Source organism: Oribacterium sp. Sow4_G1_1 (genome assembly GCF_052116105.1).
Classification (GTDB): Bacteria; Bacillota; Clostridia; order Lachnospirales; family Lachnospiraceae; genus Oribacterium.
In genome coordinates this window covers 57,672-115,342 of sequence record NZ_JBQKLS010000008.1, presented here as the reverse complement: position 1 = coordinate 115,342, position 57,671 = coordinate 57,672, and the positions used below count along the sequence as shown (strand labels likewise).

At 55.1% G+C, this 57,671-nt stretch carries 45 protein-coding genes and 1 pseudogene (1 of these 46 only partly in view); 34 read left to right on the top strand and 12 right to left on the bottom strand.

Annotation, left to right across the window (positions count from 1 at the left end):
* Together ACTQ52_RS06945 and ACTQ52_RS06940 are read left to right on the top strand one after the other, a co-directional pair.
* Positions 1-474: the 3' end of an AAA family ATPase gene (locus ACTQ52_RS06945; RefSeq protein WP_441982159.1), read on the top strand. Its footprint begins 1,230 nt before the window's first position; 474 of the gene's 1,704 nt are visible here — the last part of the coding sequence; its start codon lies beyond the left edge, outside the window; the stop codon is at positions 472-474.
* A 234-nt stretch (positions 475-708) separates the two neighbouring features.
* The gene (locus ACTQ52_RS06940) at positions 709-870 is read left to right on the top strand and encodes a hypothetical protein (protein ID WP_441982158.1); all 162 of its coding nucleotides are present in this window, start codon (positions 709-711) and stop codon (positions 868-870) included.
* A gap of 689 nt (positions 871-1,559) precedes the next feature.
* On the opposite strand, the gene abc-f is transcribed toward ACTQ52_RS06940, so the two are convergent.
* The 4 genes from abc-f to ACTQ52_RS06920 all read right to left on the bottom strand — a co-directional run bounded on the left by abc-f (position 1,560) and on the right by ACTQ52_RS06920 (position 5,271).
* Positions 1,560-3,035: a ribosomal protection-like ABC-F family protein gene (gene abc-f, locus ACTQ52_RS06935; RefSeq protein WP_087296431.1), complete on the bottom strand. Its 1,476-nt coding sequence runs from the start codon at positions 3,033-3,035 to the stop codon at positions 1,560-1,562.
* 374 nt (positions 3,036-3,409) lie between these two features.
* Positions 3,410-3,862, bottom strand: a complete 453-nt coding sequence (locus ACTQ52_RS06930) for a GNAT family N-acetyltransferase (RefSeq protein WP_087296442.1) — start codon at positions 3,860-3,862, stop codon at positions 3,410-3,412.
* 25 nt (positions 3,863-3,887) lie between these two features.
* Positions 3,888-4,688: a helix-turn-helix domain-containing protein gene (locus ACTQ52_RS06925; RefSeq protein WP_087296430.1), complete on the bottom strand. Its 801-nt coding sequence runs from the start codon at positions 4,686-4,688 to the stop codon at positions 3,888-3,890.
* Between the two features lie 37 nt (positions 4,689-4,725).
* Entirely contained in the window at positions 4,726-5,271 is a 546-nt protein-coding gene (locus tag ACTQ52_RS06920) for an AAA family ATPase (protein WP_021391068.1), read from the bottom strand.
* A 379-nt stretch (positions 5,272-5,650) separates the two neighbouring features.
* On the opposite strand from ACTQ52_RS06920, the gene ACTQ52_RS06915 reads away from it, so the two are divergent.
* From ACTQ52_RS06915 to ACTQ52_RS06895, 5 genes are all read left to right on the top strand, one after another.
* Positions 5,651-6,064 carry a cysteine-rich VLP domain-containing protein gene (locus ACTQ52_RS06915; protein ID WP_205505827.1) on the top strand — a complete coding sequence of 138 codons (414 nt, stop codon included), beginning with the start codon at positions 5,651-5,653 and terminating at the stop codon, positions 6,062-6,064.
* A 111-nt stretch (positions 6,065-6,175) separates the two neighbouring features.
* Entirely contained in the window at positions 6,176-6,571 is a 396-nt protein-coding gene (locus tag ACTQ52_RS06910) for a replication initiator protein A (RefSeq protein ID WP_441136154.1), read from the top strand.
* A gap of 182 nt (positions 6,572-6,753) precedes the next feature.
* Entirely contained in the window at positions 6,754-7,692 is a 939-nt protein-coding gene (mobV, locus tag ACTQ52_RS06905; RefSeq protein ID WP_112115751.1) for a MobV family relaxase, read from the top strand.
* Positions 7,693-7,750: 58 nt separating this feature from the next.
* Complete coding sequence (locus ACTQ52_RS06900) at positions 7,751-7,948, top strand: hypothetical protein (RefSeq protein WP_112115750.1); 198 nt, start codon at positions 7,751-7,753, stop codon at positions 7,946-7,948.
* A gap of 140 nt (positions 7,949-8,088) precedes the next feature.
* A complete protein-coding gene (locus ACTQ52_RS06895; RefSeq protein ID WP_441982167.1) occupies positions 8,089-9,666 on the top strand; it encodes a DUF4368 domain-containing protein in 1,578 nt (525 codons plus the stop codon).
* Positions 9,667-9,830: 164 nt separating this feature from the next.
* On the opposite strand, the gene ACTQ52_RS06890 is transcribed toward ACTQ52_RS06895, so the two are convergent.
* Positions 9,831-10,454, bottom strand: a complete 624-nt coding sequence (locus tag ACTQ52_RS06890; RefSeq protein WP_441982157.1) for a flavin reductase — start codon at positions 10,452-10,454, stop codon at positions 9,831-9,833.
* A 136-nt stretch (positions 10,455-10,590) separates the two neighbouring features.
* Positions 10,591-11,931, bottom strand: coding sequence for an MATE family efflux transporter (locus ACTQ52_RS06885; RefSeq protein ID WP_441982156.1), 1,341 nt, complete (start codon positions 11,929-11,931; stop codon positions 10,591-10,593).
* A 743-nt stretch (positions 11,932-12,674) separates the two neighbouring features.
* Here ACTQ52_RS06885 and ilvA point away from each other — a divergent pair.
* The 5 genes from ilvA (at position 12,675) to ilvC (ending at position 18,753) form a co-directional block, all read left to right on the top strand.
* Positions 12,675-13,880, top strand: a complete 1,206-nt coding sequence (gene ilvA, locus ACTQ52_RS06880; RefSeq protein WP_441982155.1) for a threonine ammonia-lyase — start codon at positions 12,675-12,677, stop codon at positions 13,878-13,880.
* Positions 13,881-14,001: 121 nt separating this feature from the next.
* Positions 14,002-15,195: an ATP-binding protein gene (locus ACTQ52_RS06875; RefSeq protein WP_441982154.1), complete on the top strand. Its 1,194-nt coding sequence runs from the start codon at positions 14,002-14,004 to the stop codon at positions 15,193-15,195.
* A gap of 12 nt (positions 15,196-15,207) precedes the next feature.
* Positions 15,208-16,896 (top strand): biosynthetic-type acetolactate synthase large subunit, encoded by a 1,689-nt coding sequence (gene ilvB, locus ACTQ52_RS06870; protein ID WP_441982153.1) that lies wholly within the window; start codon positions 15,208-15,210, stop codon positions 16,894-16,896.
* A complete protein-coding gene (gene ilvN, locus ACTQ52_RS06865; protein WP_410043520.1) occupies positions 16,893-17,417 on the top strand; it encodes an acetolactate synthase small subunit in 525 nt (174 codons plus the stop codon). The genes ilvB and ilvN overlap by 4 nt, the downstream gene beginning before the upstream one ends.
* 316 nt (positions 17,418-17,733) lie before the next feature.
* The gene (gene ilvC, locus ACTQ52_RS06860) at positions 17,734-18,753 is read left to right on the top strand and encodes a ketol-acid reductoisomerase (protein WP_410043521.1); all 1,020 of its coding nucleotides are present in this window, start codon (positions 17,734-17,736) and stop codon (positions 18,751-18,753) included.
* A 1,023-nt stretch (positions 18,754-19,776) separates the two neighbouring features.
* On the opposite strand, the gene ACTQ52_RS06855 is transcribed toward ilvC, so the two are convergent.
* A complete protein-coding gene (locus tag ACTQ52_RS06855; protein ID WP_441982152.1) occupies positions 19,777-20,634 on the bottom strand; it encodes an AraC family transcriptional regulator in 858 nt (285 codons plus the stop codon).
* 390 nt (positions 20,635-21,024) lie between these two features.
* Here ACTQ52_RS06855 and ACTQ52_RS06850 point away from each other — a divergent pair, with 390 nt between their 5' ends.
* From ACTQ52_RS06850 to ACTQ52_RS06820, 7 genes are all read left to right on the top strand, one after another.
* The gene (locus ACTQ52_RS06850) at positions 21,025-23,286 is read left to right on the top strand and encodes a glycogen/starch/alpha-glucan phosphorylase (RefSeq protein ID WP_441982151.1); all 2,262 of its coding nucleotides are present in this window, start codon (positions 21,025-21,027) and stop codon (positions 23,284-23,286) included.
* Positions 23,287-23,650: 364 nt separating this feature from the next.
* Positions 23,651-25,042: an ABC transporter substrate-binding protein gene (locus tag ACTQ52_RS06845; RefSeq protein WP_410043525.1), complete on the top strand. Its 1,392-nt coding sequence runs from the start codon at positions 23,651-23,653 to the stop codon at positions 25,040-25,042.
* Between the two features lie 91 nt (positions 25,043-25,133).
* Entirely contained in the window at positions 25,134-25,976 is an 843-nt protein-coding gene (locus ACTQ52_RS06840) for a carbohydrate ABC transporter permease (RefSeq protein WP_410043526.1), read from the top strand.
* A 1-nt stretch (position 25,977) separates the two neighbouring features.
* Positions 25,978-26,811 carry a carbohydrate ABC transporter permease gene (locus tag ACTQ52_RS06835; protein WP_410043527.1) on the top strand — a complete coding sequence of 278 codons (834 nt, stop codon included), beginning with the start codon at positions 25,978-25,980 and terminating at the stop codon, positions 26,809-26,811.
* 138 nt (positions 26,812-26,949) lie between these two features.
* Entirely contained in the window at positions 26,950-28,494 is a 1,545-nt protein-coding gene (locus ACTQ52_RS06830) for a 4-alpha-glucanotransferase (protein ID WP_410043528.1), read from the top strand.
* A gap of 6 nt (positions 28,495-28,500) precedes the next feature.
* A complete protein-coding gene (locus tag ACTQ52_RS06825; RefSeq protein WP_441982150.1) occupies positions 28,501-29,649 on the top strand; it encodes a LacI family DNA-binding transcriptional regulator in 1,149 nt (382 codons plus the stop codon).
* Positions 29,650-29,885: 236 nt separating this feature from the next.
* Positions 29,886-30,929 (top strand): SPFH domain-containing protein, encoded by a 1,044-nt coding sequence (locus ACTQ52_RS06820; RefSeq protein WP_441982149.1) that lies wholly within the window; start codon positions 29,886-29,888, stop codon positions 30,927-30,929.
* Positions 30,930-31,063: 134 nt separating this feature from the next.
* On the opposite strand, the gene ACTQ52_RS06815 is transcribed toward ACTQ52_RS06820, so the two are convergent.
* On the bottom strand, positions 31,064-31,552 hold the full coding sequence (locus tag ACTQ52_RS06815; RefSeq protein ID WP_410043531.1) for a DUF1836 domain-containing protein: 489 nt from the start codon (positions 31,550-31,552) through the stop codon (positions 31,064-31,066).
* Between the two features lie 294 nt (positions 31,553-31,846).
* Here ACTQ52_RS06815 and ACTQ52_RS06810 point away from each other — a divergent pair, with 294 nt between their 5' ends.
* The 13 genes from ACTQ52_RS06810 (at position 31,847) to ACTQ52_RS06750 (ending at position 45,074) form a co-directional block, all read left to right on the top strand.
* Positions 31,847-32,677, top strand: coding sequence for a DegV family protein (locus ACTQ52_RS06810; RefSeq protein WP_441982148.1), 831 nt, complete (start codon positions 31,847-31,849; stop codon positions 32,675-32,677).
* 68 nt (positions 32,678-32,745) lie between these two features.
* Complete coding sequence (locus ACTQ52_RS06805) at positions 32,746-33,531, top strand: LytTR family transcriptional regulator DNA-binding domain-containing protein (RefSeq protein WP_441226826.1); 786 nt, start codon at positions 32,746-32,748, stop codon at positions 33,529-33,531.
* 32 nt (positions 33,532-33,563) lie between these two features.
* Positions 33,564-33,989: an alpha/beta hydrolase-fold protein gene (locus ACTQ52_RS06800; protein ID WP_441982147.1), complete on the top strand. Its 426-nt coding sequence runs from the start codon at positions 33,564-33,566 to the stop codon at positions 33,987-33,989.
* Between the two features lie 223 nt (positions 33,990-34,212).
* Positions 34,213-35,208, top strand: a complete 996-nt coding sequence (gene cbiB / locus ACTQ52_RS06795) for an adenosylcobinamide-phosphate synthase CbiB (protein WP_441226827.1) — start codon at positions 34,213-34,215, stop codon at positions 35,206-35,208.
* A 107-nt stretch (positions 35,209-35,315) separates the two neighbouring features.
* Positions 35,316-36,779, top strand: coding sequence for a pyridoxal phosphate-dependent aminotransferase (locus ACTQ52_RS06790; RefSeq protein WP_410043536.1), 1,464 nt, complete (start codon positions 35,316-35,318; stop codon positions 36,777-36,779).
* Positions 36,780-36,850: 71 nt separating this feature from the next.
* The gene (locus tag ACTQ52_RS06785) at positions 36,851-38,515 is read left to right on the top strand and encodes a cobyric acid synthase (protein ID WP_441982146.1); all 1,665 of its coding nucleotides are present in this window, start codon (positions 36,851-36,853) and stop codon (positions 38,513-38,515) included.
* 117 nt (positions 38,516-38,632) lie between these two features.
* The gene (locus ACTQ52_RS06780) at positions 38,633-39,235 is read left to right on the top strand and encodes a cob(I)yrinic acid a,c-diamide adenosyltransferase (RefSeq protein WP_410043538.1); all 603 of its coding nucleotides are present in this window, start codon (positions 38,633-38,635) and stop codon (positions 39,233-39,235) included.
* Between the two features lie 95 nt (positions 39,236-39,330).
* Positions 39,331-40,119 (top strand): precorrin-8X methylmutase, encoded by a 789-nt coding sequence (locus ACTQ52_RS06775; protein ID WP_441982145.1) that lies wholly within the window; start codon positions 39,331-39,333, stop codon positions 40,117-40,119.
* A gap of 306 nt (positions 40,120-40,425) precedes the next feature.
* Positions 40,426-42,000: an AAA family ATPase gene (locus tag ACTQ52_RS06770; protein WP_441982144.1), complete on the top strand. Its 1,575-nt coding sequence runs from the start codon at positions 40,426-40,428 to the stop codon at positions 41,998-42,000.
* 182 nt (positions 42,001-42,182) lie between these two features.
* Complete coding sequence (locus tag ACTQ52_RS06765) at positions 42,183-42,872, top strand: hypothetical protein (RefSeq protein ID WP_441982143.1); 690 nt, start codon at positions 42,183-42,185, stop codon at positions 42,870-42,872.
* Between the two features lie 158 nt (positions 42,873-43,030).
* Positions 43,031-43,870, top strand: coding sequence for a Type 1 glutamine amidotransferase-like domain-containing protein (locus ACTQ52_RS06760; RefSeq protein WP_410043541.1), 840 nt, complete (start codon positions 43,031-43,033; stop codon positions 43,868-43,870).
* 94 nt (positions 43,871-43,964) lie between these two features.
* Entirely contained in the window at positions 43,965-44,255 is a 291-nt protein-coding gene (locus ACTQ52_RS06755; protein ID WP_441226834.1) for a hypothetical protein, read from the top strand.
* A 135-nt stretch (positions 44,256-44,390) separates the two neighbouring features.
* On the top strand, positions 44,391-45,074 hold the full coding sequence (locus tag ACTQ52_RS06750; RefSeq protein WP_441226835.1) for a hypothetical protein: 684 nt from the start codon (positions 44,391-44,393) through the stop codon (positions 45,072-45,074).
* A 502-nt stretch (positions 45,075-45,576) separates the two neighbouring features.
* Here ACTQ52_RS06750 and ACTQ52_RS06745 read toward each other — a convergent pair.
* From ACTQ52_RS06745 to metF, 3 genes are all read right to left on the bottom strand, one after another.
* The gene (locus tag ACTQ52_RS06745; RefSeq protein WP_441982142.1) at positions 45,577-48,195 is read right to left on the bottom strand and encodes a homocysteine S-methyltransferase family protein; all 2,619 of its coding nucleotides are present in this window, start codon (positions 48,193-48,195) and stop codon (positions 45,577-45,579) included.
* Positions 48,196-48,341: 146 nt separating this feature from the next.
* Complete coding sequence (locus tag ACTQ52_RS06740; protein WP_441982141.1) at positions 48,342-49,112, bottom strand: vitamin B12 dependent-methionine synthase activation domain-containing protein; 771 nt, start codon at positions 49,110-49,112, stop codon at positions 48,342-48,344.
* A 115-nt stretch (positions 49,113-49,227) separates the two neighbouring features.
* Positions 49,228-50,091 (bottom strand): methylenetetrahydrofolate reductase [NAD(P)H], encoded by an 864-nt coding sequence (gene metF / locus ACTQ52_RS06735; RefSeq protein WP_441982140.1) that lies wholly within the window; start codon positions 50,089-50,091, stop codon positions 49,228-49,230.
* Positions 50,092-51,241: 1,150 nt separating this feature from the next.
* Between metF and ACTQ52_RS06730 the strand changes: the two genes are divergently transcribed.
* Positions 51,242-52,972, top strand: coding sequence for a site-specific DNA-methyltransferase (locus tag ACTQ52_RS06730; RefSeq protein WP_441982139.1), 1,731 nt, complete (start codon positions 51,242-51,244; stop codon positions 52,970-52,972).
* An 11-nt stretch (positions 52,973-52,983) separates the two neighbouring features.
* Positions 52,984-53,703 (top strand): annotated as a pseudogene (locus tag ACTQ52_RS06725) (DEAD/DEAH box helicase family protein); the annotation flags it as partial.
* Positions 53,704-55,816: 2,113 nt separating this feature from the next.
* Here ACTQ52_RS06725 and ACTQ52_RS06720 read toward each other — a convergent pair.
* Positions 55,817-57,421 carry a bifunctional folylpolyglutamate synthase/dihydrofolate synthase gene (locus tag ACTQ52_RS06720; RefSeq protein WP_441982138.1) on the bottom strand — a complete coding sequence of 535 codons (1,605 nt, stop codon included), beginning with the start codon at positions 57,419-57,421 and terminating at the stop codon, positions 55,817-55,819.
* Between the last annotated feature and the right edge of the window lie 250 nt (positions 57,422-57,671).

The window sequence follows — 57,671 nt, the reverse complement described above, 5'->3', positions numbered from 1 at the left end:
GAGTGGTTTAAAAATGCGGTATTCAGTAACACAGAGCAGCTGACGGCATTTTGGAAAGCCATCGAGGGCGGCGACACGAGCGAGATGGAAGCTTATCTGAATCGTTTGCTGAGTAATTCCATCAGTGTGTTTGACACGAAGGCGGTGGATGGCGAGAAGGAAAGTGCGTACCACAATCTGCTGGTGGGGATACTTGCCGGGAATGCGGACTGGCTGGTGAAGTCAAATCGTGAGGCGGGTGATGGTTTCGCGGATATCATCGTGGAGACAGAAAATCCGGATGCCGGCATCATCATGGAGCTGAAATATGTGAAGGATTTCAGCGCGATGGAGCAGGCGTGTCAACGCGCGCTTGCGCAGATCCGGGACCGTCGTTACCAGGAGTATCTGCTGAATGATGGGCGAAGCGATATCACACTTTACGGGATCGCGTTCTGCAGGAAGCGGTGCCGCGTAGTGGCGGAGTCTGCATAAGGCAGACTCCGGAACGATATCCAGCAGAGCTATGCTCTGCTCCCGAAGGGCTAAACTCGAGCCTCCTAAGCTCGAGTTTAGGGCGGTGGCAGAGACATTGGCCCACGATCTTTCAACCAGAAGTTTAGTGCATTTTCTGTGAATCTGCCTTATAATGGTAAACTGATTTAAAAAGGGCAGTGAGTGGAGGAGTCTGCAAAAGGCAGATTTCAGATCGATTACGGAGGTGAAGTGATGGAACCTATCTATTTGTCGATTGAGCCTGAGAAGACCGGAAAGAAGATCAAGAAGCTGCTCGATGCGAGTGGGTATACCGTGCGGGATGTGCAGCGCCTGATGGGCTTTAACAATCCGCAGGCGATCTACAAGTGGCTTTCGGGGGTTTCACTTAGTTAAAGATACCACATCAAAACCCACGTTGACTTTTGCTCAACCGATACAGCCGGAGGGCTGGATAACAAGAAAAGGCGGTATGCGCCCCGTGGAGGGGTAGAATACCGCCTTTTCTTGTGGGGGTTTCCAAAGGGGGCTTGCCCCCATTTGGCACACGACTTTGCCTGCAAAGTGTAGTGTGTTATACCTGCTGGCGTGGCTGGCGGGGGAAACGGGGTGCGGTGCTTTTTGCGCCCCGCTTGCTCCGGCAGGAAAACAGGCTGACTTTTTGTGAATGAGAATGAACAAAAAATCGGGCTGGTTTCAGAGAACGGCGGCAGGTATATGAAAGCCCCGTCCCTCGTCCTACGCTCCGACTTATGGACAAAATGTCCCGAAGCTGCGGCCACACTCCCGGCAAAATAGCAGAACAGCGGGCAACCGTCAAGGCTGAAATGAACGGGTTTGCACCCGGCCTTGACCGCCTCCCGTTGTTCTGCTGAATGGGTGGACAAGGCGGCAAATCTCTCAAAGTGCTTGGCCGCACTCTCTTTAACTTGGAAGCGTTTTTTTCCTCAAAATTGAAATGGGCGGGAAGCCATTTTGTGGCTTTCCCTCCTTGATTACCTTTTAGCAAAGACGGGCGGGGCTGTCAACGGCGGCGCATGAAATGCGCCGTTCATCTTGACCGTTGACTGGCTCGGCTGGCTTTGCTATTCGGTAGCCAGACGAATGTTTTTGGTCGCCATGTTATTTCTAAAAGCAAGATCATGTTCTACAAAGATCATGGTAGGAGAAAATTCTCTAATCAGATTTTCAATTTGCATTCGGGAATAGATGTCAATATAGTTAAGTGGTTCATCCCACACATACAGATGCGCTTGTTCACAAAGGCTTTTTGCTATCAACACTTTTTTCTTTTGTCCCGCCGAAAAATCTTCCATTTTCTTTTCAAACTGTATTCGTGAAAAATCCATTTTCCGTAAGATCGCCTTAAACAAACTTTCATCAATACGATTGGCTTCCGCAAACTCTGATAACGAACCGTTCAGCATGGAAGTATCTTGAGGTACATAGGACAATATCATTCCAGAACCTATTGTAACCGTCCCACGATGTTCTATTTGTTGCCCGATCAGTAGCTTGAGAATGCTCGTTTTTCCAGAACCATTTTTCCCATCAAGGGCAATGCGTTCTCCCCGCTTTACTGTAAATGAGATTGGCTGGCAAACATCTTTTCCGTCAAAAATTGGTACAACATCAGAGAAAGTCACTAAGGTATCTGAAAAATAGAGAAGCGGAGTGATTTTCAAATCTTCTATGATTTCCAAATTTTTAAGAAGGCCGGACTTTTCCTCGATTGCCCGTTGCTGCCGCACTTCGATAGATTTTGAGCGTTTCATCATTTTGGCAGATTTGTGACCGATATACCCTCGGTCAACCGGGCCGTTCCCATATTTTGACGCTTCAATTCGGTCTGACCAGACAGAAGTTCTTTGAGCGGCCTTTTGCAAATTATCAATGCTTTTTTTCAGCTTCACATTTTGAGCGAGTTCAAATTCTTGTTGGCGCTGGAAGTTGGTGAACCAAGTAGAAAAATTTCCGCTTTGTACTTCGATGTTTGACCGATTGATCGACAGGATATGGTCAACACAGCCATCTAAAAAACAGCGATCATGAGAGACTAAGATAAATCCCTTTTTCCGTTTCAGGTATGCTGAAACGGTTTCTCTGGCTTTCATATCCAAATGGTTTGTCGGTTCATCAATCAGTAAAAAGTGTCCATCATTCAGAAAGAGGGCGGCAAGCAGCACCTTGGTCTGCTCCCCATTGGAAAGCGTAAAAAATGGTCTCCAAAGCACATCATCACGGACTTCCAGATAGGATAGTTCTCTCAACAGTTCCCATTCTTCCGCCAGCGGGCAGACTTCCGAGAGAATGTCCGCAGTTAATCTGTTTTTATTGCTAACAGGGTATGGAAAGTAATCAAATTGCACAGAGGCTTGTATTTTCCCATGGTATTCGTACTTTCCAAGCAGAAGATTTAGAAAAGTTGTTTTACCTCTGCCATTTCTACCAATGAACCCAAGTTTCCAATCTGTATCAATTTGAAAATTGACATTTTCAAAAATGTTATCATAGCTGGATGGATAGGCAAAGGTAAGGTTCTCGACTCGGATCATCGACATATCGCATTCCTCCTTTATTCCGGGGATAAAGAACATAAAATAAGAGCTGCAAGAAAGTCAATTCTTGCAGCTCGTCACAGCATAATAGTACCACCCCTATCAAGAGTGATACGCCTACGATATATCGAGTGAATAGACTTTTAACTTTCTTGCAATGGGTACAATGGTACTGTAAAACACAGTATCACTGTATATTCCAATTTATTTGCAAGAAAAGTTAATCATCTTTCCACCTCACCTCTAATTTTATGTATGTTAGTGTATCACAAAGACACAAGCAAGTCAAGGAAAAGGGCAATGATGATAATGAGTATAAGGCAGGGTACTTTCTGTTTTTGATTCTCTGCGGGATATGAGATTTCGTAAAATCCGATTTAGATGTTAAGGCTCATGTATAAAAGCGGATAAGGATTGCCCTGTTCGTCAAGGTCTGTCCTTTTATAAACCTGAAAGCCCAAGTGTTCATAAAAGCCCTTGGCCTGCGGATTCTGCTCATTCACAGCCACCCGCTCTACGGCATAGGTTTTAATCCCATATTGGAGCAGGCGCTTTCCGAGACCCTTTCCTCTTTCTTCCGGGGAAATGAACAGCATTTCCAAGGTGCCGTCCTCTATCCCCATAAAAGCCACGGGGCAGCCCCTATCATCTTCTGCGATCATCAAATGCGCAATTCCAATGAGCGCCTGCGGCACATATTCTTTTATTTTTTTGATTTCGCTGTCCGACAAAAACAGGTGTGTCGCTCTTACAGAACTTTCCCATACCGTCAGCAGCCGATTTATGAAATCCGCTGTCCTGTTTTTGGTTTCTACTTCAATGAATTTCATTTTTCCTCTTTGCATATCTAATTTCTCATTTTCTTCCCCGCTGCGGGTTTGGATTTTTCAGCAAGTCCGACTTCTGTGCAATCCTTTTCAGCCATTTCTTTTCCTCGTCCGACAGCTTCCCATAGTTCAGTTTGAGCCGCTTGCAGATAAAGGCCATCGCAGCCTGTTCCGGGTCACTGTTTGGGCTGGCGGCTTCTTCGGCGGTCTGCAAGAAATCTTCCAGAGGATTGTCCTCCGGGACGCTGAAAAAATCGTCCTTGTGGGCTTCCCGCAGGTCGAGGGCTATCTTATTCATATCCTGCTGTATCACATAGCGGCAAAAGCTGTCATCGTCAATGTGGGCGGCGATCAGCTGCCTTAACTGCGGGTCAGTCAGACCGGGATTGTGCTGCTTCATAATGGTTGTGCTCACAGTGTCCACAATGGCGTTTGCCCCCTGTACCTGCTTCACCGCTATGCCGTTCACATAGATTTCAAGGTCAGCCATGAGCCGGGGAAAATCCGGGTGCGTCGCCAGTTCACACAGGAGGGCATTATCCACCAGCCCGCTTTTCAAAAATTCAATCATATCATCACTCAAATGCAGGTCAGAAAGATCGGCGTTTGGGTGATTTTTTGTGTGAGAGCGGCACAGCAGATAATCAACGGACACTTCGTAAAACTTCGCCAGCTGAATAAGGGCATAGTGGCTGATGTCCTTGAACTTGTCCCCCTCATAGCTGCCTAACGCAGACTTGGAGAGATGGGTTTCTTCCGCAAGCTGCTCCAGCGTCAGGCCACGCTCCACACGCAGGTCTTTCAGGCGTTCTTGTATGGATAGTTCCATGTTCTCCCTCCTTGTCTGCTCGACAAACTGGAATTGCCTAAAGCAGTAAAGCAGTACCCCTTACAATTTTTTCTTTTACTGCTGATACAGTATCTTTGACTGAGTGCGTAGTTGTATCAATAACATTTGATTCATAGATTCCTAAATTGGAAAATTGTTCCCACATCGTTTCAACTAATTCAATATTTGTTTCTCTGTCTAACTTTGAGCGTTTGATAGCTCTCTTCATAGTTTCTTCTTTACTTGCTCTTAAAACGATATAGTGTACTTCATAATGCTCTTGAACAATGTTGAGCCACGGCTCTAAAAACCACGGTCCTACAATACCATCTACAATTACATCATATCCACCACGAGCATATCGCTTCGCGGCTTCTAAAAATGCTTCAATGACAATCAAATTTTGCTCATTTGATTCTGGCAAATATGGTGGTATTGCCCCTTTACTCAAATAATGATAAAAGTCATCTGTGTGCATATGCACAGATTTTTCCAAATCCGATTCTTTTGCAACAGTAGATGCCGTTGTAGTTTTCCCCGTCCCCGGCGAACCTGTGATTACAATAATTCTACCTTGATCCATCTATGTGTTACCTCCACAACTTCAAATTTACTGTTCAGTTTCTTCCATTCTACCACAATTCCGAGAGCGTGGAAATGGGAGGATTTTCAGGCAGATTTCCCACCTTTCGGACATACGGGACGGGCGGTCATTTCGGTGTAGACTTAGATTAGTTCATCGATGGACAGCACCTTGAAAACCAAATGACCGTCCGAAAAGGAATACCCTGGCTGGGGAAGCACCGCAAGGAGCCGACTTCTGGACACTTTGTCCAGAGGTCACTTTGGGACAAGTTGTCCCGAAGTTATGGGGAGCGTGCCAACGCCGGAACACGCCGCAGGAATGGGGCAGGAAGCCTTTTCGGGGAAAACGGCAGCGGAAAGCAAAACGGAGGGAACACATGAAAAACACCCCCTACAAAGACTTGCCGCCGCTGGAACGCAGGCCGGACGGTTCCCTTTACCGCATGACACCAGCGCAGCGGAAACGGGCAAGCACCCTGATACGCCGGGAGTGCTGTAACTGTGAGGACGGCAACTGCATTGCCCTTGACGATGGGGACGCCTGCACCTGCCCGCAGACAATTTCTTTCTCGGTCTGCTGCAAGTGGTTCCGCTGGGCGGTCTTGCCGCTGGACGGAACGCTGGAAGCGGAGATTTTCCGGGATAAGGACTTGAAACGCTGTGCGGTCTGCGGCGGCGTGTTCGTCCCCAAATCCAACCGGGCAAAATACTGCCCCGGCTGTGCCGCCAAAGTTCACAGGCGGCAGAAAACCGAAAGTGAACGGAAAAGGAGGTCTTGTGTGGACAGTTAGGAGTGAAAAAAGCCTTGATTTATCAGGCTTCGCAAGCCCCAAACCGGGGCGAGTGGTATAAACTATCGCCCACCCCGGAAAACGGGCTTCTAATCGTCCACAAAACACGCTATGACAAACACGATTTACATTCATCAGCCGGAACAGGCGTTCAGCTTCACCCGGCTCCCCAATTTTCTCTTTGAAGCACCTACATTCAAGCCCCTGTCCAATGAGGCAAAGCTGCTGTATGCCTTTATCCTGCGCCGGACGGAGTTATCCCGGAAAAATGGGTGGGCGGACGAGTATGGGCGGATTTATCTGTATTACCCCATCTGCGAGGTGGTTGACCTGCTCCGCTGTGGGCGGCAAAAGGCGGTGAATACCCTGCGGGAGTTGCAATACGCCGGGCTCGTGGAGATCCAGAAGCAGGGCTGTGGAAAACCCAACCGCATTTACCCCAAATCCTATGAAACGGTTTCAAACACCGACTTCAAGAAATCCGGTTATGGTACGCCGGAGGATTGAAAACCGTACCCATGAAGTACGGAAATCACCCCTCTGAAGTACGGAAACCAGACGGTATATAGAAATACAAAGATTAAGAGATTGATTTAGATTCTATCCATTCCAATCCTATCCGAGCTATTTCTGGCGGGATTTTCCCTGTGGAAAACCCTGGATGGGAAAGGAATGGGGAAAGGAGATTCATGGCACAACACGCAATTTTGCGTTTTGAGAAGCACAAGGGCAACCCGGCAAGGCCGCTGGAAGCCCACCACGAAAGACAAAAGGAGCAGTACGCCAGCAACCCCGACATTGACACAGCCAAAAGCAAGTACAACTTCCATATCGTCAAGCCGGAGGGACGCTATTACCACTTCATTCAGAGCCGAATTGAGCAGGCCGGATGCCGAACAAGGAAAGACAGTACACGGTTTGTCGATACGCTGATAACCGCCAGCCCGGAGTTTTTCAAAGGGAAATCCCCAAAGGAAATACAGGCGTTTTTCCAGCGGGCAGCGGATTTCCTCATTGACCGGATAGGCCGGGAAAATATCGTGTCGGCGGTGGTACACATGGACGAGAAAACGCCCCACCTGCATTTGACCTTTGTGCCGTTGACAAAGGACAACCGTCTGTGCGCCAAAGAAATTATCGGCAACCGGGCAAATCTGACGAAATGGCAGGACGACTTTCACGCCTACATGGTGGAGAAATACCCGGATTTGGAGCGTGGGGAGAGCGCCAGCAAGACAGGCCGGAAGCATATCCCCACCCGGCTTTTCAAACAGGCGGTTTCCCTCTCCAAACAGGCCAGAGCCATCGAAGCCACTCTTGACGGCATGAACCCGCTGAACGCCGGAAAGAAAAAGGAAGAAGCCCTCTCCATGCTGAAAAAATGGTTTCCGCAGATGGAGAACTTCTCCGGGCAGCTGAAAAAATACAAGGTCACGATCAAAGACCTGTTGGAAGAAAATCAAAAACTGGAAGCAAGGGCAAAGGCCAGCGAAAGCGGTAAGATGAAAGACCGCATGGAACGGGCAAAGCTGGAAAGCGAACTGGAAAATATGCAAAGGCTGGTTGACCGTATCCCGCCGGAAGTGCTGGCGGAACTGAAACGGCAGCAGCGTACAAGAGAGAGGTAAACGCTATGAACAGGAATTCAAGCTACATGATGAAAAATAATCACACGGAGGACACTGGATGGTAAAAAGCGAAAGCGACATTATTGATACAATACACACCGGGCAGGTCATTACTGACGAGAACGGCACGCAGTATTTTGTATGTGGGAGAAACCGTATCAAAATCTCCGAGCATTTTGCCGCTGGAGGGCGCCCGCTTGACGATCTGATTGTGGATGTTGTCCGGCACACGGCGGCAAAGGCCGCTTCTTCGTGACCCATCGTTGATACACACCCACGCTTATGATATAATTGCCATAGAGCAAAAGTATTGTAAGCGTGGGTTGTTTCTTTAGAAGGAGGATTTTTACGGTGAAACAACCTTACAATACTACTATTTACAACACGGCTCTTTATATGCGGTTAAGCCGTGACGATGAAAGCTATGGCGACAGCGTAAGCATTGAAACGCAGCGGACAATCCTGCAACAGTACGCAAAGGAGCAGGGGCTTCATGTGGTCGGGGAATATGTGGACGATGGGTGGAGTGGGACAAACTTCGAGCGTCCGAGTTTCCAGCGCATGATGGACGATGTGGAAGCTGGAAAAGTAAACTGCATTGTCACCAAAGACCTGTCCCGTTTCGGGCGGGAGCATGTGATGATGGACTACTATCTGGAATTTCTGTTCCCGGAAAAACGGGTGCGGTACATCGCCGTTGCGGAGAATGAGGACACAGAAAAGGGACTGTCCGATTTTGTGCCATTCAAAAACCTGTTCAACGAATGGTTCGCAAAGGACACCAGCCGCAAGGTAAAGACTGCTTTCAAAGCAAAGTTTGCCGCCGGACAGCGTATCAGCGCCTATGCTCCCCTCGGGTACAAGAAGCACCCGGAAATCAAGAACAAGCTGGTGATCGACGAGGAAACCCGCTGGATCGTGGAGAAGATTTTTGACCTTGCTATTCACGGCAAAGGGGCGGCCAGCATTACAAGGATATTGATTGCGGAAAAAGTACCGACGCCGGGATTTATCAACTTCCAGCGTGACGGGACTTTTGCCAATATCTACGCTGGCGCACCAGAGGAAAAAGGCTACGCATGGACGATAGCGCAGGTCAAAAGCATTATGAAAGATGAAACCTACATCGGCCATACCATCCACTACCGGGAGACCAATATTTCCTTTAAGAACAAGCGGAGGATACGCAAGCCCAAAAGCGAATGGGTACGGGTGGAAAACACGCAGGAGCCGATTATCAGCGAACAGGTTTTCCGGCAGGTACAGGAGCAGATCGCAAGCCGCCGACGGGAACGCAAGAACGGCACGACACAGATTTTTGCAGGACTGATAAAGTGTGCGGACTGCGGCTGGTCACTGGCCTACGGGGAGAACAGGCAGAACAGCAAGCCCTATGGCTACTACCATTGCAGCAAGAACGGGCAAGGCACACGCCAATGCTCCATGCACTACATCCGCTATGATGTGCTTTACGCCTATGTTCTCTCCCGTCTGCAATACTGGTCGGGGCTGGTACAGCATGATGAAGAACAGCTTTTGAAGCGGCTGCTGAACGCCAATGACAAAGGACAGGCCGCCGCAAGAAAAAAGCAGGCCGCTGAACTGAAAAAAGCGGAGAAGCGGAAAGCCGAGGTCGATACCCTGTTTGCCCGGATGTATGAGGACTGGGCGGCGGGGCGTATCACGGAATACAACTTCAATATGCTGTCCGGGAAGTACCAAAGCGAACAGGCGGAACTGGAAGAAAAGATTGAACAGCTTCAATCTGCTATTGCCGCTGAAAGCCAGAGCGCCGCTGACGCAGAAAAATGGATCGCCTTGATGAAAGAGTGCGTCAATCCCACGGAACTCACCGCCGAACTCTTGAACACGCTGATTGAAAAAATCCTTGTCCATGAGGCGGTCAAGAACGAGGACGGAAGCCGGGAACAGGAGGTAGAAATCTTCTACCGCTTCATCGGCAAAATTGATTGAATGACACCAATATCTTTAACTATGTGATACCGGAAAGTCGCTGCCGAGCATCGATAACTTCGTGATTTTAAGCAGACTGTTGCATACCAGCATTGATAACCTCCTCGTCGTAGACGGGGAGGTTGTTGTTTTATATTGGGTACGGGCGGCGTGAGTCGATATGCCTACTTCACGATTTTTTCGAAATCTGAGGCCGGGTGCTTGCAGATCGGGCAGATGAAATCATCCGGAATCTCTTCGCCGACGTACTCATATCCACAGATGCGACAGCGCCATACCGTCTGCCCCTTGTCGGTCTTTCCGACCGCCTGTGGCTTCGGCTTGATGTGATTCTGATAGTACTCGTAGGTCGTGGATGGCGTATCACTCAGCACCGCCATATCCGTGATCTCGCCGATGAACATCGTATGCGAACCGAGATCCACTGTCTTATCGACCGTTACGGAAATGTAGGCATTGGTTCCCTCTGTAATGTAATAGAGGCCATCAGCGCCACGTGCACAGCCGGTGAAATTCGTAAACTTATCGACATCACGACCAGACTGGAAACCGAAGTGCTTGAAGAGTTCGAAATCTGCCTGCTCACTCAGCACGGATACGGTGAACTTCCCGGTCCGTTTGATCATATCATGTGTATAGTTTGCCTTATTCACGCAGATGCTCAGCTGATTCGGCTCCGATGCCGCCTGAATCGCCGTGTTGATAATGCAGCCGTTATCCTTCTCACCGTCACGTGCGGTCAGCACAAACAAACCATAACTTAGCTTATACATCGCCTTCTTATCCATCAGACTTCCTCCTTTTTCATAGAATCAACGAAAATGAATCACGTACACTATACTTGCTATTAAGAAGTGTTCCTAATAATAAGTATAGACATTTTTCGGATGCTGTCAATCGAGCTATACGGAGGGGATGCTGTGTTTAGTAGTTATTGTTCCGTGTGATCCATAGGAAGGTCCCGGTGAAGAGGATGCCTTTCACGATGGAGGTGCTGGTGAGGGCCCACCAGATGCCGTCGAGGCCGAGCGGGCGGCTCAGGATGATCGCGAGTGGGATGCGGGCGCCGGTGAAGGTGATGCTCAGGATGCTGCACAGGCGTGTCTTTCCGAGGCCGGAGAGGGCACCGACGGTGGTGAGCTCGACGCACATGAAGGCTTCACCGAAGCCGATGATGATGAGGTAGCTGATCGCGGTGACGATGGCCTTCGGTTCGTGGAAGAAGACGCCGGCGAGCGGTCCCGGGAAGCAGATGAAGATCGCGGTGACGAGCAGACCCCAGAGTCCGACAGTGAGGAGGGAGATGAGGTAGCCCTTCCGGATCCGGTCATGCTTCGCAGCGCCATAATTCTGGGCGACGAAGGCATTGAGCGCGGCGGCGAAGCCGTCTGCTGTGTTCCAGGAGATGGACTCGATCTGTCCGCCGACACGCTGGGTGGCAACGGCTTCTGCACCGTAGCCGGAGACCATGCGGGTGAGGACCATGGAGATCGCGCAGTAGGCCATGCTCTGGAGGGCGGTCGGGACGCCGATCTGGAAGATGCCCTCGAGGATGCTGAGCGGCATCCGGGCGAGGAGACGGGTGCCCTTCAGGATGTTATCCTTATGGCCGCGGAGGACGCCGAGGATCATGATCAGCATGACGATGGCCTGGGCGGTGACGGTCGCGATGGCGGCACCGGTGACGCCGAGACGCGGGAACGGGCCCGGGCCGAGGATCAGCACCGGATCGAGCACCATGTTGATGACGAGGCCGATAAGGTTCGCGATGAACGGGGTCTTCGAGTCACCCTGGGCGGTATAGAGGCCGGTGAGGGTCAGGCTCAGGAAGGAGAAGACCACGAAGCCGCAGGCGATGCGGGTGTAGGAGATCGCGGCGGCGTAGGACTCGGCGTCACTCAGCTGGAAGAAGTTCACGAGCGGGTGCACGAAGGCGACGCAGACGAGCGCATAGAGGAGGCCCATCAGCGTGGACAGCTGTACGGCGGTCTGCGCGTAACGATGTGCGCGGTCATGATCGCCGCGTCCTAAGCATTGAGCCACATGGACCTGACCGCCCATGCGCGCCATGGAGGCGAGGCCCTGGGAGAGCCAGGTGAACATGCCGCCGACACCGACGCCGGCGACCGCCTTCGAGCCGAGCATGCCGATCCAGGCCATATCCGTGATGTTGTACAGGGTGCTGATGAACGACGACGCCATGATCGGAAGCGCGAGCTTCACCAGCGTTTTCATGATCGGACCCTTCGTTAAATTACCATTCATAGTATTTATTCCTTATATATGTACTCTGAGCTAGTATACACGAAAATACGATAAGGTCGAGAGCTTATGTCTGCTATCGGGAAAAGATTATATCTTTTTATGACGAAGCTTACGGTGCAAAAACTGAAACCGCATGCCCCTCCGTGAATACGTCCTATGAATTTTTATGATACTCGTCTACGCGGGTTAGCCTTTACTAATTGCACCGTTGTACTTTATCATATACACAAATTTAGTTTAAAAATGCGTTGTAGCAAGGCCAATCGGCCTTCGGTCTACCCGCTCAGAGAGCTGCCGGCTGGTGCGAGGCAGTGCGGTGTACCGGATGTTTATCCCCTTGCGAGCAGCCGTGCCGAAAAGGGCCCGATAGGGTGCCGTAGGAGAGTAAAGTAGGTGCGGACGGCAGGCACCGTTATCAGGGCCAGCGGACTGTTGGGTCTGCACGAAGGGGCTGTCTATCAGAGACAGCAAAAAGAGTGGTACCGCGGAAGGTAAATCGTAACAGCTTTCGTCTCTTACAGGGTCTATGGACTTTGTGGGGGCGGAGGCTTTTCTTTTAACTTTCTCCCGGAAGCGGAGGAAGCGCATCCCCCACAGATTTCGAAACAGAGCAGCGGTGGCGCTGGCGACGCCCAGCCGATCGAGCCCGAGCTGATGCGACCGCGAAGCCGTTCCGCGATCGAGGTCGATCAGCATCGACGTAGCGCCACAGATGCAACACAGGAGAAAGGCAGGCACATACTATGGTGACACTGGATAAAATCTATCATGCAAGCTTCGTTTTAAAGGATGTGGCGCGGAAGACGGACCTCATCGCGGCGCCTCGGCTCGTGCCGGACGCGCAGGTCTATCTGAAAACCGAGAACCTGCAGGTAACCGGCAGCTTCAAGGTACGCGGTGCCTACTATAAGATCAGTCAGCTGAGCGAGGAGGAGCGCAGTCACGGTATCGTAGCCTGCAGCGCCGGTAACCACGCGCAGGGTGTCGCGCTCGCAGCGACGAAGATGGGGATCAAGAGCGTCGTCTGTATGCCGGATGGTGCGCCGATCATGAAGGTCGAGAGCACGAAGCGTCTCGGCGCAGAGGTCTGCCTCGTGAAGGGCACCTACGACGATGCCCATGACAAGGCCGTCGAGCTCCAGGAGCAGACGGGCATGACCTTCATCCATCCGTACGACGACGATGCGGTCATCGCGGGCCAGGGCACAATCGGTCTCGAGATCCTCGACCAGCTCGAGGATGTGGACGCGGTGATCGTGCCGATCGGTGGCGGCGGACTGATCTCCGGTGTCGCCTTCGCGATCAAGAGCCTCCGTCCGGAGTGCAAGGTCTATGGTGTGCAGGCGGCCGGTGCGCCGAGCATGTTCAATGCTTACCGCGATCATCAGTGGGAGTCCCTCGACAGCGTCTCGACCTTTGCGGATGGTATCGCCGTGAAGAATCCAGGCGAGACCACCTTCCAGATGGTCGAGAAGTACGTGGACGACGTCGTGACCGTCAGCGAGGATGAGACCGCCGCTGCGATCCTTGCACTGATCGAGAATCAGAAGCTGATCGCCGAGGGTGCCGGTGCCGTGTCGGTCGCTGCCGCGATGTTCGGAAAGCTCCCGATTCAGGGCAAGAAGGTCGTGTGTCTCATCAGTGGCGGCAACATCGACGTGAACATCCTGTCCCGCGTGATCACCCGCGGTCTCGTCATGAGCGGCCGCAACGCGAACCTGATGATCGCGCTCGAGGATAAGCCGGGCCAGCTCCAGCAGGTCAGCGAGATCGTCTCGAAGTGCGGTGCCAATGTCGTCTCCGTGCATCATGACCGCGGCGACACGAACATGGCGATCTCCAGCTGTTTCCTGAAGCTCGGCCTCGAGACCCGTGACCGGCAGCAGATCGAGGAGATCCGTGCGGCCCTCACGCAGGCTGGCTTCCGCCTCGTCACGGAGCGCGCCTGATCGGGGCCAATGCTTCCGACGAGACATCGTCACGATACATAAGAAGCTCAGCGAAGGGCAGCAGCAGAGGGATCCTCCCGGCACAGCCCTTCATGGAAATAAGAGAAGGGAGTGGAGAAGGATGAATCTGCATTATATGAATCAGCGTTTAAGCAGTCTCGTGGTGTTCCGTGAGCTGCTGCAGGATCCGGTGATCGCGGCGTTTCAGCGGATGCTGGCGAGCGCGGAGCTGGACGACGGCGATGCCTTCGCCACGGCCTGTGCGGCGTTCGAGCACCGGCTGTTTGAGAAGACAGAGAACTGGACGGAGTACCTCAGCACTGCGGTGCTGGAGAGTGAGAACATCTGCGTGCGGCGACAGGCCCACGGCGAGCTCAGTGCCGTCCTCAGTGACAGTCTGCAGCGGGAGCTGGCACTTCTGAACGAGCTGTCTGCGCTGACCCTGGAAGAGCTGACGGCGGAGATGAGTGCCGCGCCGGACTACTTCGTCGCGTGGGTCACCGAGGCGGGCGCACTGCCGACGGAGTATGCGAAGCGCATGCAGGAGATCAGCACGAGGGGATACGGCATGTTCGCGCGGAACCACGTCTTCGTGGTGGAGGATGGCCGGCTGGTGCCGGTGAAGCATCCGGATCCGCAGCGGCTTTCCGAGCTGCCGGGCTACGAGAAGGAGCGTGAGAAGGTCATCGCGAACACCGAGGCGCTGCTGGATGGACGTCCGGCGAACAACGTGCTGCTGTACGGCGATGCGGGCACCGGCAAGTCGAGTGCCATCAAGGCGATCGCGAACGAGTATGCGGCACGGGGCCTGCGCCTCGTCGAGGTGAAGAAGAACCAGCTCTACCAGATCCCGGATCTCATGGATCAGCTCGCGGCGAACCCGCTGAAGTTCATCCTGTTTATCGATGACCTCAGCTTCACGACGAACGACGACAACTTCGCCGCGCTGAAGGCCATCCTCGAGGGAAGCGTCGGGGGCCGCGCCGGCAACATCGCGGTTTACGCGACGAGCAACCGGCGGCATCTCATCAAGGAGACGCTCGAGGACCGGCAGGGCAGCGACATTCACGAAAGCGATACGCGTCAGGAGCTGATGAGCCTCGCGGCACGCTTCGGCCTCACGGTGACCTTCGGGCAGCCGGACAAGAGCCGCTTCGTGCAGATCGTCACGGACCTCGCCGCACAGTACGGCGTGGAGGACGATCCGGAGAAGCTGATCGTACGGGCGGAGGCCTTCGCGATCCGCGCCGGCGGACGAAGCCCGCGTGTCGCGAAGCAGTTTATCGAGCTGTGTAAGGCAGGTGTTTTAAATTAGGGAGGAAAAGTCATGATTTTAAATGGCTCTCAGATATTTGTAGAAGTGCTGGTGGAGCAGGGCGTCGATACACTGTTCGGTTATCCGGGTGGTGCGGTGCTGAACCTCTACGATGAGCTGTACCGTAACCAGGATCGCATCCACCACATCATGACGGCGCACGAGCAGGGCGCGAGCCACGCGGCGGACGGCTATGCACGGGCGACCGGAAAGACGGGCGTCGTGCTGGCAACCAGCGGTCCGGGTGCGACGAACCTCGTCACCGGTATCGCGACGGCCTACATGGATAACGTGCCGATGGTCGCCTTTACGGGCAATGTCGGCACCGCGGTCTTAGGGCGCGATGCCTTCCAGGAGGCGTATATCGAGGGAATCACGATGCCGATCACGAAGCACAACTACACTGTGCGTCGGGTCGAGGATCTCGCGGATACGATGCGGGAGGCGTTCCGCATCGCGCAGAGTGGGCGTAAGGGACCGGTGCTCGTGGATATCCCGAAGGACATCACGGCGGCGAGCTGTGAGTTTACGCCGAAGAAGCCGGCGGAGATTACGGTGAATACCGAGGTCGATGCTGAGGATCTCGCCCGGGCTGCGGAGCTCATCAACCAGGCGACGCGTCCGGTGGTCTACTTCGGTGGCGGTGTCGCGGTCAGCGAGGCGAGCTGTCAGGCACTGCGCGATCTCATCGCGAAGGCGGACATGCCGGCGACCTATACGCTGATGGCAGCCGGTGTCCTCAACTACGGGGACAAGCGGAACCTCGGTCTCATCGGGATGCATGGCACCTACACCGCGAACAAGGCGGTCGACCAGGCAGACCTCGTGCTGGCGATCGGTGCCCGTTTCTCGGATCGTGTTGCCCTGAACCCGGAGAAGTTCGCGGCTGGTGCGAAGATCGTGCAGATCGATATCGATGCCAGTGAGGTGGATAAGAACGTCCTCGTCGACGCTTCGGTGGTCGGCGATGCGGCCGTGGTGCTGCAGGCGCTGCTTCCGCTGGTCAATGCTGCCGAGCATCCGGACTGGTTCACCCAGATCGCGGAGTGGCAGGCGGCCGACTATCAGCCGAAGGACAGCGAGACGGTCCTGAAGCCGCATCAGATCATCCGCGAGACCTGCGAGATGACCGGACCGGATACGACCTACGTCACCGATGTCGGTCAGCATCAGATGTGGGCGGCACAGTACGTGCTTCACACGAAGCCACGCGGCTTCCTGACGAGTGGCGGTCTCGGCACCATGGGCTACGGCTACGGTGCGGCGGTCGGTGCGCAGGTGGCGCTCGGAAACGGGCATCGCGTGATCCACTTCACGGGTGACGGCTCCTTCCATATGAACCTGAACGAGGCGTGTACGGCGGTGAGCTACGAGCTTCCGATCATCACGATCATTTTTAACAACCAGGTGCTCGGTATGGTGCGCCAGTGGCAGACGGCCTTCTACGGCAAGCGCTACTCGAGTACGGATCCGGAGCGGAAGACCGATTATGTAAAGCTCGCTGAGGGCTTCGGCGCGAAGGGCTACCGCTGTGAAACCATGGCGGAGTTCCGTGCAGCCCTGGCAGAAGCATTGACCAACGAAGGCCCGAGCTGGATCGAGTGCCGTATCGATAAGAATGAGAAGGTGCTGCCGATGATTCCGCCGGGAGGCACGGTGCAGGATATCACCATGACGGACGACGAAAGGGGGCAGGTATGATGGAGCATCAGTATAAGTATCCCCGCAGGGTCATCAGCATCCTGGCGGTGAACCGCTACGGTGTGCTGGCGAGAATCTCGAATATGTTTAATCGCCGGAGCTTCAACATCGACAGCATCACGACCTCGGAGACCATGGATCCGGGCATCGCGCGGATCACGATCACGGTCCACGTCGACGAGCAGAAGCTGAAGCAGCTGCTGCTCCAGACACGGCGGCTCGAGGATGTGCGCGAGGTGTATGAGCTTGCGACGGCGAGTGTGCAGCGGGAGCTCCTGCTCATCAAGGTCCGCGCAGATAAGGATAATCTGCCGAGCCTCCGCGACATCGCTGGGGTCTACAAGGCGAAGATCATCGATCTCTCCCCGGACAGTCTCGTCATGGAGCTCACCGGTAAGCCGGAGAAGGTCGAGGGCTTCCTCAACATGATGCGGAACTACGAGGTGCTCGAGATGTGCCGGACCGGCATCACCGCACTCGAGCGCGGCACGGATCACATCTTCGGGGACGAGGAGAATTAAGAAGTGCATCGATGAGCCGGCTCGAGGCGCAGAAGCGCTGGAGCCGGGGATGAAAGGCCGGACGATGATCGAAGCGGTCGGAGGCATTGGCCGAAAATACGTCAGTAAAAGCAGTCTTCGCGGCTTTTCAGCGAAAGTGTAGGAGTTTGCATCAAGCAAACTCCGGAACGACCTCCAGCAGAGCTGTGCTCTGCTCCCCGAAGGGGCTAAAGTCGGGCTTCATCAGCCCGAGTTTAGGGCGCGGAGTCGATGGCTTTTATGAATAAAAACTGTTAACCAGCATTTAGAACAGGAAAAGAGAAAAGGAGAAAAAGAAATGGCGATCAAGAAGTACTATGATTCAGATTGTAACCTCGGTGTACTGGATGGAAAGACTGTCGCGGTCATCGGCTTCGGCTCACAGGGCCATGCGCATTCCGAGAACCTCGCAGAGAGCGGCGTGAATGTCGTGGTCGGTCTTCGTAAGGGCTCCGGTCACTGGGAGAAGGCGGCGAAGTTCGCTGAGACCTGCCCGAACTTCCATGTGATGGAGGTCGAGGAGGCAGCCAAGGCCGGCGATATCGTCATGATGCTCGTGCCGGATGAGCTCTGCGCAGATATCTACAACAAGCAGGTCGCTCCGTACATGACCGAGGGCAAGACCCTGGCCTTCGCGCACGGCTTCAACATCCACTTCAAGACCATCGTGCCGCCGAAGAACGTCGACGTCATCATGATCGCACCGAAGGGACCTGGTCACACCGTTCGCAGCCAGTATGTCGAGGGGAAGGGCGTTCCGAGCCTGATCTGTATCGAGCAGGATTTCACCGGCAAGGCGAAGGACACCGCACTTGCTTACGCTTCCGGCATCGGCGCTGGTCGTGCGGGTATCCTCGAGACCACCTTCAAGGAGGAGACCGAGACGGATCTCTTCGGAGAGCAGGCGGTTCTCTGTGGTGGTGTCTGTGAGCTCATCCACGCGGGCTTCGATACACTCGTTGAGGCTGGCTATGCGCCGGAGATGGCGTACTTCGAGACCTGCCATGAGATGAAGCTGATCGTCGACCTCATCAACGAGGGCGGCTTCTCCAAGATGCGTTACTCGATCTCCAACACCGCGGAGTACGGCGACTACCGCACCGGTAAGCGTCTCATCACTGAGGAGACCCGTAAGGAGATGAAGAAAGTCCTCACCGAGATCCAGGATGGTACCTTCGCAAGTGAGTTCCTCACGGAGATGAATCCAAACGGCGGCCGCAAGGTACACTTCCTCGCAAAGCGTCGTATGGAAGCAGATCTTCTCATCGAGAAGGTCGGCGCAGAGCTCCGTCAGATGATGAGCTGGCTGAAGAAGTAAACACTGACGGTCCCTCCGGGGGCCGTTTTTGTATCATAGTATAGGCGATGATGATTTTTATCACGCCAAATGTTTTTCAGAGACACCTGTGCCGGGCGTCTCTTTTTGTTTGCCTGCCCACCCCGAGCTACACGCTTTATTCATTTACATTTTGAACCCGCCCCATGCAGGCAAACAAAAATTTGACGCCGTCGCACGTGGAAAGACGTTGCCTTTTTATGGATTGATTGCCTCTCGTATCTGACGCTGCCGCGCGAGAATGTTGATCGATGATTCGCTAACTATTGCGCGCGGCCCGGAAATTTATATGACTGAACCGGTTGAAATCAGGGGGAATGGATGGGACTATCCAATAATGGCCAGATTTCGTAATCGTGGATATTTTCAACATATGTTGTCTCTTTTGCGTGTGAGGCAAAAATATCCACGATTTCAAAATAAGGCAGTTATTGGATGATTTTTCGGAAAATCAGACATACGCATATATGCGTACTATCGGATATTCTTTGTTTTTAAATATAGTGGATATGCATTTTCATGACTTAGAGAAGAATTTCTTTAAACGTATATCCAATAATCGGTCTTTTTTTAAAAGCTGGATACTGGGGGCATGGGGCGCTCTTATAAAAATAGGTGTTTAATATCCAATATTTATGAAATCACCTTAGATTGGATAGTTTTCGCTCCCCTCCGACTTTTTAGGATCAAAAACATATCCAATATTTTCAAAATCAAATCAAATTAGATATGATGGGGTATCTGTGCCGAAGGCGTACAGGATGGCAGGAATGCGGATCCGGCTGATGTCTTCCGGCGCAGTCTGAGCCGAAGGCGAATAGGACGGCGACGTCTCAGGGTTTGCCTGCATGGGGTGGGGCCAATATGCAAAAGGATAGAGGCTGTTCATGGGGCGGGCAGGCAAACCCAGAGACGGCCGGGGGCAGGATAACTCTTGGAAATCAGACGGGCGTCGAAGTCGATTGCTGAACGTTTATGTCGAAGACCGTTGAATGATTACTTGATTTATCTCTTTCGGTACGTCCGCGGGGTCATCTGGAAGTGGGCCTTGAAGGCGCGGTTGAAGTAGGAGAGGTTTGCGAAGCCGGACGCGGTCGCGATGGCGAGGATGCTGTCGTCGGTGGTGCGGAGGGCGTCGGCGGCGAGGTTCAGGCGGTAGTCGTTCAGGAAGGCGATGAAGCTCTGACCGGTCATCTGGCGGAACCAGCGCATGAAGTGGCTGCTGCTGAAGGAGCAGACCGCGGCGGCGTCTTCGACACGCAGGGCTTCAGTGTAGTGAGCCGAGAGCCACTGCAGGATCGTCTTTAAGCGCAGGGTATCGGCGGTCTCCGCCGGGAGCCTGGTTTGCTCCTCCCGGATCAGGATGGCGAGGAAGTGGAGGAGATCCGCCTTGATGATGAGCTCGTAGCCGCTGAAGCGGGTGCGGTTCACCTCCTCGATTTCGCGCAGGCAGGCTGCAGCGCTCCGGTAAGAGGGATCCCCCTTCGCGAGATGTACTGGAAGCGGCAGGCGACCGCTCTCGAGCGGCAGCAGGTACTTCTCCGCACAGAGATCATCCGTACCGCCGAGAAGCTCGAGATCGAAGATGATATTTTCGTACTCCATCGTCTGGTCGCCAGCCTGGCGAAGCGCGTGCAGCGTCCCTGGCACGAACACGAAGATGTCCCCCATCTGCGCCGGAAAGCTCGCCGTACCGACCTGGATGATCCCCTCGCCCCGCTTCACAAACACCAGCTCCATATTCTCGTGCCAGTGCAGCGCCACCTGCGGAAAATCCCCCGGAATCGTACAAGGATATATATTGAAGGGAAAACGCAGCGCACCATGCTGCTTCGTCTCCTGAAGGGATGCCTGATTCTTCATTGTTTGCTCCTAACATCAGTAGATTTCTACAGTGAAGTCAGGAGGGAGTCCGGAGGACCGGCAACAGAAACCATACGAAGCGGTCGTGAAGAATCAAGCCGGGTTCCCTTAGCGGCACTTGGTGTTATCTCTCCTTGGAACCCTCTGTCAACGCTGAGTTTTCATCAAGAAAACTCAGCGATTGCAGAGGGCCTAGTGCCGCTTAGGGGTCCCGGCTTAGAGTCTTCCGAGCGCGCAGTACTGTGTTTCTGTTGCCGGTCCTCCGGCCCCCTGCTGGCTCGATGATAGAATCGTACCATAATTTGAGAATATCTGGCAAGTAAATGATTGTTTTATGTGATATATCTTGATATAGATAGAAAATCAGACATCCGCTTAAAGGAGGATCTTATGAATATTACAGAGACGTTAGAGAAGCTGAGTGGGAAGGCACTTGTGGACTGCAGCGATCAGGAGCTGTATCTCGCGCTGCTGGAGCTGGTGCGGGCGAAGAGTGCGGAGCGTGTAAAGCCGGTGCATGGCCGGAAGCTCTACTATATCAGTGCGGAGTTCCTGATCGGAAAGCTCCTGTCAAATAACCTCATCAACCTCGGGCTGTATGATGAGGTACGTGACGCGCTGGCAGCCGCAGGGAAGAAGCTGTCCGACATCGAGGAGGTTGAGCCGGAGCCTTCCCTCGGCAACGGCGGTCTCGGCCGTCTCGCCGCCTGCTTCCTGGATTCGCTTGCGACACTGAACCTGCCGGGCGACGGGATCGGCCTCCGGTACCACTTCGGCCTGTTCCACCAGTCCTTCGAGAACGATATCCAGAACGAAAAGCCGGACCCATGGCTGACTGCGCACAGCTGGGCGGAGAAAACCGACGTGACCTACCCGGTGGAGCTCGCGGGGAAGTCCTATACCGCGCGTCTCTATAAGCTCGCCGTGACCGGCTACGAGGGCCGCACGAACACACTGAACCTCTTCGACCTCGATACCATCGACGAGGGGATCGTCCATGACGGCATCGCCTTCGATAAGACCGCCATCGATAAGAACCTGACGCTGTTCCTCTATCCGGACGATTCTGACGAGGCCGGCCGTCGCCTCCGTATCTACCAGCAGTATCTGATGGTGTCCGCCGGCGCGCAGCTGATTCTCGCAGAGTGTGCGACCCGTGGCTGTGACTACCATGATCTCGCGGACTACGCGGCGATTCAGATCAACGACACGCACCCTAGCATGGTCATCCCGGAGCTCATCCGCCTGCTCGGCGAGCATGGCATCGACTTCGAGGAGGCCGTGGAGATCGTCACGAAGACCTGCGCCTATACGAACCACACGATCCTCGCAGAGGCCCTCGAGAAGTGGCCGCGTGCGTACCTCGACGCGGTCGTTCCACAGCTGATGCCGATCATCGAGAAGCTGGATGCGCTGGCACGGACCCGCTCGGAGGATGCGTCGCTTGCCATCATCGACGAGGACGATGTCGTCCACATGGCACATATGGACATCCATTTCACGCATTCCACGAACGGTGTCGCAACGCTGCATACGGAGATCCTGAAGAACACCGAGCTCCATAACTTCTACGAGCTCTACCCGGAGAAGTTTAATAATAAGACAAACGGCATCACCTTCCGTCGCTGGCTCCTGGAGTGCGATCCGCGCCTCACCGCGGTGCTGGAGAAGCACATCGGCACGGGCTTCCGCAAGGATGCGTCCGAGCTCGAGAAGCTGCTTCACTTCGCAGATGACGCCGCGGTGCTCGAGGAGCTCCGCGAAGTGAAGACAGAAAATAAGGAAGCATTGGCCGACTGGCTCCGCCGGACCCAGGGCGTGACGGTGAACACGGGCGCGATGTTCGACATCCAGTCAAAGCGTCTCCACGAGTACAAGCGGCAGCAGCTGAACCTGCTCTACCTCATCCACCAGTACCACGAGATCAAGGCGGGGCATCTGCCGGCGACCCCGCTCGTCAGCATCTTCGGCGCGAAGGCGGCGCCGGCCTACATCATCGCGAAGGACATCATCCATGCGCTGCTCGTGCTGTCGAAGGTGATCGCGGCAGATCCGGTCGTGTCGAAGTGGCTGCAGCTCGTCTTCATCGAGAACTACAACGTGACCGCGGCGGAGAAGCTGATTCCGGCCTGCGATCTCTCGGAGCAGATCAGTCTCGCGTCGAAGGAGGCCTCCGGTACCGGCAATATGAAGTTCATGCTGAACGGCGCGCTCACGCTCGGTACGATGGACGGTGCGAACGTCGAGATCGCGCAGCAGGTGGGCGAGGACAATGTCTACATCTTCGGCCAGACCTCCGATCAGGTCATCCACCGCTACGCTGCAGGGGACTACATCGCAGAGCAGTGGTATGAGGGCGATCCGAACCTCCGCCGGGCGATCGATTTCCTGACCGGCCCGGAGATGCTGGCGGCCGGCCATGCAGAGAACCTCTGCCGTCTGCACGACGAGCTCATCCATAAGGACTGGTTCCAGACGCTTCCGGATTTCAATGCTTACATCGTGCGCAAGAACCAGGCGCTCAGCGACTACGCCTGCGATCCGCAGGGCTGGCGCCGCAAGTGCCTCGTGAACATCGCGAAGGCCGGCCTGTTCTCCTCGGATCGGACGATCGCGGAGTACGATCGTGACATCTGGCAGCTCGGAAAGTGATGTGAGGGGCGATATAAGATTCCCAGGCACCGCCGCTGCATAGCTGTGGAACGGGTGCAACGGTCGGGCATAATTCAAAATGGCAGGGACCTTTCGGGGCCCCTGCCATTTTGAATAAAAAATATAATATTTATTTTTAAAAAGTATTGCACTATTTGGTGAAAAGTGTTAAATATATGTTATCGGAAACGTTACCGGTAACGTTAACGGAAACATACCGGAGAACGCGAGAGCGAATCGCCTGGTCAATCTGCACAAAATGCTTCAAGGCAGAACGTGCGGAAGAGCTCAGGTGACACACATCATAATCGAGGCAGCGATGGGCGCGGCTTCGAGCTTGCCCGAAGGGCAGAGAGGATATGTTATGAAGAAGATGAGACGTTTCACAGCACTGGGTCTGACCGCTGCGATGGCAGTGACAGCGCTGGCAGGTTGTGGTGGTTCGAACACCGCGAGCACGACGGCAGCTGCGACGGAGGCAGCGAAGACCGAGGCAGCAACCGAGGCAGCCGCACCAGCAGAGCAGACAGCAAGCGGTGGTAAGGTTTACTACCTCAACTTCAAGCCGGAGCAGGCAGATCAGTGGGTAGACCTCGCAAAGAAGTATACCGATGAGACAGGTGTAGAGGTTCATGTACAGACCGCAGCGTCCGGAACCTACGAGCAGACACTGAAGTCCGAGATGGCGAAGTCCGAGGCTCCGACCCTTTTCCAGGTCAACGGTCCGGTCGGTCTCGCAACATGGGATGACTACTGCATGGATCTCAAGGATACCGATGTATTCAAGGATCTCGAGAGTGAGGATTACGCTCTGAAGAACAGAGACGGCGTCGTAAAGGGTATCGCCTACGTTATCGAGACCTACGGCATCATCTATAATAAGAAGATCCTCAATGACTACATCGCACTCGATGGTGCGAAGATCAGCGATATCTCTGAGCTGAACAGCTTCGATAAGCTGAAGGAAGTCGCAGACGATATGCAGGCGAAGAAGGATGAGCTCGGTATCGAGGGCGCATTCACATCCGCAGGCTTCGATTCCTCCTCTGACTGGCGTTTCAAGACCCACCTCGCAAACCTGCCGATCTACTACGAGTACAAGGATGACAACATCGGCTCCACCGATGCCATCAAGGGAACCTACCTCGACAACTTCAAGAACGTATTTGATCTTTACATCACAGATTCCACCACAGAGCCTTCACTTCTCTCTGGTAAGACCGGTGATGATGCCGCTTCTGAGTTCGCACTCGGCGAGGCTGCATTCTATCAGAATGGTACATGGGCATACAACGACATCAAGGGCAACGAGGTTGCAGACGAGGATCTCGGCATCCTTCCGATCTACTTCGGTGTAGACGATGCAAGCCAGGGTACCTGCACAGGTTCCGAGAACTTCTGGTGCGTAAACGATAAGGCAAGCGATGCAGATAAGCAGGCAACCCTCGATTTCCTGAAGTGGGTTGTAGAGTCTGACGCAGGTCGTGAGTCCCTTTCCAAGGAGATGGGCTTCGTCACTCCGTTCTCTACCTTCGCTGATTACCTTCCGGCAAACCCACTCGTTGTTGCAGCGAATGAGTTCAACAAGGATAAGACCCCTGTATCATGGAACTTTACCACGATGCCGAGTGAGCAGTGGAAGAACGTACTTGGTTCTGCAATGCTTGAGTATGCACAGGGTACCGGCGACTGGGATGCAGTAAAGACCGCATTCGTCGACAACTGGGCAACGGAGTACAAGAACGCAAATTCATAATTTAAAACGAAACAGCTGATCCGGTAAGATTCGTAGCTGTGGTCTCCGGCAGATTGATCTGCCGGAGATTTTTTTAGAAAAGGGGTTCAACATGGAAAAAGCGATCAAACGTTATATGCCGATCTTCGTGCTGCCGACGCTGGCGGCCTTCACGGTCGGCTTCATCGCACCGTTTCTCGTCGGCATCTGGCTGTCGTTCTGTAAGTTCACAACCATCACCGATGCGAAATTCGTCGGTTTTATCAACTACGCAAAGGTCTTCGGCGACGCGACCTTCGTGCACTCTCTGTGGTACACCACACTGTTCACGATCGTGACGGTCATCCTCATCAACTTCCTCGCCTTCGCCGTAGCGATGGCACTGACCGCGAAAATCAAGGGCAATTACTTATTCCGTACGATTTTCTTCATGCCGAACCTGATCGGCGGTATCGTCCTCGGTTACATCTGGAGCCTGCTTCTCAATGGTATCCTCGCGATCTGGATGCGTACTCTGACCTACAGCGCGACCTACGGCTTCTGGGGCCTCGTCATCCTGATGCTCTGGCAGCAGGTCGGCTACATGATGATCATCTACATCGCCGGTATCCAGAATATCCCGAGTGACCTCCTCGAGGCTGCCCGTATCGATGGCGCGAACAAGTGGCAGGAGCTCCGCTACGTGATCCTGCCGATGCTGATGCCATCCATCACTGTCTGCACCTTCCTGACACTGACGAACGGCTTCAAGCTCTTCGATCAGAACCTGGCGCTCACAAACGGTGAGCCGTCTCAGAAATCCGAGATGCTCGCCATGAACATCTATACCACCTTCTATGGTCGAAACGGCTGGGAGGGTGTCGGCCAGGCGAAAGCCGTCATTTTCTTCATCATCGTCGGCGCAGTGGCACTGACCCAGAATTATCTGTCCCGTCGGAAGGAGGTCGAGCAGTAATATGAAGAACAAGAAATTAAGTACCTTTTTAACGGTATTCTTCAGTATCCTTTCTGTATTTTACGTATATCCGATCCTGCTGGTGCTGTTGAACTCCTTCAAGAAGAAGGCGTATATCTCGAAGAAGCCGTTCGCACTTCCGAACGCGAAGTCCTTCGTCGGCTTCGACAACTACATCTCTGGTATCCAGAAGACCGGCCTCATCCAGGCAGCGTTTGTGTCCCTCTTCGTGACGGTGCTTGCGGTTGCCGTCATCGTCCTCTGCACCTCGATGTGCGCATGGTACATCACGCGTGTGCATTCGAAGTTCACGGCTGGCATGTACTTCCTCTGCCTCTTCTCGATGATCGTGCCGTTCCAGATGGTTATGTTCCCGCTCAGTAAGATCGCGAACATGCTGAAGCTGTCCAATCCGCTCGGCCTCGTATTTATCTACCTCGGCTTCGGTGCCGGCCTCGCGGTCTTCATGTTTACGGGCTTCGTCAAGTCCCTGCCGCTCGCGATCGAGGAGGCCGCGATGATCGACGGCTGCACACCGCTTCAGACCTTCTTCTATGTGGTGATGCCGATCATGAAGCCGACCTGCATCACGGTCGCGATCCTCGAGACCATGTGGGTATGGAACGACTACCTGCTTCCGTCCCTCGTCCTCGACCTCAAGAAGTGGAAGACCATCCCGATCGCTGTACAGTACCTGAAGGGCGGCTATGGCTCCGTCGATATGGGCGCTATGATGGGAGTCCTGGTGCTGTCGATCATTCCGATCATCATCTTCTATGCATGCTGCCAGAAGTACATCATCGAGGGTGTCGTAGCGGGTGCTGTCAAGGGTTGATCATGCCGTGCATCTGTGGCGCGGTAATGGAATGCATGAACGGTGGAGCCCCTCTCCGGAAGGAGAAGTGCGCTCCGTCGGAGGCATTGGACGAAAACAGATGCAGATAGATTTTACCAGAGAGAAAAGGGGAGACGTATGGAAAAGGAAGTAAGGGAGCAGATCTGGGGCCGTGCAGCAGGTATCCTGATGCCGGTGTTCGCACTTCCCGGCTCGTATGGCATCGGAACACTCGGAAAGGAGGCCTACGGCTTCGTGGATTTCCTCGCGGCGAGCGGGCAGACCTACTGGCAGGTGCTTCCGATCGGGCCGACGGGCTATGGCGACTCGCCGTATCAGAGCTTCTCGACCTTCGCGGGCAATCCGTATTTCATCGATCTCGAGACGCTGATCGATGAGGAGCTGCTGACGCGCGAGGAGTGCGAGGCGGTGGATTTCGGCGCGGATGCTTCGCGGATCAGCTATGAGAAGCTGTATCTCGGTCGCTTCCCGCTGCTCCTGAAGGCGTTCGAACGTTTCGAGGAGCGGACAAGCGGGGAGGGCAATGTTGCGCCCGAGGCGGAGGAGAAGGAAGCGTATCGTCAGTTTATCCAGCATACGGTGCACTGGCTGCCGGCCTACGCGCAGTTCATGGCTGCGAAGACGGACTACCCGGAGGATTTCTACCGCTTCACGCAGTATCAGTTTGACAAGCAGTGGAAGCGCCTGCGGGCCTACGCAAATGAAAAGGGCATCGCCATCATCGGTGATATCCCGATCTACGTATCGAGCGATTCTGTGGATTTCACGGAGCATCCGGAGCTCTTCCAGCTTGATGAGGAGGGACAGCCGAAGCAGATCGCGGGCTGTCCGCCAGACAGCTTTTCGGCGACTGGCCAGCTCTGGGGTAATCCGGTTTATGACTGGGACTATCATAAGAAGACGGGCTATCACTGGTGGATCGCCCGGATGCGCCGCTGCTTCGATCTCTTCGACGTGGTGCGTGTCGATCACTTCCGCGGCTTCGACGAGTACTACGCGATCCCGGCGGGTGCGAGCGATGCGACGGGTGGTCACTGGGAAAAGGGCCCCGGCATTGGCCTCTTCAATGCGCTGAAGGAGGCGCTCGGAGAGAAGCGGATCATCGCAGAGGACCTCGGCTATGTGACCGACACGGTGCGGAAGCTCGTCGAGGACACCGGCTATCCTGGGATGAAGCTGCTGGAGTTCGGCTTCGACTCGCGCGAGAGCGGAGACTACCGTCCGTGCACCTGGCCGGCCAATGCGGTCTGCTATACGGGTACACACGACAATCAGACGCTGGCTGCGTGGGTGCGTGAGATCTCTCCGGTTGACCGTGATTTTGCGATTCGATATTATACTGCGTGGAAGCAGGGGAAGGGAGAGGAAGTGAACGTGCGCCCGCGTTCCGAGGCGGAGCTCGCCGAGGACAGCAGCGTGACGAGGGACTTCCTTCAGTCGGACTACACCGACGCGCTGATCGAGATGACGCTGGCTGCGAAGCCGGAGACCGCTATCATCCCGATGCAGGATTACCTCGCTCTCGGGGCAGAGGCGCGCATCAACACGCCGTCGACGCTCGGACAGAACTGGACCTTCCGTTTTACAGAGAAAGATTTTTCAAAGGAATGCGCGGAGAAGATCCGGCGAATGACGGAGGAGAGTCAGCGTATCAGAAAGTAGAAAGCTATGGCAGCGAAGAAACTGACAATCAAGGAAATTGCCAAACTGTCGGGCATCAGTGTGTCGACCGTGTCGCGAGCGATCAATAACCACTATGACATCAGTCCGGAGACGAAGCGCCGGGTACAGGAGATCATCGATCAGTATGGTTACGTGCCGAACAACTCGGCACGGAATCTGAAGCTGAATGACGCACGAAACATCGCGGTCCTCGTGAAGGGCATCACGAACCCCTTCTTCACGAGCATGATCAAGGTGTTTGAGAAGGAGTGCTCGGATCATGATTACGCCCTGGTGCTCGAGCATGTCGAGGAGGAGCAGGATGAGACCGAGCTCGCGGCGCTGCTCGAGAAGGAGAAGCGTCTGAACGGCATCATCTTCCTCGGTGGAAATCCGGTACAGTCGGTGGAGCGCCTGAAGCGTCTGACGGTTCCGTTCGTGTTCTGCTCGGTGGCCGTTCCGGATCGAAAGGCCTTCGCAGAGTACTCCTATGTGGCGATCGATGACCGGGCGGAAGCTGAAAAGGTGACGGATTACCTGATCGAGCAGGGACGGAAGCGGATCGCGCTTCTCAGCGATGCGGAATCCGATATCAGTAACGGTATGCTCCGTCTCGAGGGCTACCTGCATTCGCTCGAGAAGCATGGCATCGAGCCGGATCCGGCACTGATCTGTCGACCGATCTCGATTCAGAAGACCTATACCTATGAGAATGGATATCAGCGGACGGTGGACCTGGTCCAGTCGGGCACGAAGTTCGACGCAATCTTCGCCATCGCGGACTCCATCGCGATCGGCTGTCTCCGGGCGCTTCGCGATCAGGGCATACGCGTGCCGGAGGATGTCGCGGTCATCGGCTTCGACGGCCTCGAGATCGGACACTATCTGACACCGGCGCTCTCGACACTGCAGCAGCCGGTGGATGAGATGGCCGAAGCCTCGATGCACGCCCTCCTCGGGCTCCTCGAAGAGCGCGAGAAGGAAGTCGCCGCGAAGCTGGCTGGCGGCAGTATTGCGGAACGGCAGGATGCTGCGCGAAAGGCGAGCGACGGAAGCGCAGAAACGTCGGACGGCGGGGCATCGAAACCGAAAGAAAAGAAGACAAGATTCCAGCAGATCTTCCCGGGAGAACTGAAGATCCGGGAGAGCTGCTGAGGAAGAAATGGACGAGGGCGGAAACGCCCTCGTTCTTTTGTCACTGTGCAGGCAGGGGGCCCGGAGGGGCGGCAACGGAGGCACAGTACTCCGAGACCGGAACTGTTACCTTTTACGAAATTCTTAATTTACAGGAACTATATCTGAAAATTACGAAATACCACATAATTGGCTTCGAAATTCTGTATAATAGTGGACAGATACTATTTTAAGTGCAGTAAAGGAGCGTGGCTTATATGGTTGTACTTGTATTGTTGCTTTTAGTCATCGTGGTGCTGATGCGGATGATCTGCATCGTGCCGCAGGGACATGCGTATGTGACGGAGATGCTGGGGCAGTACAGCGGTACCTGGGGTGCGGGTCTTCACTTTAAGATTCCGATCGTGCAGAGGGTCATCAAGAAGGTGAGCCTGAAGGAGCAGGTGCTGGATTTCCCGCCGCAGCCGGTGATCACGAAGGATAATGTTACCATGACCATCGATTCGGTGGTGTTCATGAAGGTGCAGGATCCGAAGCTTTTTGTGTATGGCGTAGAGAATCCGCTGTCGGGTCTTCAGAATCTGTCGGCGACGACGCTGCGTGCGATCATCGGTGACATGGAGCTCGATCAGACCCTGACGAGCCGTGATCAGATCAATGCGCGCATGCAGACGACACTGGATGTGGCGACGGACCCGTGGGGCATCAAGGTCACGAGAGTCGAAATTAAGAACATTCAGCCGCCGAAGGAGATCGAGGAGGTCATGACGAAGCAGATGCGTGCAGAGCGTGAGCGCCGTCAGACCGTGCTCGAGGCACAGGCGCATCAGGAAGCGGTCGTCACCAGAGCGAAGGGTGACCAGCAGGCGAAGGTCATCGCCGCGCAGGCGGAGCGAGATGCACAGATCGCCCTGGCGGAAGGTAAGGCGAAGAGTATCGACCTCGTCTATGAGGCGGAGGCGCGTGGTATCGAGCGTCTGAACCGTGCGCAGGTCAGTGAGGGTGTGCTGAAGCTGAAGGGACTCGATGCACTGAAGGAGGTTTCCAATGGCCGTGCGACGAAAATCTTTATGCCGTCCGACATCACCCAGGCCGTTTCGACCCTGGGCGTCGTCGGTGAGAGTCTCGGCATCGGGGATGCGACGCCGGTCGATCACAGTGCGCCGGCAGCACCGAAGGCACCGGTCGATCCGTGCATCAGTGAAGAATCCAGTGCGACGACGGTGGGTGCGGCAGCAACCGGCCACCAGATCGCACATGAGGTGCAGTCCAGCTACGGAAAGCTGGGCGTGGACCAGTAAAAGAAGAGGGAATCCCTTTCGTAACCAGAAGGGATTCCCTTTTTCGTTGCAGAAAATGGGGTCTGACCCCATTAAATTTTTCTAAACAAAATCTAAAGTCGAAGTTTATGGGGTCAGACCCCATTACGAAATTCTTAAGATGCGGTGTCGGACGCCAGGAAGAGGTCGTTCAGGTAGATGACCTGGGCGACGGCGGAGGTGACGCGGTAGAGGACCTTCTTTTCGAAGGAGACGCCGTCGGTGTGGAGCGGGCTTTCGTCGCGGTCCTCGAAGAGGATGATGAGCTTCTTCTCGAGCTCCATGCAGAAATAGTTGTAGGCGATCGGAAGCGGATAGCTTTTCTTCTGCATGTCGATGAGCGAGGCGATGTGGTCCATCGCGAGGACCTGCTTCACGAGGACGAGGAAGATCGCGTAGGCGATCTGGTCGGCGTAGTACTGCTTCTTCAGTGGTCGGTCGATGTAGCCTTTCTTTACGTAGTTGCTGATCATCGAGGAGGTGACCGGGATGTTCAGCGGTGAGAGGCATTCGTTGATATACTTGACGGTCTGCTCGAGGTAGAGTCCTACATTCGGGAGCTCATCGTAGCGTGGCATCCGGAAATCTCTGGCTGGTAAATTCATTTGTTCTTCCCCCATTAAATATGTGCGTGTTTCAAGTCGCTTCGTGCCCGGTGTATGAATAGCGCGATCGTGCGGCCTGGTCCAATGCTTCTCCGTTTCGTGTATACAAAGCGTCTGCCTGTGAACGAGCAGACGGAAGTCGTGCCGCTTCTGGCGAATCAATAATCAGTATTTTACATCGGGTTTTAAAAAACCGCAATAGAGTTTTGCTATAGCTTGACAAGACGATGCGGAATGGCTACTATACAACATGATAAAAGATTTCGGAAAACCGATGATTTAGAGAACAAAGCGATGAAGATGAGAATTGTGGCGGATTCGTCCGCAAATCTGTTAGAGATGAAGGATGTGGAGTTCGCGAGTGTGCCGTTGCACATCATCGTGGGCGAGCGGGACTATGCGGATACGGCGGAGATCGATCTCGCGGCTTTCCAGCAGCATCTCCGGGATTATAAGGGAAAGACGACCACGGCGGCACCGAGTCCGGGCGAGTGGGAGGAGGCCTTCGGCGATGCGGATGTCATCTTCTGCCTCACGCTGACGGGGGCCATGTCGGGGACCCACAACAGTGCAGTGATCGCGGGGGAAAGCTACGAGAGCGAGCATCCGGGGGCGAAGGTATATGTCCTGGATTCGCTGTCGACGGGCCCGGAGATATATCTGCTGGCAGAGAAGACGCGCGAGCTGATTCTGGCAGGCATGGAACCGGAGAAGATCTATGAGGAGATCCGGGCCTATCACCAGACGACGCATCTTTACTTCTCGCTGGCCTCGGTGGATAATTTCGCGAAAAACGGCCGTGTGAGTCACGTGATCGCGAAGGGGATCGGCCTCATGGGCATCCGGATCGTGGGGACCGCGAGCCCGGAGGGAACGCTCGACTTCAAGGGCAAGTGCCGTGGTGACAAGAAGGCGCTGGCGCTGATTCTCGAGAAGATGAAGGAGCTCGGATACAAGGGCGGCAGGGTCGTCATCGCACACAACCAGAACGAGGAGGCGGCGCTGCAGCTCAAGATGCGAATCGAGGAGCTGTTCGGTTTCTTCAACGGCGTGATCCATCCGGAGCGGGCACTGTGCTGCTACTATGCAGAGCCGGGCTCGGTGATGGTCGGATTTGAGGCGTGAGAAGAAAATGGTGGATTGCGTCCCTCTTTTTAATACTGTAAAATCAGAGAAAAAGAGGAGGCAGTGTTATGAACGGTGATCAGAGAGGTGCGCAGATGCTTACATTTTCGGACGGCAGTCAGCTGGATCCGGCGCTCATACTCTATATTATGATGAGGCGAAACTACGCAGAGTTTCACCTGGCAGGTGGGAAGCTCAAGGAGGCTCGTGTGACCATGGCGCAGCTGGAGACACGGCTCGGCGTGGAGTTCGTGAAGATCCACCGGAGTACCCTGGTTTCTGTCCGCGCCATCCATGATGTGACGGATACGGTCAATCTGAACAACGGCGAAAAGCTTAACTATGTCGCCAGTAAAAAGACCTGGCTGCAGTCAGAACTCCGGGAGCGGAGGAAGCGCCTGCTGCAGGTGCTTCCAGAGGCCGGACAGACGGATTTCCGGGAGCATTATCGTGTCTTTGACACCCTTCCCTTCGCGTTCACGGACATCGAGATGGTCTTCGACGAGAAGAACAACGCCGTGGACTGGATCTTCCGTTACGGAAATCCCGCGCTGGCCGAGCTCGAGAAGCTGCCGCTCGACACCATGATCGGTGCCTCCTTCGGCAGCCTCTTCCCTAACATGGACGCCAAGTGGCTGCGCGCCTATGAGCGCTCCGCTCTCTATGGCGAGACCCTGGAAATCCTCGATTATTCCCCGGAAATCGACACCTACCTGAAAATCATCAGCTTCCCGACCTTCCCCGGACACTGCGGCTGCATCCTCTTCGATGTCAGCAGAATCCGTTTCGGTAATACACCGTCCCCGGCTGATCGGGCAATGCTTCTGTACCTGACACAGATGGCCAGAAGCTGACGGGGAATTTTTTTGTAATTCAGCATTACCGATTGTTTTTGACATTGGCGTCGTACATCGTGCCGGCAGCCAGAGAAAAGATCCGGGGAAGCGCGCCGTACGTCGGCATCGCAGGGTACTCGCTGGCCGGACTGTTCGCACTCTATGCGATGTACCGCTGCGACTGTTTCGCGCGGGTGGCCAGCATGTCCGGCTCCCTGTGGTTTCCGAAGTTCCGGGAATACGTGCTTCGACATGAGCCGATACGGAAACCGGAGAAGCTCTACATGTCGTTAGGGGATGCCGAGGCGAAGACGAAGCATGCGGTGCTGAAGACCGTGCAGGAAAATACGGAGGCGATTCTTCAGCACTATCAGGAGCTCGGCGTGGATGTACGCTGGGAGCTGAACCCCGGAAATCACTTCCGGGACGCGGCGATGCGAAGCGCAAAAGGTATCAAAGCGATACTGGAAGCGTAATTGCGTCAGGAAGTCCGAGGCTCGAAATAACTGGAATGATGCAGGAAAAATACGGGATGTAATGTGAGCGACGAAGCAGAAGGTATCGGATGAAGCAGTGGGATGCAACATTGAACCAAGATGATGAACGGGACGTGCATGGTACATGCCGCACCATGCGTGTTCCGTTCTGCTTTTGTTTATGGTAAAATAGTTCCAATTTCTGTATTTGGGAGAGTGTAGCATGTACGAGCGAATCATGATTCTGATTATGGCGCTGATCGTCGATCTGGTCTTCGGGGATCCGCACAACTGGTTCCATCCGGTGATGGCGATGGGCCGCGGCATCGAGTGGCTGGAGAAGTTCCTGCGCCGGAGCCTCCATATCTCGGAGGATCCGGAGGCGGGCCGTGGGAAGAAGCAGTTCGCGGGTGCGATTCTCGTCGTGCTGATGCTCGTGATCTTCACGGTTATCCCGCTCATCATTCACAACATCGCGACGATGTTCGGCGAGACCCTGACCTGGGCGATCGACGCCTTCCTCGCCTACCAGATGCTCGCGATGAAGCAGCTGAAGCGGGAATCCATGAAGGTCTATGAGGCCCTCAAGCGTAAAAATATCAAGGATGCGCGCGAAGCGGTCTCGATGATCGTGGGTCGTGACACGAAGCGTCTCAATATGACCGGTGTCACGAAGGCGACGGTCGAGACGGTCGCGGAGAATGCCTCCGACGGGGTGGTCGCACCGCTCCTGTTCATGATGGTGTTCGGTGTGGCCGGTGGCTGGTTCTATAAGACCGTCAACACCATGGACTCCATGATCGGCTACAAGAACGACCAGTATAAGTACTTCGGCACCGCGGCGGCTCGCCTCGATGATATCTGCAACTTCATCCCGGCGCGCATCAGCGCACTGTTCATGTGCATCGCGGCCATGTTCCTGGGCCTCGACTGGAAGGGCGCGTTCCGTATCTGGCGTCGCGACGCGCGGAAATCCACGAGCCCGAACTCCGGGCAGACGGAAGCTGCCATGGCCGGCGCGCTCGGCGTCGAGCTCCTCGGAGACGCATACTACTTCGGAAAGCTCGTTCACAAGCCGGCGATCGGTGACAGCAAGCGCGAAATCACACCAGAGGATATCGAAACAGCGAATCGCATCATGTACCTGAGCGTGTTCATGATCTACTTCGTCGGCATCATGATCATGCGGACCGTCATGCTGTATAGCGGCTGGATCTGAACACACGGACCAGCTATGCAGGGAAGGATGCTTCGGACTTCGCAGCGGCCTGCCTCCAGTTGCTTAAAGGGCTGGACTCTCCGTCGACGACAAAGAAAGTAAGGTTTATGAACTATGTACATGGCGGCGATGTGTATCGCCGCGCAGTTGATCTCGATTATTCTGTAAATATCAATCCGCTGGGCATGCCTCCACGGGCGTGCCAGGCGGCGAAGCACGGCGTCGACCAGAGCACCGCCTATCCGGACTGGAAGGTGGAGAAGCTCCGCGACGCCGTCGTTTCGTTTCTGAACCGGAAGTTTGCGGTGGTCGTTTCGTCTGCCGGGGCCAATGCGGACATCGGTGTTCCATCCGCCGGGATGCGGACAGACGATATGGCTGCTGGCGCGTCGACCTGCGCAGCAGGGACTGGGCCGGTGCTAGGGGGAATCGAAACACATGAAGCATGCGCGGTCGCGCCGGAGTGGATCAGCTTCGGTAATGGTGCCGCGGATCTGATCTATCGTCTGATGCAGGTACTTCGTCCGCAGCAGGTCGTCGTCGCGGCGCCGGCCTTCGCGGAGTACAGTGTCGCCGCGGAGCGCGTGGGGGCGCAGGTCGTCCCGGTCTATCTGTCGGAAGCGGACGACTTTTCGTTCACACCGGCGGTAGAGGCAGCCTTTATCCATGCGATCGAGAGGGCTCCGTCCGGCTCCGCGGTCTTCCTCTGTAATCCGAACAATCCGGATGGCAATGTCATCCGCGCGGAGGTGCTGCAGCGCATCGCGGCGGTCTGTGAAGCGCACCACAGCTGGCTCCTCGTGGATGAGTGCTTCCTGCCGTTTCTTCGCTCCGACGACAGCACGCATTCGAGCGGTGGGCAGGAAGCAGGGGAGCGTGAGGCCCAGATGCCGAAGCCTATTTCCTTCGACGACAGCCCGCATGCAGCAGCGACGCATTTTTCTAATGTGGAGCATGCACTGCGTCCGAACGAGCTGGAATGCAGCATGGTGCCGTCGCTTCGTGCGTTCGAGCATCTCGTGATCCTGCGTGCCTTCACGAAGATCTACGGTATGCCGGGGCTGCGTCTCGGCTACATGCTGACGGCGACGCAGGCGCTGACGGACGCGGTGCGGGCGACGATGACACCGTGGGAGATCAACCTTCCGGCGCAGCTCGCCGGCGTGGCGGCCCTCGAGGAAACAGAATTTGTGGAGAAGACACGGGCACTGATCCGCGCAGAACGGGCCTTCCTGGTGCAGACGCTCCCGACGCTTCCCTATGTGGAGAAGGTCTATGTGCCGGTATCGGATGCGAACTTCATCCTGTTCCGGACTGCGCTTACACAGCCGGACTGCCCGGATGGACGTGTGCGCAAGCCGGAATTGAAGTCGGAAAGCGATCCTTGCGTAAGTGAGAACAGGACTGTGTTTACGTCGCACAGCGTGGATTTAAAGGCGCTGCTGCTGGATCGAGGTGTACTGATTCGTGCCTGCGGGAACTACGAGGGCCTGGATACACGCTACTACCGGATCTGCGTGCGGACGCACGAGGAGAATCTGGAGCTGATTCAGAGATGGCGAGCGTTATAGAATGTGTATCTGTCCATGAGCCCGGATGATGAGAAAGGCACATGAAAGCAGGAGGAGAAAAGAGGCGCGGTATGCACGTAGACGAAATGAAAATAGAAGCTGGGTTAAAACCAGGTAAAGTACCGGAGTCCGGCGTACCCGCCCACCGCGCGCGTGCGATCATGGTGCAGGGCACGATGTCGAACGCGGGGAAGAGTCTGCTGGTGGCGGGGCTCTGCCGCATCTTCCATGAGGATGGCTACAGGGTGGCTCCGTTTAAGGCGCAGAACATGGCGCTTAACAGCTTCATCACAGATGAAGGGCTCGAGATGGGTCGCGCGCAGGTCGTCCAGGCAGAGGCCGCCGGCATTGCCCCAGACGCGAGGATGAATCCGATTCTGCTGAAGCCGACCACCGATGTCGGCTCGCAGGTGATCGTGCGCGGGGTGGCGCAGGGCAATATGACGGCCCGTGAGTACTATCGCAACAAGTGGGCGCTGCTGCCGGTCGTGCGCGCCGCCTACGAATCACTCGCGTCGGAGTATGACATCATCGTGATCGAGGGCGCGGGGAGTCCGGCGGAGGTGAATCTCCGGGAGGACGACCTCGTCAATATGGGGATGGCGGCGATCGCGGATGCGCCGGTGCTGCTGGTCGGCGACATCGACCGCGGCGGTGTATTTGCGCAGCTGCTCGGGACGCTCGAGCTGCTGGAGCCGGAGGAGCGGGCACGCATCCGGGGACTCATCATCAACAAGTTCCGCGGCGATAAGACGATCCTCGATCCGGGGCTCGACATCCTCGAGGCGCGGACCGGCAAGGCAGTGCTCGGCGTGGTGCCTTATCTCGATGTCGCGCTGGAGGACGAGGATTCGCTCTCGACGGCGCTCGAGCAGCGACAGGCGGAAGGCGGCCTTGACATCGCGGTAATCCGTCTGCCGCGCATCAGTAATTTCACGGATTTCACGGCGCTCGCGACGGAGCCGGGCGTCTCGGTCCGCTATGTGTCGAGCGTGCGAGAGCTCGGGGAGCCGGATGTGCTGATCCTGCCGGGCACGAAGAGCACGATCCGTGACCTCGACTGGCTGCGGAGCACCGGTCTCGAGGCGAAGATCCTGCAGAAGCAGGCGCGCGGCACGCTGATTCTCGGCATCTGCGGCGGCTTCCAGATGCTCGGCACCGAGGTCGTCGATGTCGAGGGCGTGGAAGGACCGGTGGGGGCCCGTACGCGGGGCCTCGGGCTCCTGCCGCTCCGCACGGAATTTGAGGCGGAGAAGACCCGGACGCAGACGCGCCTCGTGCTTGAGGGCCTCACGGGTGAGTTTGCGGCGCTGAACGGCCAGCGCGTCGACGGCTACGAGATCCACATGGGGCGTACGATCCCGGATCACCATACGACCGATGCGGTGCCGCGAGGCAATGCGCCGGATGATTCGACGCGCTGGCGTGACGAGGCCATGGTGCCGGCGGGTCCGGCATCCGGTGCGGTCACGACCAGCCACTCGGCAGGCAGCTGCCTCTATGCACAGGCGGGCAATGTCTTCGGTACCTACCTGCATGGCTTCTTCGACCGTGATGGACTCCGGAACGCCTTCGTGGAGCGACTGTGTCGACGAAAAGGCATTGACCCCGGGGACCGGGAGGTCGTAAACTATGAAGCATTCAAGGAAGCGCAGTTTGCGAAGCTGAGCGCGGCGCTTCGGGCGTCGCTCGACATGGCGCGTATCTACGAAATCCTCGAGGGTGAGCAGGTCTGAGAAGCGACGGTCCGCGGCGAGCAGGACAGCACGACCGTAGCGCGCATCTGGTGCGTCGACCGGCGGCACATGCTGGAAGCAGCAGATGGGTGAGCACGAAGGGAGCTCGGTGGAATCATGATTGAAATCTACCACGGTGATGGAAAAGGGAAGACGACGGCGGCGATCGGCGCCGCAGTGCGGGCAGCAGGTCACAGTGTGCCCGTGGTATTCTGTCAGTTTCTGAAGGACGGGCTGTCCGGCGAGATCAGTACACTGGAGAAGATCCCGGGCGTGTTCGTGCTGCTTCCGGAGCACTGCTATGGCTTCACCTTCCGGATGACGGAGGAGGACAAGGCGGCGACCCGTGCGGATTCGGACACCCTGTTCCGGCGCGCGGTGCACACGATGGAGATCCTGCAGAAGACGGAGCCGCGGCGCGCAGAAGCCGCCCGTGCGCGGAAGGAGAAGATCGGCGTGGTGAAGCAGGAGCCGGAGAAGCCGGAAATCGCGGGGCTGTTCATCTTTGATGAGATCCTCGATGTCGTCAACAAGGGACTGCTCGACCGCGACATGCTGATCCACTTTCTGTTCCGCCTGCCGCAGAACATGGAGGTCATCCTGACCGGACGAAACCCCGACATCACCCTTCTCTCAATGGCGGATTACGTTACAAATATGGAGAAGGAAAAGCACCCGTACGACGACGGCATCACGGCGAGGGTCGGCGTGGAGAAGTGAGGACGCCGGACTCCGAGCAGGATCGGAGCGGGGCTTCAGCAGCATGGCGAGAATCAGCGGAAAGCCCGGGCACGCCCCGGCAGCAGGAGAACATCGTGGAAATCAAACTGGAACATTTCGAACCGAAGGATATCGAGCGTCATTCGATGGCGCTGATTCAGCAGGAGCTGGACCGTCGTCACATCCGTCTCGATGCGGTGGAGGCACCGATCGTCAAGCGCTGCATTCATACCTCTGCGGACTTCGACTACGCCGAAAATCTCGTATTTTCGGCCAATGCTGTCGACCGCATGCGCACGTCGCTCCGCGCTGGGATTGCGGGCTCGGCGAGCGCAGACGCATCCGCGGGAGGACGGTCGCACGACGCAGGGGCGAGCGGCAGCTCGCATGCAGATGCATCGACGGAAGCTTGGGTGCGCGACGCGGGGGCGATCGTCGTCACTGACACGGAGATGGCACGCGCGGGTATCAGTAAGAAGGCGATCGCGGCGCTGGGCGCGGAGACGCGCTGCTTCATGAGTGATCCGGATGTGGCAGCGGAGGCGCGGGCGCGCGGCGTGACGCGCGCGGTCGTCAGCATGGAGTACGCGGCGCGGATCAAGGACCGCCCGCTGATCTTCGTGATCGGCAACGCACCGACGGCGCTCATCGAGCTCTACCGCCTGATTCATGACCGCGGGCTGCGTCCTGCCGGCATCATCGGCGTGCCCGTGGGCTTCGTCAATGTCGTCGAGGCGAAGGAGCTGATTCTGAGCCTCGCGGAGGAGACCGCGCCGATCGGCGACATCCCGTGGATCGTCGCCCGCGGACGGAAGGGCGGTTCGAACATCGCCGCCTGCATCGTAAACGCGCTGTTGTATGGCATCGACGATGTGAAGAGATGAAAAGTTCAGGTAGCGGGGACCCGGACGGGCGGCACCGATGGCCATACGTAGAGACCGTGTGAAGTCAAGCCGGGTCCCCTTAGCGGCACTTGGTACTATTTTCCTTAGCACCCTCTGCAACGCTGAGTTTTCATAAAGAAAACTCAGTGATTGCAGAGGGCTTAGTGCCGCTTAGGGTCCCCGGCTTAGAGTTCACCGGTCTCGGAGTACTGTGCCATCGGTGCCGCCCGTCCGGGATCCCCATACCTGAAGGTTTACCTGGAAAAATATTTATTGAAGAAACTGCACTTGTAAAGGAGAGACAGCATGGCAGATCGGATGTTTGATTTTAATCAGTTGGAGGATGAGGCGAAGGCGCAGGCGGAGGCCGCAGCAGGGATCGAGACCGCGGCGGGCTGGACGCTGCGCCACTGCACGAATGACCGGGCAGACGCGGCACATCCGATTCTTACGCTTGCGGACCCGGAGCGGAAGCTTCCGCACCACGCGCTCGGCGTATTTCTGAACCCGGTGCGCGGAACTGCATTTGCCTGGATCGACGGGAAGACTGAGGCGAATGTCAGCGGCCGGGACAAGGATGGACGCGACCTGAGCGTTCCGATCGCCAGCATTGACCAGCGATTCGTGGCGCTCGAGCACTGGCTCGGGGAGAATCATGTGTCGCTCCGGCTGTCGGGCGCGCATACGGAGGAGGGCTACGCGGTGTATCGCATCCGGGCGATGGCAGCGGATGGTGAGCGGATTCAGACCGAGCGGGACGAGTTCCTGCAGCTCGTGATCCGGCGACTCCTCGAGAGCCGCGCGCCGGAGGAGAAGAGTGACGCGGAGGCGGCGTTCGATGCGGAGGAGCGCGAGGGAAAGAATCCGGGCGCGACCCCGATTTCGGATCTGAATTCCATGCTGAATTACCTCGCCTGTGCGGGGCAGACCCTGCCGGAGAATATGCGGGCCTGGGCGGAGCGGAACGTCGCGACGATCCGGTCGAGCACGATCAGCCCGGAGGAGCGGCGGCATGCAGAGCGTGCGCTTCAGATGGTGCTGAACATCCAGTGGAAGGGCGACTACTTCGAGTCGATCGATCCAGTGAAGGCGCGGGCAATCCTCGACGAGGAGCTGTATGGTCTCGAACGCGTGAAACAGCGCATCATGGAGACCATCATTCAGATCAACCGTACGCACACGCTGCCGGCCTACGGTCTGCTGCTGGCGGGGCCGGCGGGCATCGGTAAATCGCAGCTCGCTTACGCGGTGGCGCGTATCCTGCGGCTTCCGTGGACGAGCCTCGACATGAGTGCGATCCACGACTCGGAGGCGCTGACGGGCAGCCCACGCGTCTACGCAAACGCGAAGCCTGGGCGCATCATGGAGGCATTCGCCCAGAGCGGCGCGAGCAACACGGTTTTCATCATCAACGAGCTCGACAAGGCCGACCACAACAGCATTAACGGCAATCCGGCGGATGCGCTGCTGACGCTGCTCGACAATATCGGCTATACCGACAACTATATCGAGTGCCGCATCCCGACCTCGGGCGTCTACCCGGTCGCGACGGCGAACGATAAGAATCGCATCAGTGCGCCGCTTATGAGCCGCTTCGCGGTGATCGACATCCCGGACTACACCCCGGAGGAGAAGCGAACGATTTTTCAGCGTTTCTCGCTGCCGAAGGTGCTGAAGCGCATGGGCATGCGCCCGGAGGAGTGTGTGGTGGAGGACCGCGCGATCGACGTGATCCTCGAGAAGTACCGGGACGACACGGGCTGCCGCGACCTCGAGCAGGCCGCTGAGCACCTCGCCGCAAACGCCCTCTACCAGATCGAAACGACCGGCGTGAAGACCGTGACCTTCGACGCGCATACGACACGGATGCTGCTGTTCTGATGTATGTTCCGGCAGCGGAAGATTTGACTGGAAACAGAAATTACAGTTTAGACTGGGGTTTGGGGTATCGGCGCGGATGCCATACGGAGAGACCGTGTGAAAGCAAGCCGGGCTCGGAGTATGGTGCATCCGCTGCCGGTACTCCGGACCCCTTCACTGAACGATTATAAGGAAAGAGGATTATGGATAATAAGAAACTGAGAACTGCACTGTTTTTACATATCGTGCTGGTGGTGCTCGAGATGATCGACACGAACTACGCCTACGCGAAGGACGGCCTCGGCATGCTGATCTACTACACCGAGGATTCGAACCTGCTCTGCCTTATCGTGAGTGCGCTGTTTACGCTCGTGATGCTGCCGATCATCTTCAAGGGCCAGACGAGCGGCTTCGTCTCGACCTTTCTGATGCGGAATTACCGGAAGGGCGGGGAAGAGAAGGTGACGATTCCGACGCTGCTCCTGGTGCTTCGCTACGTGACGAGCTGCTGTCTGCTCGTGACCTTCCTCGTCGTGATCTTCGTGCTCGGCCCGACGGACGGCTACCGCGAGATGCTGCTCGACGGCACGCACCTCATCAACCACGTCGGTGCGCCGCTCCTGTCGCTCTACAGCTTCCTCTGCCTCGAGACCGAGCCGCGGCAGAAGCTCCCGACGTGGGCACCGCTCTGCGCGGTGGCGGCGACGATCGCGTACGCGATTCCGGTGCTGATCCTGAACATCGCGAAGCTTTACGTCGGCCCGTACCCGTTCCTGCACGTCTACGAGCAGCCGGTGTATATGACCGTGTTCTGGATCTTCGCGATCATTGGCGGCAATGTTCTCATCGCGCGCCTCGTCCAGATGGTTTATAATAGACGTATCCGAAAGTAAATCCGGCCAGTGCCGGCTTCGGCGGGCGGAAGCCCCGACCTTAAGAATTTCGTAAGGGGGTCTGACCCCTGTCTGCGCTCGGGAAACAGCTGTCTGCCGGGCGGAGATGGCGCCATGTGACGTAAAGGGGTCAGACCCCATAAAGTGGAGGAGAGTGCATGATTTTATATATGACATCAACGCCGGGTGGAATCAACCGGGTGACGGGGCGACCGGAGCTGCTCAGTAATAAAAATCATTTCGTGGATCGGCTGAAGGAGGACTGGAAGCCGCACAGCAAGTGTGTGCTGGTCGCCTCCGAGCCGGATGATACGAAGTTTAACAGTGCCATGGCGAAGACCTATCTCGAGTGCTTCAACCGCTCGGGGCTGTCCATGGATTCGATCGACGTGCTGGATCGACGGGAGCCGAAGACGGTGGAGATCCTCGACCGCTTCGATGTCGTGATCCTCGCGGGTGGGCATGTGCCGACGGAGAACGCCTGGTTTCACCAGATCGGGCTTCGTGAGCACCTGCAGCACTTCCGGGGCATCGTTATCGGCATCAGTGCCGGCACGATGAACTGTGCGGAGGTGGTCTATGCGCAGCCGGAGGAGGAAGGCGAGGCGGTGAACCCGCATTATCAGCGCTTCCTCGAGGGCCTGGGCCTCACGAAGACGAAGGTCATCCCGCACTATAATCAGACGATCGACGCGGTGCTGGACGGCAAGCGCCTGTTCCAGGACATCACCTTCCCGGACAGCATGGGCGAGTCCTTCTACTGCCTCACGGATGGCGCGTATATCCGGAAGGACACGAAGACGAAGAAGGAAGTGCTTTATGGCGAGGCCTATCTGATCTCCGACGGCGAGATCGGCATGATCAGTAAGACCGGCGGCGAGTTCGAGATTCCGGTGAAGAGGCACATCCCGAAGACGCTGCTTCTGGGGGCGGCGATACTGGCGCTCGGCGCACTGATCGGCGCGGTGGTGACACGACGGATCATGGAAAGTGACTAGACCGAGGGGGTCTGACCCCATTAAATTTTTATAAACAAATTCTAAAGTTGAAGTTTATGGGGTCAGACCCCATAAAGTGGAGGAGATAAGTCGAATGGATGTAGAGACAGCGCTGGATGCGCTTCGACAGAAGGCGAAGAGAGATGCGGGGTTCCGGGTGGAGCTGCTCGCGACGGCGGAGGAGAAGAATCCGCTGGCGGCTTTCTGCGCGATTGCGCAGCGGGAGGGGTATCCGCTCTATGAGATGGACATCCTCACCTACGGCGAGGAGTTTTATGCGGCGATCAAACGCTCCACGAACGGTGGCGGTGAGAACTCGCCGAAGCTGGATGGACAGGACGACTACTACGATATGTTCCTCGCGGAGCTTCGGAACATGAATTGACGGGCGGTCATGGGGCATGGTTCCTTCGGACTGCCTTAAGAATTTCGTAAGGGGGTCTGACCCCATTAAATTTTTATAAACAAAATCTAAAATTGAAGTTTATGGGGTCAGACCCCATAAAGTAGAGGTGTGAAAATGAGTGTAAAACTGGAATTCCCGGATGAGTATATGAATATTCTGCATTCCTACGCAGAGCAGAACAACGTGACGGTCGAGACGGCGCTGGCGGATACGCTGGAGTTTCTCGAGCTGAAGAACGAGGAATTCGATCACTACCAGGTGACGATCGAGGATCCGCGTCAGTACCTGAACGACGCAGACGATATGAGTGCGAAGGCGATCCGCCAGGCGTTCATGGATCTGTTCGGCGAGGACAGTGTCGGCGATACGATTTACTGCTACTACAACCCGGATAAGATGGATGTGCTGCTGATGGACATCCAGTATGACGATATGGTGCCGCTCTGGACCCTGCTCGAGACCTTCCATAACAAGATTCCAGGCATGGAGCTAAGCGGAGACCTTCTATCGCTCTTCTACGTACGTGACCGCTTCGACGGCCGCCACGACGAGATGGCGGAGCTCATGGACTGGTTCCTCGCGGAGCACGAAGACGACGGCTTCGAAACCGCCGGCTACTACGAGTCGATCTTCAATGATCCGGAGGATGAGGACGAGGACTTCGAGGATGACGAGTTCGATGACGCGGATGCCGAACCGTTAGAGGATGAAGACTTCGACGACGCAGAGGATGATTTCGAGGATTCTGAAACAGTTGAGGATTCAGACGAAGAAGATGGTAAGGATTCTGACGACTGATCAGATGATCAGGACAAGCATGATTCGGAAGATGGGATCATGATCCAGCATTGGCTGTATACAGAGGCTGTCTCACGTTGGTGGGGCAGCTTTTTTTGTGCGCCTCAGCGCCTATGCGTATGGTTACTGGCCCCCGGTCTGAACAGTTACTGCGTATGAGAACCAGGTAACAGGTACAGCGTTCGGCAGATTGCATTTCGGACAAATTGATTGTAGAATGATAGCAGATAATATTTTGTATATAAATAGTGAAAAACGTCAATTATAGATAATATAATATCTATGATGAATGACTGTCAGCTGCCGTTTATGGTGAAGTATCTGGTGGCTGGCAGTCATGATCTACGATCAGGGAGCTTCCTGCATGATTTGAAGGAGATGCTCGGAGAGTATCTGAAATAAGGCGCCGCTGGGCGCCAATTACAAACTCAAACTAATGGGGTCAGACCCCATAAACTGGTGAAAGCCCCGGCGTGTGCCGGGGCTTTCACTATAGAAAAACTTATAAAATACCTTTTTCCGCGAGTTCGTCTGCGTAGCGGACGGTGGTCATGGCGTCGCGGCCATAGCAGTCAGCGCCGATTTTGTCAGCGTAGTCCTGGGTCATGACGGCGCCGCCGACGACGATGCGGCAGTCCGGCTTCTGCTGGTGGAGCTGCCGGATGGTTTCCTCCATGTTCACGACGGTGGTGGTCATGAGGGCGGAGAGGCCGACGAGGCGGATGTTCTCCCGAAGCGCGGTCTCCACGATGGTTTCCGGCGGCACATCTTTTCCGAGGTCGATGACGTCGTAGCCGTAGTTCTCGAGCAGGACCTTCACGATGTTCTTTCCGATGTCGTGAATGTCGCCCTTCACGGTCGCGAGGATGACGCGGCCCTTCGACTCCTGCGCGCTGCCGGCCATGGATTCCTTCACGACAGCGAAGGCGGCCTTGGCGGCTTCCGCGGCCATGAGGAGCTGCGGGAGGAAGACGGTGCCCTTTTCGAAGCCCTGGCCGACGACGTCGAGGGCCGGCACGAGGTCCTCGTTTATGATGTCGAGGGCATTTCGTGTGAGGAGAGCCTCACGCGTTGCGTCTGCTGCCGGTTTCGCCATGCCGCGTTCGATCGCTTCGACGAGTCGAGATTTGCCGGCCAATGCACCCGGTCCGCGACCGTCGTCTGCGCCCGCAGCCCGTCCGCTACCGGAAGATCCCGCGTTCGCGCCCGCGCTGGAGACATTGCCCGACGAAAGGCCCGCCGTGCCAGGCCCGAAGCCGGCGTTACTGTCCGATCCGCCTAGGGGACGGCCGGTGGCCTGCAGGTCCCCGGCGGAAACCCCGAGCGCGTTCAGCACACGGGTCTTATAGGCGGTCAGAGCGTCGCTTACCTGCTTGTCTGGAGACTTGTAGCCGGCATAGGCGGAGATGAAGCTCTGGAAATTCTCATCCTGGTTTGTGAGTGCGCAGAAGGCGCGGTACGCCTGCATCATCGCCTGATTGTTCGGGTTGATGATCGCGCAGGAGAGCCCGTTCTGCAGCGCCATCTCGAAGAAGTAGGCGTTGATGAGCTCGCGGGCCGGGAGACCGAAGCTGATGTTCGACACACCGAGGATGCTGCTGCCGCCGAGCTCGTCGCGGATGCGGCGGATCGTCTCGAGCGTCACGAGCGCCGAGCGCGGATCACTGGAGACGGTCATGCAGAGGCCATCGATGACGATATCCTCGCGGCGAATCCCGTATTCCGCCGCCGTCGCGTAGATCTTCTCAGCGATACGGATGCGGTCGTCTGCATTGTCCGGAATACCGCCCTCATCGAGCGCGAGTGCCACGACGACGCCACCGTACTTCTTCACGAGCGGAAAGACCTCCGCCATGACCTCCTGCTTGCCGTTCACGGAGTTGATGAGCGCCTTGCCGTTGTAGTGACGAAGCGCGCGCTCCATGGCTTCCGGGTTCGAGGTGTCGATCTGGAGCGGCAGCGCCAGCACACTCTGCAGACGGCAGACGACCTCGTCGAGCAGCGCCACCTCATCGATCTCCGGCGTGCCGACATTGACATCGAGCACGTCCGCGCCCGCGTCCTCCTGCTGGAGGCCCTGGTCCACGATGTAGTCGATGTCGTGGTCGACGAGCGCCTGCTTGAAGCGTTTCTTGCCAGTCGGGTTGATGCGTTCGCCAATGATCACAGGACGGGCCGCCCGTCCGATTTCGACGGTGCGGGAGAAGGAGGCGATGACGGTCTGCGCACGGCCCTGCGGTGGGAGTAGCGGGAGAGGGCGCACGGCGGCGATCTCCGCGCGGATGTAGTCCGGGGTCGTGCCGCAGCAGCCACCGACGGCGGCCGCACCGAGCGCGGCGATCTGCTTCATATAGCCGGCGAATTCCTCCGGGCCGACATCATAGACGGTCTTTCCGTCGACGGACTTCGGAAGACCGGCGTTCGGATTCACGAGCACCGGCACGTGGGCGGCCTTCACGAGACGCTCCACGATCGGAATCATCTGGGCCGGTCCGAGCGAGCAGTTCACACCGAGCGCATCGACGCCGAGGCCCTCGAGCATAGCGACCACTGACTCCGGCGTACCGCCCGTCAGCATTTTCCCACTGCCGTCGAAGACGCAGGTGATGAAAACCGGTAGATCGCAGTTTTCCTTCGCCGCGAGCACCGCCGCCTTCGCCTCGTAGGAGTCGTTCATCGTCTCGATCAGCACGAGATCCGCACCCTCGCGGGCGCCGATCCGTACGACCTCGCCGAAGATATCGACCGCGTCGTCGAAGGAGAGGTCGCCCATCGGCGCGAGCAGCTTGCCCGTCGGACCGATGTCGAGGGCCACGTAGGCATCCTCGTCACGACCGGCCTGCGTGCGCGCTTCCTTCGCGAGCTTCACCGCCGCCGTCACGATTTCGTCGAGGTTCTCCGGGAACTTCAGGCGATTCGCGCCGAAGGTATTCGTGTTATAGATGTCCGCACCGACCTCGAGATAGCCGCGGTGCAGGTCGAGGATCCGCTCCGGGTGGAGGAGATTCCAGGTCTCCGGCAGCTCCCCCGGCTGCAGGCCCTTCTCCTGCAGGATGGAGCCGGTACCCCCGTCGAAGAACAGCCACTCCCGGCCGATTCGATCCATGATATTCTTTCGCATAATTTCCTCCGTTGTGTGTTTACCATTGCAGGCCGCAGAACTTTCGTGGCTTTGCGGAACTTTATGGGGTCTGACCCCATTAAGTTTTTCTAAACTGAATCTAAACTGAAGTTTATAGGGTCAGACCCCATTAAATTTTTATAAAGTCAGCAGTCGCGGTAGAGGCAGTCGGTTTTCGTGCACTGCCGGCAGTCGTGGGTGCTACGCGCGGTACTTGTGTTCGGGACAGAAGCATTGGCCTCGACGGATGTCGCGCATGATGACGCGGTGCTGTCAGCACTGAGCTTCAGCGGGTTGACCTCCTGCGCGAGGTACGCGGCGTCGGGCGCGGTTTTCGGCTGGCGCGTGCAGCCGATGAAGGCGGTGATGGACTTGCTCGGGACCATGAGGAGCGCGTCGGTCAGCGTGATGCCGCACCACTTCTGCATGTCAAGGATGCGCGCGAAGTCCGTCTGAAGCGCGAGCGGCAGGTCCCCGTAGCCGGGCGAGTAGCGCGGGCGGAGTTGATAGCCACGTTCAGCCTCCTGTGCGCGAAGCTTCGCAACCTCACGGTCTGCGTAGGACTCGATCATCTCGGCACCCGCCGCCTGGTAGATGATAGAATCCGTCATGCTGGCAACTTCCCCCCGCTTGATGAGCAGGTCAATGCCGACGCCGATGGTGGCTGCAAACATATACGCGTCGTCGCAGCCGGAGAGGTTTCGATAGAGATCCCGCGAGCGGATTGTGAGCCCCGCGATCTCGACGCGGTCGGGTGCTTCTGTGCGGACGGGAAAGCGTCGGGAGATGGCGCGCGGCGTCGCGGCCGCCTGCATGCGCACGATGCACTGCTGGATACGCGCGTCGATCTCCGGCGTCGGTGTGATTTTTCGGTAGCCGAGGTAACGGTAGACCTCGCGGAGTCGCATGTCGATCATAGTGCCCTTCACTTTCCGATGGTCGATAGAAACAGGAACGCAGAGGAGAGGGTGTGTGACGGATGCATGTAGGCTTCCAGCATCCTCCGGCTGCGTTCCGATGGGTAAAAGTATATCAGATTTTCAGAATCTCGCTCAGGTTCCGCTGGATGGCCTCAGCGACGTCCGGCTTGTTCATCGAGTAGACGTGGATGTGCTTCACGTCGTTTGCGATAAGGTCAATGATCTGTTCGGTCGCATAGATGATGCCCGCCTGCTTCATCGCCTCCAGATGCTCGCCGAACTTGTCGACGATTTCCTTGAAACGAGTTGGAACCGTGGTGCCGGAGAGGGCGACGGAGCGACCGAGCTGCTTCTGGTTCGTGATCGGCATGATGCCGGCGAGGACAGGCACACGGATATCCTGCTCGCGGAGACGATAGAGGAAGTTGAAGAACTCCGCGTTGTCGAAGAACATCTGCGTGGTCAGGAAGTCGACACCCGCGTCGACCTTGCGCTTCAGATTCCGGATGTCGTCGTCCTTGTGGGCGCACTCGACATGACCGTCCGGATAGCAGGCACCGCCGATGCAGAAGTCGCCCTGGGACTTGATGTCCGCGACGAGCTCACTCGCATAGTGGTAGTCGTCGTAAGGTGCGCCACCCTCCGGGATGTCACCGCGCAGCGCCATGACGTTCTCGAAGCCGTATTCCTTAAACTTCTGAATCATTTCGTGCACGCGCGCCTTCGTGGAGGACACACAGGTGAGATGCGGCAGCACCTCGACCCCGTACTTGTCCCGGATGTTCTTCGCGATGTTCAGCGTAAACTCGGAGGTTCCGCCGCCCGCACCATAGGTCACGGACATAAAGCTCGGGTGAAGCGCCGCTACGCCCTCCGTCGCCGCCTGCACGGAATCGTACTTCTCGATCTTCTTCGGTGGGAATACCTCGAAGGAAAGCGTGATCTGATCCTGGTTTAAAATATCGATAATCTTCATATAGTAGAACCTCGTCGTGTATAGATATAATGTGAAAATATCTTACTTATTTTAATGGGGAATGAATCAAAAGTATAATACGTAAAATTTAGGCGCCGTTATAGATGGAGGTTATAAGGAGGGCTGTTCGTACGTTCGGTTCCTGATTTTTGAATATTTTAACAGTAAATAGATTAGGAAAGTTCAAACAGATTGCTACTGTTCACTCGTCAACTGGATTCAGGCAGAGGTCCGGAGGGGCGGCAATGGAGGCACAGTACTCCGAGATCGGTTCAATCTAAGCCGGGAACCCTAAGCGGCACTAGGCCCTCTGCAATCGCTGAGTTTTCTTCATGAAAACTCAGCGTTGCAGAGGGTGCTAAGGAAAATGTACCAAGTGCCGCTAAGGGGACCCGGCTTGATTTCACACGATCTCTACGTATGGCCTCAATTGCCGCCCCTCCGGCCCCTCTGCCTGATCAGTACACGTGTGAACGGTAACTCTGCCGCGCAGGAATACTGCTCGATTTTCAGACGATCATCGCGCGCGGCCCGGAAAATTTCACTGGCGAATCGGATAAAATAGATGAAGATGGATGACACTATTCAATAACCGGTTTATTTCGAAATCATGTATATTTTTAGCACCATCTATCATTTTTGCGTACGGAGCTAAACTATCTAAGATTTTCAAATAGGGCACTTATTGGATAGATTTCTGCGAAATCAGGCATACGCATATAAGCGTACTATCGAATAATCCTCGCTTTTTAAAATAGTGGATATGTATTTCTGCCTTCAGAGAAGAGTTTCTTTCAGCATATATCCAATAAACCTTCTTTTCAGTAATACTGGATACGCGAGCCCGGATTCCTCTTAGGAAATAAGGCTTTTCGTATCCAGTATTTTTAAAATCGCCTAAGAGTGGATATTTTGCAGTCGCCTGTCATACTTACAGGCAAAAAACATATCCAGTATTATCATAATCAAACCATATTGGATAGGAACGACTGGACACGCGATGCGTTTTTCGCTAGAGTTCGTTACTCCCTTGCTAAGGTAGATAATTGACAGAAAAAATGATATCATAAGAAAAAATATGTAGAACCTAATCAGGGAGCGTGGAGAAGAATCTCTGTGCTTCCTGTTTCATTTTGGAGGAATGCAGACCATGCCGACGTTAGACTGGATCGGAAAGGACAAGGTCATCAATCATCATATGGATGTACCTTACCGAGTTTTGGATAAGCAGTATACTTATGGCGGAGATAAAAGTGAGAATATGATTATCCACGGAGATAATCTGGAAGCGCTGAAATCTCTGCTGCCGAAATATGAGGGAAAGGTTAAGTGCATCTACATCGATCCGCCATATAATACGGGCAATGAAGGCTGGGTGTATAACGACAATGTCAACGATCCTAAGATCAAGAAGTGGCTTGGCGAAGTGGTCGGTAAAGAGGGAGAGGATCTCAGCCGCCACGACAAGTGGCTGTGCATGATGTATCCAAGACTTAAGTTGTTGCAGAAGCTGCTTAGTGAGGATGGGGCAATTTTTATCAGTATCGATGATAATGAGCTGTACAACTTGAAAATGATCTGCGATGAGATTTTTGGATCGAACTGTTTTGTGTCAAATGTATCATGGCAAAGAACTTACTCAACCAGAAATGATTCGAAAGGTATCGTTAATGAAATAGAGCATATTTTGGCCTACAGCAAAAATCCGGATTGGCAGCCGCAGAAACTGGCACGAACAGCAGAGATGGATGCAAAATACAAAAATCCAGATAATGATGTAACACCATGGAGAACAGATAATGCTTTTGCACCAGGAGCGGCAACGCATCAAGGAATGGTGTATGCAATACAGCATCCGTTTACAGGAGAAATGTTATATCCAGCTAATGGATCTTGTTGGAGATATCAGCAAAGCCAAATGCTTTCGATAATGAGTGGTTGGTGCGCGTACGAACTAAAAGATATTGACGATGCAGAAAAAAGAGCTGATGTCTGCGGCGTTCCGCAGGAAAAAGTTAGAAACGATGTATGTGCAATCGTTTTGTCGTGCTCTTTGGAAGAGTCAAAGAGATCTGCAGAGCGAGTATATAAGAGGGGGCAATGGCCGAGGTTCTTCTTCACGAAAAATGGATTGGGCGGAATTGCAAGAAAAACCTATCTGGACAGTGTTGGGGGAAAACCGCCGACTAATTTATGGCTACATTCAGACACCGGTCATACCGATGAAGCTGCTAAAATCATAAAAGGAATCTTTGCTGGTCGCGCAACATTCGATACTCCTAAACCTCCACGCCTGATAGAGCGTATTCTACATATCGTTGGTGTAGAGGATGATATGATTGTTCTTGATGCATTCGCAGGGTCCGGCACCACTGCCCATGCAGTTCTCAACAAAAACAAAGAGGACGGCGGTCATCGAAGATTCATCCTGATCGAAATGGGCGATTATGCTGATACCATTACAGCAGAACGTGTCAAGCGTGTGATTGATGGATATGGAGAAGGGAAGAGCGCAGTAGAAGGAACGGGCGGCGACTTTACTTACTACGAGCTGGGACAGCCGCTGTTTATCGAGGACCATCAGCTGAATCCGGAAGTTCCGGATGAAAAGATCTGTGAGTATATATGGTACGCGGAGACACACACAAGTTACGAGCCGAAAGATGCCCCCTATTATCTCGGCGTCGCGAACGGCACTGCCTATTATTTCTATTACGAGAAGGAAGCTCTTTGTATCCTGAACTATGAGTTCTTGTCCCACGTTCAGGAGAAGGCGGACCATTATGTAATCTATGCAGATCAGTGCACCCTGAGCGATGACGAACTTTTGAAGTACGGAATTACCTTTAAGAAGATACCTAGAGATATTGCCAGACTGTGAGGTGATGCGATATGGAACTAAAGACTTATCAGAAGAAGGTCATTTCGGATCTTTCTACATATATGCAGCTGCTGAATCAGACTGGAAAGATCGATCAGGCCTATCGGTTGTTCTGGAATCAGAAAGGTTTGCCGGTAGAATCGGGTAAGATACCGCCTTATCAGAACATCCTTCCGGGCGTGCCGCATCTGTGTTTAAAAGTGCCGACCGGAGGCGGAAAGACCTTCATCGCCTGTAATGCGATTCGTCCGATTTTTGATGGACTTCCAAATACAAAAACAAAAGCGGTTGTTTGGCTGGTGCCATCTGAGTCTATTATGACGCAGACATTGGCCGCGTTGAAGAATCCGGAGCATCCGTATCGGCAGAGAATCAATACTGATTTTAACAGTCGCGTGGAGGTGTATACCAAGGAAGAACTTCTGAATGGGCAGAATTTTAATATTACGTCCATCAGCGAGCAGCTTTCGATCATGGTGCTCTCTTATGATTCTTTCCGTGGAAGAAAGGAATCCTTAAAAGCGAAGCAGGAAAACAGCAATCTGGCTCCGATTGCGAAAGCACTGGGGGCTCCTGTAAATCCGATTGCAGATGTGGATGAGACAGCGCTTATGCAGGTCATCAACCAGCTGAATCCGGTTGTTATCGTAGATGAAAGCCATCATGCAAGAAGCAATCTCAGTAAGGACATGCTTACAAACTTCAATCCTTCTTTCGTTCTGGATCTGACAGCGACGCCGACCAAGGATAGCAATGTCCTTTGCTATGTGGATGCGATTCAGCTGAAGCGCGAAAACATGGTCAAGCTTCCGGTTATTGTATATAACCGGGACAGCATGCAGGAAGTTATCGTCGATGCCATCGATCTAAGAAATCGTCTGGAGCAGCAGGCGCAGGATGAATACCTGCAAACGGGAAATTATGTGCGCCCTATCGTACTGTTTCAGGCTCAGCCAAGAGGGAAAGAAGATAGCGCGACATTTGATCGTCTGAGGGAGAAGCTGATTAGTGTAGGCATTCCAGCAGATCAGATTGCAATCAAGACAGCTGATATCAATGAGATCAAGAATGTAGATCTGCTCAGTGAGGATTGCAAAATCCGTTATATCATCACGGTGAATGCACTGAAGGAAGGTTGGGATTGCCCGTTCGCATACATTCTTGCATCTCTTGCCAACAAGACAAGCCAGATAGATGTAGAACAGATTCTAGGACGTGTTCTCAGGCAGCCCTATACCAGACGCTTCCAGAAAAATCCGACGCTGAACATGTCTTATGTCTTGACTTCATCGAATGACTTCAAGAACACGCTGGATAAAATTGTTCGCGGGCTGAACAGTGCGGGATTCTCCGAAAAGGATTATCGTGTCGGGGAAATAGATAATTCAGAAAGTCCGAAGGAAGAGATTACACCTGCCGGAACGCAAACTACACTATTTCCGGAAAAATCGTCAGAACAGATATCAGATAGTACAGCCGAAAGTACAGAGAGTGAGAAGGGCTTATCGGATGAGAATGCAGAAGATTTCCTGAATTTTGATGGAAGTTATATTTCTGTTGCACTTCAGGAGAGAAATCAGAATTCAGCATTACATGAAAAAAGCATATCTGGGTTGTATGGTGCAGACGCTCTTTTGCAGGATGCAGCCAGACAACAGGAAGATTTCGAAAAGACGCTGGAGGATCAGAAGGATGATCCGTTCTCCGATATACCGGAAGATGTAAAGGATAATATGAATACGTTTAAAGTGAGTCCAGAGTTTGAGGAGGAGTTGAGATCTTTAAAGCTTCCTCAGTTTGCAATGCATGTGGAGCAAAGTATTTTTGTGGATGGTTATAATGTCCGCCTGGAGAGGGAAAATTTAGCAGAGGGATTTAGTTTAAAGGGAAAGCCTTATGACATTGACTTTGAACGTGCAGATGATGAAATCGCGAAAATCGATCTAAAGGACAGCGACAGCAGCACTCCTCGCGTATTTAAAATGAGTGAGGCAGACCAGCGATTCTTTGTGAATCAGTTTTCGCAGTGGAGCGAAGAATCTAAGATCCGAGAATGTAAAGATATTCTGTTTCGTGCTGTCCGGAAGATCGATTCCGTAGGGGATAGTGACCTTCGGAAGTATGTTGACATCGTTGTAGATATGATGGATGAACAGACTTTGAAGGGCTTGCAAAAGTCACCGGTAGGATATGCAGAACGGTTAAAGAAGTATGTGCAGAGGCTCATGGACAGCTACTATGAGGAAACCTTCCAGAGATGGATCGAGATCGGAAAGATCACAGTAGAGCCTTATTATGAGTTTCCATCCATCATTGCACCGCTGCAGTCTACAACGATGTATGGAGGGAGCCTCTATGAAGGTGAGGAAGCTGTCAACGGTTTTGAATATGACATGGTGATGGAACTCACCGCTATGGGCAATATCAGGTGGTGGCATAGAAATCCGTCCAGAACAGGATTCCGTATCAACGGATTTATCAATCATTATCCGGATTTTATCGTTGAAACGAAAAGTGGGAAAATCATCCTGATCGAAACGAAAGGAGACCATCTGGAGAATAGCGAAACGAAGCAGAAGATTCGCTTGGGAAGAGCATGGCAGAATCTGGCAGGGCCTAAGTATCGTTATTATATGGTATTCCAAGACAAGGATCTTCATATCGAGGGTGCGTATCCGATGGATGAGTTCGTGGAGATGCTTAAAAAAATGTAGGAATTTAATCCAATTGCTTTTAGGAAGGCTGTTGTGTGCAGCCTTCCGTTTTTTTGAATTATCATACTTTTTGAGGGACTACCATTGGTAGTCGTCTATTCAAGCATAATCAATATTGTTGAGGAACGGCTTATACATTGCTGGTCGATCTGCTGGAGCTTATGAAGTAATTACGTATCTCGGCGACCTGATACAGGGAGCCGAAGCAGATGGTGATCGGCTGGTGGTTCCTTCGGCCTTCGTCAATGCTGTCGCCCGCGAGGTTCATGGCACGGCGCGCTTGGGCGGCATCGATACTATCGTGGTCCATGCTTCGCTCTGCGATTTCTATCGCGCGCTGTACAGCGGCGGTGACGGAGTCGGCGGTTTCGACCGGGCCGTCGAAGTACGCGCGGATCTCGGATTTCAGCTGTTCCGGCCGGAGAGCGCGGTGTGCGTCTGGGAGCTCGGTGATGAAGCGGGCAGCGTACGGGGCGATGAGGCGGAGCATGGTATGGTAGTCCTTATCCTTCATGACGCCCATCACGAAGTTGATTTTCTGATTCGGGAAGTAAGCGCGGATCGTGTCAACGAGGGCTTCGACGCCGTTCGGGTTGTGTGCGCCATCGACGATGAGAAGCGGTTCCCGCGAGAGGACCTCGAAGCGTCCCGGCCAGGTGGCCTGCGCGAGACCGGCACGGATCGCGTCCTCAGAAATTTCTGGTTTCTGCGCATCTTTGCGAATCAGCGCAGCAGAAGTTCCTTGATGTATAGCGTCTTCAGGAATTCCCCAGCCACGGCGCTGCAGGCAGTCGATGATGTCGAGCACAGCCATCGCGTTTTCCATCTGGTAGTTTCCGAGCAGCTGGATGCGGAGATCCGAACGGTTCCGGTAGTCGAAGACCTGCCCGTCGATCGTCCGCACGCGGGCGGTGAAAGCAGCTGGATCGGTGATGATGAGCCGTGCTGCTGACGATTTCATGCTGGCACCATCGTGGTTTGAGTGGGTCATGTCGAAGGCACCATCGGTGGTGCCAGCTGCGCCGGATGCGCAGCACGAATCCGCTGTGTTCGCGTTGAGTGGGCTGGCCGCAGCGTCTGTGGTGTCAGCTGCGTCCGAGTTTACCTCCGCGAAGCGCTGCTGCACGACGTTCATGACGCCCGGGAGCTGGTGGTAGAGGACGCAGTCGGCACCTGGTTTCAGAATGCCGGCTTTTTCCGCGGCGACCTTCTCGACGGTGTCCCCGAGAAATTCGGTGTGGTCGAGGCCGATGTGCATGATCGCGCAGACCTCCGGAGAGGAGATGACGTTCGTTGCATCGAGGCGTCCACCCATGCCGACCTCGAGGACGACGAGCTCGCAGTGCTGCTCCTCGAACCAGCAGAAGGCCATCGCGGTGATCATCTCGAAGTCCGTCGGCTCCTCGCCGAGGGTCTCTGCGGCAGCACGTACTCGACCGGCGAGACGACGAAGATCCGCATCCGAAATCATCTGTCCATCGATGGAGAGACGCTCGTTAAACTGGTCGAGGTGCGGCGAGATATAGAGACCGGTACGGAAGCCCGCCGCCGTCAGAATCGACTGGGTCATGACGCAGGCCGAGCCCTTCCCGTTTGTGCCGGCGATGTGCACATAGCGGAGCTTCTCCTGTGGATCGCCGAGCGCGTGCATAAAATCCCGCATCCGCTCGAGTCCGATCTTCGTATGTTTCCAGTTCGCCCCGTGAAGGAGCGCGATGGCTTCATTCCAGTCCATTTTTTCTTCTTTCCTGATAATTCAATTTGTTTAGTACGTTCATGCCGGAGACCGGAGGGATGGCAACGAAAACCATACGGAGAGTCCGTGTAAAATCAAGCCGGGTCCCCTTAGTGGCACTTGGTGTTATCTCTCCCTGGAACCCTCTGTCAACGCTGCGTTTTCATAAAGAAAACGCAGTGATTGCAGAGGGCCTAGTGCCACTTAGGGTCCCCGGCTTAGAGTTTACCGGACTCGGAGTACTGTGTTT

Excerpts from the sequence above, each read along its gene's own strand:
- ACTQ52_RS06940 (WP_441982158.1), top strand. The coding sequence starts at position 709 with ATGGAACCTATCTATTTGTCGATTGAGCCTGAGAAGACCGGAAAGAAG.
- abc-f (WP_087296431.1), bottom strand. The coding sequence starts at position 3,035 with ATGTCGATGATCCGAGTCGAGAACCTTACCTTTGCCTATCCATCCAGC.
- ACTQ52_RS06930 (WP_087296442.1), bottom strand. The coding sequence starts at position 3,862 with ATGAAATTCATTGAAGTAGAAACCAAAAACAGGACAGCGGATTTCATA.
- ACTQ52_RS06925 (WP_087296430.1), bottom strand. The coding sequence starts at position 4,688 with ATGGAACTATCCATACAAGAACGCCTGAAAGACCTGCGTGTGGAGCGT.
- ACTQ52_RS06920 (WP_021391068.1), bottom strand. The coding sequence starts at position 5,271 with ATGGATCAAGGTAGAATTATTGTAATCACAGGTTCGCCGGGGACGGGG.
- ACTQ52_RS06915 (WP_205505827.1), top strand. The coding sequence starts at position 5,651 with ATGAAAAACACCCCCTACAAAGACTTGCCGCCGCTGGAACGCAGGCCG.
- ACTQ52_RS06910 (WP_441136154.1), top strand. The coding sequence starts at position 6,176 with ATGACAAACACGATTTACATTCATCAGCCGGAACAGGCGTTCAGCTTC.
- mobV (WP_112115751.1), top strand. The coding sequence starts at position 6,754 with ATGGCACAACACGCAATTTTGCGTTTTGAGAAGCACAAGGGCAACCCG.
- ACTQ52_RS06900 (WP_112115750.1), top strand. The coding sequence starts at position 7,751 with ATGGTAAAAAGCGAAAGCGACATTATTGATACAATACACACCGGGCAG.
- ACTQ52_RS06895 (WP_441982167.1), top strand. The coding sequence starts at position 8,089 with ATGCGGTTAAGCCGTGACGATGAAAGCTATGGCGACAGCGTAAGCATT.
- ACTQ52_RS06890 (WP_441982157.1), bottom strand. The coding sequence starts at position 10,454 with ATGGATAAGAAGGCGATGTATAAGCTAAGTTATGGTTTGTTTGTGCTG.
- ACTQ52_RS06885 (WP_441982156.1), bottom strand. The coding sequence starts at position 11,931 with ATGAATGGTAATTTAACGAAGGGTCCGATCATGAAAACGCTGGTGAAG.
- ilvA (WP_441982155.1), top strand. The coding sequence starts at position 12,675 with ATGGTGACACTGGATAAAATCTATCATGCAAGCTTCGTTTTAAAGGAT.
- ACTQ52_RS06875 (WP_441982154.1), top strand. The coding sequence starts at position 14,002 with ATGAATCTGCATTATATGAATCAGCGTTTAAGCAGTCTCGTGGTGTTC.
- ilvB (WP_441982153.1), top strand. The coding sequence starts at position 15,208 with ATGATTTTAAATGGCTCTCAGATATTTGTAGAAGTGCTGGTGGAGCAG.
- ilvN (WP_410043520.1), top strand. The coding sequence starts at position 16,893 with ATGATGGAGCATCAGTATAAGTATCCCCGCAGGGTCATCAGCATCCTG.
- ilvC (WP_410043521.1), top strand. The coding sequence starts at position 17,734 with ATGGCGATCAAGAAGTACTATGATTCAGATTGTAACCTCGGTGTACTG.
- ACTQ52_RS06855 (WP_441982152.1), bottom strand. The coding sequence starts at position 20,634 with ATGAAGAATCAGGCATCCCTTCAGGAGACGAAGCAGCATGGTGCGCTG.
- ACTQ52_RS06850 (WP_441982151.1), top strand. The coding sequence starts at position 21,025 with ATGAATATTACAGAGACGTTAGAGAAGCTGAGTGGGAAGGCACTTGTG.
- ACTQ52_RS06845 (WP_410043525.1), top strand. The coding sequence starts at position 23,651 with ATGAAGAAGATGAGACGTTTCACAGCACTGGGTCTGACCGCTGCGATG.
- ACTQ52_RS06840 (WP_410043526.1), top strand. The coding sequence starts at position 25,134 with ATGGAAAAAGCGATCAAACGTTATATGCCGATCTTCGTGCTGCCGACG.
- ACTQ52_RS06835 (WP_410043527.1), top strand. The coding sequence starts at position 25,978 with ATGAAGAACAAGAAATTAAGTACCTTTTTAACGGTATTCTTCAGTATC.
- ACTQ52_RS06830 (WP_410043528.1), top strand. The coding sequence starts at position 26,950 with ATGGAAAAGGAAGTAAGGGAGCAGATCTGGGGCCGTGCAGCAGGTATC.
- ACTQ52_RS06825 (WP_441982150.1), top strand. The coding sequence starts at position 28,501 with ATGGCAGCGAAGAAACTGACAATCAAGGAAATTGCCAAACTGTCGGGC.
- ACTQ52_RS06820 (WP_441982149.1), top strand. The coding sequence starts at position 29,886 with ATGGTTGTACTTGTATTGTTGCTTTTAGTCATCGTGGTGCTGATGCGG.
- ACTQ52_RS06815 (WP_410043531.1), bottom strand. The coding sequence starts at position 31,552 with ATGAATTTACCAGCCAGAGATTTCCGGATGCCACGCTACGATGAGCTC.
- ACTQ52_RS06810 (WP_441982148.1), top strand. The coding sequence starts at position 31,847 with ATGAAGATGAGAATTGTGGCGGATTCGTCCGCAAATCTGTTAGAGATG.
- ACTQ52_RS06805 (WP_441226826.1), top strand. The coding sequence starts at position 32,746 with ATGAACGGTGATCAGAGAGGTGCGCAGATGCTTACATTTTCGGACGGC.
- cbiB (WP_441226827.1), top strand. The coding sequence starts at position 34,213 with ATGTACGAGCGAATCATGATTCTGATTATGGCGCTGATCGTCGATCTG.
- ACTQ52_RS06790 (WP_410043536.1), top strand. The coding sequence starts at position 35,316 with ATGAACTATGTACATGGCGGCGATGTGTATCGCCGCGCAGTTGATCTC.
- ACTQ52_RS06785 (WP_441982146.1), top strand. The coding sequence starts at position 36,851 with ATGCACGTAGACGAAATGAAAATAGAAGCTGGGTTAAAACCAGGTAAA.
- ACTQ52_RS06780 (WP_410043538.1), top strand. The coding sequence starts at position 38,633 with ATGATTGAAATCTACCACGGTGATGGAAAAGGGAAGACGACGGCGGCG.
- ACTQ52_RS06770 (WP_441982144.1), top strand. The coding sequence starts at position 40,426 with ATGGCAGATCGGATGTTTGATTTTAATCAGTTGGAGGATGAGGCGAAG.
- ACTQ52_RS06765 (WP_441982143.1), top strand. The coding sequence starts at position 42,183 with ATGGATAATAAGAAACTGAGAACTGCACTGTTTTTACATATCGTGCTG.
- ACTQ52_RS06760 (WP_410043541.1), top strand. The coding sequence starts at position 43,031 with ATGATTTTATATATGACATCAACGCCGGGTGGAATCAACCGGGTGACG.
- ACTQ52_RS06755 (WP_441226834.1), top strand. The coding sequence starts at position 43,965 with ATGGATGTAGAGACAGCGCTGGATGCGCTTCGACAGAAGGCGAAGAGA.
- ACTQ52_RS06750 (WP_441226835.1), top strand. The coding sequence starts at position 44,391 with ATGAGTGTAAAACTGGAATTCCCGGATGAGTATATGAATATTCTGCAT.
- ACTQ52_RS06745 (WP_441982142.1), bottom strand. The coding sequence starts at position 48,195 with ATGCGAAAGAATATCATGGATCGAATCGGCCGGGAGTGGCTGTTCTTC.
- ACTQ52_RS06740 (WP_441982141.1), bottom strand. The coding sequence starts at position 49,112 with ATGATCGACATGCGACTCCGCGAGGTCTACCGTTACCTCGGCTACCGA.
- metF (WP_441982140.1), bottom strand. The coding sequence starts at position 50,091 with ATGAAGATTATCGATATTTTAAACCAGGATCAGATCACGCTTTCCTTC.
- ACTQ52_RS06730 (WP_441982139.1), top strand. The coding sequence starts at position 51,242 with ATGCCGACGTTAGACTGGATCGGAAAGGACAAGGTCATCAATCATCAT.
- ACTQ52_RS06720 (WP_441982138.1), bottom strand. The coding sequence starts at position 57,421 with ATGGACTGGAATGAAGCCATCGCGCTCCTTCACGGGGCGAACTGGAAA.